This is a genomic window from Aeromonas sp. QDB63, assembly GCF_027707425.1.
Lineage (GTDB): Bacteria > Pseudomonadota > Gammaproteobacteria > Enterobacterales > Aeromonadaceae > Aeromonas > Aeromonas caviae.
In genome coordinates this window covers 1-42,433 of record NZ_JAPCIS010000035.1, presented here as the reverse complement: position 1 = coordinate 42,433, position 42,433 = coordinate 1, and the positions used below count along the sequence as shown (strand labels likewise).

General features: G+C 61.4%; 39 protein-coding genes. 8 read left to right on the top strand and 31 right to left on the bottom strand.

Annotated features, from left to right (window positions below):
- Positions 1–185: 185 nt before the first annotated feature.
- A complete protein-coding gene (gene purL / locus PG879_RS17485; RefSeq protein ID WP_134997415.1) occupies positions 186–4,079 on the bottom strand; it encodes a phosphoribosylformylglycinamidine synthase in 3,894 nt (1,297 codons plus the stop codon).
- A 181-nt stretch (positions 4,080–4,260) separates the two neighbouring features.
- Here purL and mltF point away from each other — a divergent pair, with 181 nt between their 5' ends.
- Positions 4,261–5,721, top strand: a complete 1,461-nt coding sequence (gene mltF / locus PG879_RS17480; protein WP_010675041.1) for a membrane-bound lytic murein transglycosylase MltF — start codon at positions 4,261–4,263, stop codon at positions 5,719–5,721.
- Positions 5,722–6,042: 321 nt separating this feature from the next.
- On the opposite strand, the gene PG879_RS17475 is transcribed toward mltF, so the two are convergent.
- The 21 genes from PG879_RS17475 to ubiT form a co-directional block, all read right to left on the bottom strand.
- Positions 6,043–6,279, bottom strand: coding sequence for a zinc ribbon domain-containing protein (locus tag PG879_RS17475; RefSeq protein WP_270830513.1), 237 nt, complete (start codon positions 6,277–6,279; stop codon positions 6,043–6,045).
- A gap of 118 nt (positions 6,280–6,397) precedes the next feature.
- Positions 6,398–7,894 (bottom strand): ribosome biogenesis GTPase Der, encoded by a 1,497-nt coding sequence (der, locus tag PG879_RS17470; protein WP_103242995.1) that lies wholly within the window; start codon positions 7,892–7,894, stop codon positions 6,398–6,400.
- A gap of 74 nt (positions 7,895–7,968) precedes the next feature.
- Positions 7,969–9,153, bottom strand: a complete 1,185-nt coding sequence (bamB, locus tag PG879_RS17465; RefSeq protein ID WP_039038719.1) for an outer membrane protein assembly factor BamB — start codon at positions 9,151–9,153, stop codon at positions 7,969–7,971.
- The gene (locus PG879_RS17460) at positions 9,146–9,796 is read right to left on the bottom strand and encodes a YfgM family protein (RefSeq protein ID WP_270830512.1); all 651 of its coding nucleotides are present in this window, start codon (positions 9,794–9,796) and stop codon (positions 9,146–9,148) included. Before PG879_RS17460 ends, bamB begins: the two co-directional genes overlap by 8 nt.
- Positions 9,797–9,799: 3 nt before the next feature.
- Positions 9,800–11,077, bottom strand: a complete 1,278-nt coding sequence (gene hisS / locus PG879_RS17455) for a histidine--tRNA ligase (RefSeq protein WP_039038721.1) — start codon at positions 11,075–11,077, stop codon at positions 9,800–9,802.
- A 138-nt stretch (positions 11,078–11,215) separates the two neighbouring features.
- Positions 11,216–12,346, bottom strand: coding sequence for a flavodoxin-dependent (E)-4-hydroxy-3-methylbut-2-enyl-diphosphate synthase (ispG, locus tag PG879_RS17450; RefSeq protein ID WP_010675049.1), 1,131 nt, complete (start codon positions 12,344–12,346; stop codon positions 11,216–11,218).
- A gap of 10 nt (positions 12,347–12,356) precedes the next feature.
- Positions 12,357–13,277 carry a RodZ domain-containing protein gene (locus PG879_RS17445; protein WP_270830511.1) on the bottom strand — a complete coding sequence of 307 codons (921 nt, stop codon included), beginning with the start codon at positions 13,275–13,277 and terminating at the stop codon, positions 12,357–12,359.
- On the bottom strand, positions 13,267–14,058 hold the full coding sequence (tapF, locus tag PG879_RS17440; RefSeq protein WP_270830510.1) for a PilW family type IVa pilus biogenesis/stability lipoprotein TapF: 792 nt from the start codon (positions 14,056–14,058) through the stop codon (positions 13,267–13,269). Before tapF ends, PG879_RS17445 begins: the two co-directional genes overlap by 11 nt.
- A gap of 11 nt (positions 14,059–14,069) precedes the next feature.
- The gene (locus tag PG879_RS17435; RefSeq protein WP_041213014.1) at positions 14,070–15,173 is read right to left on the bottom strand and encodes a bifunctional tRNA (adenosine(37)-C2)-methyltransferase TrmG/ribosomal RNA large subunit methyltransferase RlmN; all 1,104 of its coding nucleotides are present in this window, start codon (positions 15,171–15,173) and stop codon (positions 14,070–14,072) included.
- Between the two features lie 167 nt (positions 15,174–15,340).
- A complete protein-coding gene (gene ndk, locus PG879_RS17430) occupies positions 15,341–15,769 on the bottom strand; it encodes a nucleoside-diphosphate kinase (RefSeq protein ID WP_039038725.1) in 429 nt (142 codons plus the stop codon).
- A 277-nt stretch (positions 15,770–16,046) separates the two neighbouring features.
- Complete coding sequence (gene pepB, locus PG879_RS17425) at positions 16,047–17,330, bottom strand: aminopeptidase PepB (protein WP_041213015.1); 1,284 nt, start codon at positions 17,328–17,330, stop codon at positions 16,047–16,049.
- Positions 17,327–18,628, bottom strand: a complete 1,302-nt coding sequence (gene pepB, locus PG879_RS17420) for an aminopeptidase PepB (RefSeq protein ID WP_270830509.1) — start codon at positions 18,626–18,628, stop codon at positions 17,327–17,329. The genes pepB (PG879_RS17425) and pepB (PG879_RS17420) overlap by 4 nt, the downstream gene beginning before the upstream one ends.
- A gap of 157 nt (positions 18,629–18,785) precedes the next feature.
- Positions 18,786–19,124: an ISC system 2Fe-2S type ferredoxin gene (fdx, locus tag PG879_RS17415; RefSeq protein WP_005299781.1), complete on the bottom strand. Its 339-nt coding sequence runs from the start codon at positions 19,122–19,124 to the stop codon at positions 18,786–18,788.
- A gap of 1 nt (position 19,125) precedes the next feature.
- Positions 19,126–20,973: a Fe-S protein assembly chaperone HscA gene (gene hscA / locus PG879_RS17410; protein WP_264787680.1), complete on the bottom strand. Its 1,848-nt coding sequence runs from the start codon at positions 20,971–20,973 to the stop codon at positions 19,126–19,128.
- A gap of 28 nt (positions 20,974–21,001) precedes the next feature.
- Positions 21,002–21,520 (bottom strand): co-chaperone HscB, encoded by a 519-nt coding sequence (gene hscB, locus PG879_RS17405; RefSeq protein WP_210555991.1) that lies wholly within the window; start codon positions 21,518–21,520, stop codon positions 21,002–21,004.
- A 190-nt stretch (positions 21,521–21,710) separates the two neighbouring features.
- Entirely contained in the window at positions 21,711–22,034 is a 324-nt protein-coding gene (iscA, locus tag PG879_RS17400) for an iron-sulfur cluster assembly protein IscA (protein WP_010675058.1), read from the bottom strand.
- Between the two features lie 15 nt (positions 22,035–22,049).
- Complete coding sequence (gene iscU / locus PG879_RS17395; protein ID WP_010675059.1) at positions 22,050–22,433, bottom strand: Fe-S cluster assembly scaffold IscU; 384 nt, start codon at positions 22,431–22,433, stop codon at positions 22,050–22,052.
- A 54-nt stretch (positions 22,434–22,487) separates the two neighbouring features.
- Positions 22,488–23,702 carry an IscS subfamily cysteine desulfurase gene (locus tag PG879_RS17390; protein WP_010675060.1) on the bottom strand — a complete coding sequence of 405 codons (1,215 nt, stop codon included), beginning with the start codon at positions 23,700–23,702 and terminating at the stop codon, positions 22,488–22,490.
- A gap of 52 nt (positions 23,703–23,754) precedes the next feature.
- A complete protein-coding gene (iscR, locus tag PG879_RS17385) occupies positions 23,755–24,258 on the bottom strand; it encodes a Fe-S cluster assembly transcriptional regulator IscR (protein WP_025327241.1) in 504 nt (167 codons plus the stop codon).
- Between the two features lie 94 nt (positions 24,259–24,352).
- Positions 24,353–25,087, bottom strand: coding sequence for a tRNA (cytosine(32)/uridine(32)-2'-O)-methyltransferase TrmJ (gene trmJ, locus PG879_RS17380; RefSeq protein ID WP_270830508.1), 735 nt, complete (start codon positions 25,085–25,087; stop codon positions 24,353–24,355).
- A 190-nt stretch (positions 25,088–25,277) separates the two neighbouring features.
- Positions 25,278–25,790, bottom strand: a complete 513-nt coding sequence (ubiT, locus tag PG879_RS17375; protein WP_124243926.1) for a ubiquinone anaerobic biosynthesis accessory factor UbiT — start codon at positions 25,788–25,790, stop codon at positions 25,278–25,280.
- A 190-nt stretch (positions 25,791–25,980) separates the two neighbouring features.
- Between ubiT and ubiU the strand changes: the two genes are divergently transcribed.
- Both ubiU and PG879_RS17365 read left to right on the top strand, forming a co-directional pair.
- Positions 25,981–26,976 (top strand): ubiquinone anaerobic biosynthesis protein UbiU, encoded by a 996-nt coding sequence (gene ubiU / locus PG879_RS17370; RefSeq protein ID WP_010675064.1) that lies wholly within the window; start codon positions 25,981–25,983, stop codon positions 26,974–26,976.
- A gap of 12 nt (positions 26,977–26,988) precedes the next feature.
- A complete protein-coding gene (locus tag PG879_RS17365; protein ID WP_010675065.1) occupies positions 26,989–27,861 on the top strand; it encodes a U32 family peptidase in 873 nt (290 codons plus the stop codon).
- Between the two features lie 75 nt (positions 27,862–27,936).
- Here PG879_RS17365 and nlpI read toward each other — a convergent pair whose 3' ends face one another.
- The 7 genes from nlpI to queA all read right to left on the bottom strand — a co-directional run bounded on the left by nlpI (position 27,937) and on the right by queA (position 34,966).
- Positions 27,937–28,869, bottom strand: coding sequence for a lipoprotein NlpI (nlpI, locus tag PG879_RS17360; RefSeq protein WP_280520777.1), 933 nt, complete (start codon positions 28,867–28,869; stop codon positions 27,937–27,939).
- 90 nt (positions 28,870–28,959) lie between these two features.
- Positions 28,960–29,328, bottom strand: coding sequence for a rhodanese-like domain-containing protein (locus PG879_RS17355; RefSeq protein WP_039038735.1), 369 nt, complete (start codon positions 29,326–29,328; stop codon positions 28,960–28,962).
- Positions 29,329–29,428: 100 nt separating this feature from the next.
- Positions 29,429–30,376: a protein translocase subunit SecF gene (gene secF / locus PG879_RS17350; protein ID WP_039038736.1), complete on the bottom strand. Its 948-nt coding sequence runs from the start codon at positions 30,374–30,376 to the stop codon at positions 29,429–29,431.
- A gap of 9 nt (positions 30,377–30,385) precedes the next feature.
- The gene (secD, locus tag PG879_RS17345) at positions 30,386–32,239 is read right to left on the bottom strand and encodes a protein translocase subunit SecD (RefSeq protein WP_270830507.1); all 1,854 of its coding nucleotides are present in this window, start codon (positions 32,237–32,239) and stop codon (positions 30,386–30,388) included.
- A gap of 18 nt (positions 32,240–32,257) precedes the next feature.
- A complete protein-coding gene (yajC, locus tag PG879_RS17340) occupies positions 32,258–32,593 on the bottom strand; it encodes a preprotein translocase subunit YajC (RefSeq protein WP_010675070.1) in 336 nt (111 codons plus the stop codon).
- A gap of 50 nt (positions 32,594–32,643) precedes the next feature.
- On the bottom strand, positions 32,644–33,780 hold the full coding sequence (tgt, locus tag PG879_RS17335) for a tRNA guanosine(34) transglycosylase Tgt (RefSeq protein WP_010675071.1): 1,137 nt from the start codon (positions 33,778–33,780) through the stop codon (positions 32,644–32,646).
- Between the two features lie 118 nt (positions 33,781–33,898).
- Complete coding sequence (gene queA / locus PG879_RS17330; RefSeq protein ID WP_010675072.1) at positions 33,899–34,966, bottom strand: tRNA preQ1(34) S-adenosylmethionine ribosyltransferase-isomerase QueA; 1,068 nt, start codon at positions 34,964–34,966, stop codon at positions 33,899–33,901.
- 211 nt (positions 34,967–35,177) lie between these two features.
- Here queA and PG879_RS17325 point away from each other — a divergent pair, with 211 nt between their 5' ends.
- From PG879_RS17325 to ahpF, 3 genes are all read left to right on the top strand, one after another.
- Positions 35,178–35,624, top strand: coding sequence for a CBS domain-containing protein (locus PG879_RS17325; RefSeq protein WP_010675073.1), 447 nt, complete (start codon positions 35,178–35,180; stop codon positions 35,622–35,624).
- A 629-nt stretch (positions 35,625–36,253) separates the two neighbouring features.
- Positions 36,254–36,820 carry an alkyl hydroperoxide reductase subunit C gene (ahpC, locus tag PG879_RS17320; protein ID WP_010675074.1) on the top strand — a complete coding sequence of 189 codons (567 nt, stop codon included), beginning with the start codon at positions 36,254–36,256 and terminating at the stop codon, positions 36,818–36,820.
- A gap of 142 nt (positions 36,821–36,962) precedes the next feature.
- Positions 36,963–38,549, top strand: coding sequence for an alkyl hydroperoxide reductase subunit F (ahpF, locus tag PG879_RS17315; RefSeq protein WP_039038739.1), 1,587 nt, complete (start codon positions 36,963–36,965; stop codon positions 38,547–38,549).
- Positions 38,550–38,617: 68 nt separating this feature from the next.
- Here the strand turns inward: ahpF and PG879_RS17310 are convergent, their stop codons facing one another.
- On the bottom strand, positions 38,618–39,937 hold the full coding sequence (locus PG879_RS17310; protein ID WP_266140023.1) for an MFS transporter: 1,320 nt from the start codon (positions 39,935–39,937) through the stop codon (positions 38,618–38,620).
- A gap of 116 nt (positions 39,938–40,053) precedes the next feature.
- Here PG879_RS17310 and PG879_RS17305 point away from each other — a divergent pair, with 116 nt between their 5' ends.
- Positions 40,054–40,299 (top strand): hypothetical protein, encoded by a 246-nt coding sequence (locus PG879_RS17305; protein WP_041215012.1) that lies wholly within the window; start codon positions 40,054–40,056, stop codon positions 40,297–40,299.
- Between the two features lie 124 nt (positions 40,300–40,423).
- Here the strand turns inward: PG879_RS17305 and PG879_RS17300 are convergent, their stop codons facing one another.
- Positions 40,424–41,173, bottom strand: a complete 750-nt coding sequence (locus PG879_RS17300) for a class I SAM-dependent methyltransferase (RefSeq protein ID WP_266140024.1) — start codon at positions 41,171–41,173, stop codon at positions 40,424–40,426.
- A gap of 228 nt (positions 41,174–41,401) precedes the next feature.
- Here PG879_RS17300 and PG879_RS17295 point away from each other — a divergent pair, with 228 nt between their 5' ends.
- A complete protein-coding gene (locus tag PG879_RS17295; protein ID WP_160837367.1) occupies positions 41,402–41,887 on the top strand; it encodes a VOC family protein in 486 nt (161 codons plus the stop codon).
- The last annotated feature ends 546 nt before the right edge of the window (positions 41,888–42,433 follow it).

The following is a 42,433-nucleotide window of genomic DNA, read 5'->3' as shown; positions in this document are numbered from 1 at the left end:
CGTTTTGTTATCCGGTTTGAAGCCGTATGACCACTCCCTTTTGTGGGCAACTGTCAGGTGAATACCATCTCCATACACTCTATGGGCCACAGTTCTTCGACGCTTTCAGCATCGACAACTCACTCGCCCATAAAAAAACCGGCCACGGGGGCCGGTTCTGATTCGGAGCTCAAGTACGCGCGGGATTAACCCAGGCGAACCCGAGCATTGCGGAACATGCGCATCCAGGCGCCATCCTCACCCCAGTTGTCCGGGTGCCAGGAGTTGGCCACGGTGCGGAACACCCGCTCCGGGTGCGGCATCATGATGGTGGCGCGGCCGTCCGCACTGGTCACCGCGGTGATACCGTCAGGGGAGCCGTTGGGGTTGGCCGGGTATTGCACGGTGACGTTGCCGCGGTTGTCCACGAAACGCAGCCCCACCAGACCGCTCTGTTGCAGCGCAGCCAGGTGAGCGGCATCGCGCACTTCCACGCGCCCTTCCCCGTGGGAGACGGCAATCGGCATCACGGAGCCCGCCATCCCGGCGAAGAAGGCGGACGGGGAGTCCTGCACTTCCACCAGGCTGAAGCGCGCCTCGAAGCGCTCGGAGCGGTTGCGCACGAAGCGCGGCCAGAGATCGGCCCCCGGGATGAGGTCGCGCAGGTTGGACATCATCTGGCAGCCGTTGCACACCCCCAGGGAGAGGGTATCGCCGCGCTCGAAGAAGCGCTGGAACTGCTCACGGGCGTTGTCGTTGAACAGGATGGACTTGGCCCAGCCTTCGCCCGCCCCCAGCACGTCGCCGTAGGAGAAGCCGCCACAGGCCACCAGGGTCTGGAAATCTTCCAGCTTGATGCGCCCCTCGAGGATGTCGCTCATGTGCACGTCGACAGCGGTGAAGCCGGCGCGGTCAAAGGCGGCCGCCATCTCCACGTGGGAGTTGACCCCCTGCTCGCGCAGCACCGCCAGACGGGGAGAAACCCCGCGAGCGATATAGGGCGCGGCCACGTCGTCGGACGGGTTGTAGGTGAGCCTGGCCTGCAGACCCGGATCGGCGGCGTCCTGGCGGGCGGCATGTTCCTGATCGGCGCACTCCGGGTTGTCACGCAGGCGCTGCATCTGCCAGCTGGTCTCGCCCCAGATGGTGCGAAGGGCGGTGCGGCTGGCGCGATACACTTCGCTGCCGGCACGCTGGAACAGGATGAGGTCGTCTTCGCGCACCGTGCCCAGCACATGGGAGCAGGCTGCCAGACCGTGACCGGCCAGCAGGGTCAGCACCGCTTCCTTGTCTTCGCGACGAACCTGGATGACGGCACCCAGCTCCTCGTTGAACAGGGCCGGCAGCAGGTCGCCACCCACGCGATCGAGCTGGATGTCGAGGCCGCAGTGACCGGCAAACGCCATCTCGGTCAGGGTGACGAAGAGGCCGCCGTCGGAGCGGTCGTGGTAGGCAATCAGCTTGCGATCCGCCACCAGCGCCTGGATGGCGTTGAAGAAGCCCTTGAGCTGGACCGGGTTGTCCAGATCCGGAGCGCTTTGCCCAAGCTGGCGATAGACCTGGGCCAGGGCCGAGGCGCCGAGGCGCTGCTTGCCGTTGCCAAGGTCGATCAGGATAAGGTCGGTCTCACCGAGATCGGTGCGCAGTTGCGGGGTCACGGTATTGCGCACGTCCTCGACCCGGGCAAAGGCGGAGATGAGCAGGGAGAGCGGCGAGGTGACGCTGCGCTCCTCGCCGTCCTGCTGCCAGCGGGTCTTCATGGACATGGAGTCCTTGCCCACCGGGATGGTGATGCCAAGGGCCGGGCAGAGCTCTTCGCCCACCGCTTTCACGGCTTCGTAGAGACCCGCATCTTCCCCCGGATGGCCGGCAGCGGACATCCAGTTGGCGGAGAGCTTGACCCGCTTGAGGGAGCCGATATTGGCTGGTGCCAGGTTGGTCAAGGCCTCGGCCACCGCCATGCGGGCGGAGGCGGCATGAGAGAGCAGCGCCACCGGGGTGCGCTCGCCCATGGACATGGCTTCACCGTGGTAGCTGTCGTAGGTCGCGGCGGTGACGGCGCAGTCAGCCACCGGGATCTGCCAGGGGCCGACCATCTGGTCGCGGTTGACGAGGCCTGTTACGGTGCGATCGCCGATGGTGATGAGGAAGGACTTCTCCGCCACGGTCGGCAGGCGCAGCACGCGCTCGGCGGCGTCGCTGAGGGTGATGCCGTCCAGTTGCAGCGCCTTGCCCTGGGCAGGCAGGCTCTGCACGTCGCGGTGCATCTTGGGCGCCTTGCCAAGCAGCACGTCCAGCGGCAGATCGATGGGCTGGTTGTCAAAGTGATCATCAGAGAGAGTGAGATGCTTCTCTTCGGTGGCGGTGCCGATGACGGCATAGGGGGCGCGTTCGCGCTCGCACAAGGCCTTGAACAGAGGCAGCTTGTCCTGGGCCACGGCCAGCACATAACGCTCCTGGGATTCGTTGCACCAGACTTCCAGCGGGCTCATGCCCGGCTCGTCGTTCGGAATGGCACGCAGGTCGAAGCGACCACCGCGATCCCCGTCGCTCACCAGCTCCGGCATGGCGTTGGAGAGACCACCGGCGCCCACGTCGTGGATGAAGACGATGGGGTTGTCGTCCCCCAGTTGCCAGCAGCGGTCGATCACTTCCTGGCAGCGACGCTCCATCTCGGGGTTGTCACGCTGCACGGAGGCGAAGTCGAGATCTTCGGCAGACTGACCGGACGCCATGGAGGAGGCGGCGCCGCCACCCAGGCCGATGTTCATGGCCGGACCACCCAGCACGATGAGGGCCGCCCCCACCGGGATCTCCCCTTTCTGGACGTGCTCGCTGCGGATGTTGCCGATACCGCCCGCCAGCATGATGGGCTTGTGGTAGCCGCGCACCTCGACGCCGTTGTGGCTCGGCACCTGCTCTTCGAAGGTACGGAAGTAACCCAGGATGGCAGGGCGACCGAATTCGTTGTTGAAAGCGGCGCCGCCAAGGGGCCCTTCCTGCATGATGTCAAAGGCGCTGACGATGCGGCTCGGCTTGCCGAAGTCCTGCTCCCAGGGCTGCTCGAAACCGGGGATGCGCAGGTTGGAGACGGAGAAGCCCACCAGGCCCGCCTTGGGCTTGGCGCCACGGCCTGTCGCACCCTCATCGCGGATTTCGCCGCCGGAGCCGGTGGCGGCACCCGGGAAGGGAGAGATGGCGGTCGGGTGGTTGTGGGTCTCCACCTTCATCAGGATGTCGACGCGCTCCTGGTGATACTGGTACTCACCGTTGGCGGGGCTCGGGAAGAAGCGGCCACCCTGGCTGCCTTCCATCACCGCGGCGTTGTCTTTGTAGGCAGACAGGACATGGTCCGGCGTCTGCTCGAAGGTGTTCTTGATCATCTTGAACAGCGACTTGGGCTGCTGCTCGCCGTCTATGGTCCAGTCGGCGTTGAAGATCTTGTGACGGCAGTGTTCAGAGTTCGCCTGGGCAAACATGTAGAGCTCGATGTCGTTGGGATTGCGACCCAGCCGGGTGAAGTTGGTCACCAGGTAATCTATTTCGTCATCGGCCAGGGCCAGACCCAGGGTCACGTTGGCCTCTGCCAGGGCGGCGCGACCACCACCCAGCACATCTACCTGGGTAAAGGGGCGCGGCTCGTGGTGAGCAAACAGGGCGGCGGCCTCGTTCATCTCGGCAAAGACCACTTCCATCATGCGATCGTGCAGCAGGGCCGCAATCTCGCTGCGCTGGGCCACGCTCAGCTCACCCTTGGCCTGCACGTAATAGGCAATGCCGCGCTCCAGCCGCTTGACCTGTTTCAGGCCGCAGTTGTGGGCGATGTCGGTTGCTTTGGAAGACCAGGGGGAGATAGTGCCGGGGCGGGGGGTAACGAGGAACAGCTGACCGCTGGGGGTGTGTTCCGGGATGGTCGGGCCGTAGCGCAGAAGCTGGCCCAAGGTCGCTCGCTCGGGGGGCGACAGCGGGCTCGTCAGCTCGGCAAAATGCACGTATTCCGCATAGACGCTTGCTATCTCTACTCCTCTCTGTGCGCAGCTCTGCAGCAGCTTGTGGACACGAAACTCAGACAGTGCTGGGGCACCACGCAAGATTTCCATATACCTTTCTCACCAAGTTTTAGAGTGTGGGGGGATTTGAGACGCGCGTATTATAGGGATCAGGCCCATCCTGAACAAACGTTTTTCTCATCTCGCGCGGTGTGACTCCCTTCATACTCTCTGGTATAAAGGTGCCTCTTTTTTGACAAATGCCGATTTTTCAACAAGGGTACTCACCTACTTGCGCTGCATTTTTCGACTGTTCATCGGGATGATGTTGACGCTGGCCCTGGCCGGTTGCGACTTCTACCACCCCTCCAGCCAACTGGAGCAGATCCGCCAGCGAGGCGAGATCCGGGTTGGCACCCTCTACGGCCCCACTTCTTATTACCAGCGTGACGACACCGCACTGGGGTTCGACTACGAGCTGGCGCAGCTTTACGCCGACTGGCTGGGGGTCAAGCTGACCATAGTACCGGCCTACAGCACCGCCGAGCTGGTCGAGCAACTGCAAAAGGGCAAGCTGGATCTCGCCGCCGCCGCCATCGTCGTGACCCCGGAGCGGCGCAAGCTGTTCCGCTTCGGCCCTGGCTTCTACCAGGTATCCCCCAAGCTGGTCTATCGCAACGGCTCCCCCAGACCCAAGAACCTCGGTGACATCAAGGGCAGCATAGTGGTGCCGGCGGGCTCCACCGGCGAGGACCTGATGAAGGAGCTGGCCAAGCAGTACCCCAACCTGAAGTGGAGCACCAATCGGGATGCGGACGTGGAGGAGCTGCTCAAACAGGTGGCCGACGGCAAGGTGGACTACACCGTGGTGCAGGACACCATACTGGCCCGTACCCAGCGCTACTACCCTGAACTCACCGAAGGCTTGACCCTCGCCAGCAAGCAGACCGTGGCCTGGGCCATGACCAAGCTGCCCGACGACAGCCTCTACGCCAGCATCATCGACTTCTTCGGTCAGCGCTTCATGGATGGCGCCATCGCCAAGCTCGACGAGAAGTACTTCGGCCACGTACAGAACTTCGACTTCGTCGATACCCGTACCTTCCTGCAACGGGCCAAGAGCCTGCTGCCCAAGTACCAGGCTCTGTTCCAGACCCACGCCAAGGATATCGACTGGCGGCTGCTGGCCGCCATCAGCTATCAGGAATCCCACTGGGATCCCCAGGCTCGCTCCTACACCGGGGTGCGCGGCATGATGATGCTCACCGGCCCGACCGCCAAGGCGATGGGGGTAAACGATCGCACCCACCCGGAAGAGAGCATCAAGGGGGGCGCCCGCTACCTGCAGGAGATGATGGCGAAGGTGCCCGACTCGGTCCCGGCGGACGAGAAAGTGTGGTTTGCCCTCACCGCCTACAACATCGGCTACGGCCACATGATGGATGCCCGCCGCCTGACCAAGGAGCTGGGCAAGAACCCGGACGCCTGGAGCGACGTGAAAGAGGTGTTGCCGCTGCTGCAGCAGTCACGCTGGCATCGCAAGGTGCGCTATGGCTATGCCCGTGGCGGCGAGGCGCGCAACTATGTCAACAACGTGCGCCAGTACTACCAGAGCCTGCTCTGGCTCGACAACGAACAGCAGAAGGCCCATCGTCGGGAGGAGCTGGACGAGGACGACAGCAGCGAGCCGGACGTGCCGGCACAGCGTCCGGCCATCATCGCCGAAGTGGTCAAACAGATCATCACCCCCTAGCCTCGCCGGGGGTGTGTTTTCCTGCTCTGTTCTCTGTTACCATCCTTGGGTATACGAGGGGCGCGGGAGCGAACTTATTGCAATGTATTCATTGCGTTGCAGTTCCTGCCAAGGGCCCTTTCGGCCCCACGCAAGACCAGGGAGGAGAACAGGATGCGAGCACGCAGAAGAGCCATGTTGGCCCGAAAAACCAAATGTGCCTGGAGCCCGAGACGCAAGCTCAAGCTGGCCGACATGAAACGCAAGATCTGGCACAGAAACCGCTCCTTCACGCTGCTGATAGCGGAGCACACAGTATAAACCCGGCATCAGCCGGGTTTTTTATGCCTTGTCAGGCTGCGCTTCAAACAGAACGGTGCGCTTGGAGACCAGGGTGTTGCAGTGGTTGCAAAAATAATCCACCGCGCCGCAAGCCCGAAGCCGCTCCAGCTCCTGCCCGCAGGCAGGACACAGGGCCCGGATGCGATAACGGGCCTGACACTGGCCACACGTCGTCTCGCGGCTGCGGCTGCGGCTGTCCAGTTCGCCCTGACAGGCAGGGCAGGTCAGCGTGTTCATTCTCTTCTCCTCTTTACGTCACTGTGCACCGGCATTACCCGCAGCCCCTCCCCCGGTTTGTCTGCCCTGAAGAGGGCCACCAAGGAAAACGGCTGCCGGTAAGGGCAGCCGCAGGGCTTTATTTCTTCGCTTTGGCCTTGAGCAGGCGCTTGCGCTGGCGCTCCTGGCTCAGTGTCAGGGTGTTCTTCTTGCCCTCGAACGGGTTGACCGACTCCTGGAACTCCACCCGGATCGGGGTCCCCATGATCTTCAACGACTTGCGGAAGTAGTTGATGAGGTAGCGCTTGTAGGAGTCCGGCAGGTCGTTGAGCTGGTTGCCGTGGATCACGATGCGCGGTGGGTTGTAACCACCGGCGTGGGCATACTTCAGCTTGACCCGGCGACCATTCACCATGGGCGGCTGGTGATCTTCCTGGGCCATCTGCATGATGCGGGTCAGCATGGCGGTGCTGGTTCGGCGGGTCGCGGACTCGTAAGCCTCGTTGATGGATTCGAACAGGTGACCAACGCCGCTGCCGTGCAGGGCGGAGATGAAGTGCACCCGGGCGAAGTCGATGAAGCCCAGACGTCTGTCCAGCTCGTTCTTGACGTCCTCTTTCACCTTCTGATCCAGGCCGTCCCACTTGTTGACCACCAGTACCACGGAGCGGCCGCTGTTGAGCACGAAGCCGAGGATGCTCAAGTCCTGATCCGTGATGGTCTCCCGGGCGTCAATGACCAGCAGGCAGACGTTGGCATCTTCAATCGCCTTGAGCGTCTTGATGACGGAGAACTTCTCCACCGTCTCGTGCACCTTGCCACGGCGACGCACGCCGGCGGTGTCGATGACCACGTATTTCTGATCGTCGCGCTCCATGGGGATGTAGACGGAGTCGCGGGTGGTACCCGGCATGTCGTAGACGATGACCCGATCTTCACCCAGCATGCGGTTGGTCAGGGTGGATTTGCCAACGTTGGGACGACCGACGATGGCGAACTTGATGGGCAGGTCGGCGAACGGCGTCTCCTTGGTGTCTTCCCGGGTGTCGAGCTCACCGGCAGCCACCATGCGCAGCAGGGCCTCTTCGTCGAACTCCTCCAGCTCCTCTTCCTCTTGTGCCTGGGTGGCAGAGCCGACCAGGGTCTCGAGGTGAGGGGCCAGGGCCAGCTCCAGTAGGCTCAGTACGCCACGGCCGTGGGCGGCCGCCATCTGGTAGACCTCGCCCAGGGCCAGACCGTAGAACTCGGACACCGCGGAGTCACCGTCGATGCCGTCGGTCTTGTTGGCCACCAGAAACACCTTCTTGTGGGTCTTGCGCAGGTGCTCGGCGATGGCCTGATCCGCCGCGGTGAGACCGGCACGGGCATCCACCATGAAGAGCACCACATCGGCCTCTTCGATGGCCAGCAGGGACTGCTCGGCCATCTTCAGCTCGATCCCCTCCTCGGTGCCATCGATACCGCCGGTATCGACCACGATAAATTCCAGCTCGCCCAGCTTCGCCTGGCCATATTTGCGGTCCCGGGTCAGGCCGGGGAAGTCGGCAACCAGGGCATCCCGGGTACGGGTCAGGCGGTTAAACAGGGTGGATTTCCCCACGTTGGGGCGGCCCACCAGGGCAACTACAGGAGTCATAAAAGCCTCATTCTCAAGACGACAAAGGCTCCGGGTCCGAAGACCAGGAGCCGGATATTCACATTATCGGACGATCAAGGACGCTTGAGGGCGTACAACTTGCCGTCACGGCTCTGCACATACAGGGTGTCACCCTCCACCAGCGGAGCGGCATAGAGACCACTGCTGTCGAGCTGCTGCATGGCCTTGATGGTCCCGTCGGTACGGTCCAGCCAATACAGGTAACCTTCCACATCGCCGACCACCACATAGTCACCCAGGATGACGGGGGCGGTCACGGTGCGGTTTTCCAGCTGGGTGTTGGACCACAGCTCGAGACCGTTGCGGCGATCGACCGCAAACAGATGGCTGCGGCTGTCGGTCAGCACGATGGCATTGCCGGTCACCGCCATGTCGCGATAACCGGAATACTTGCGCTTCCACACTTCGTCGCCGCTCATCAGCTTGCGCGCCATCAACTGGCCGTTGTAGGCGATGGCGTAGAGCTCATCACCGGCAATCAGCGGGCTGGCATCGACGTCCACCATCCGATCCAGCTCGGTGGCGCCGCGCGGGTCAGCCACCTTGGATTGACGCACCGGCTGGCCGTTGCTCAGCAGGGCGATGCCCACCTTGCCATCGGCGCGGCCATAGATGACGGCACCGTTGGTGATGATGGGGGCGCCGGCACTGCGCAGGGTCAGGGGCGGCTGCTCTTCGGACAGGGTCCACTGCAGCTTGCCCTCGTCGGTATCGAGCGCCACCAGGCGACCGGAGGTGGTCAGCACCACCACGCGGCCATCCTCGACGGCGGGGCTCGCCACCACTTCCCCCGGCACCGTAGTCTGCCACAGCACTTCGCCGTTGGCCTCGTTCAGGGCGTAGACCACCCCGTTTTCGGACCCGAGGAACAGCTTGCCGTAGCGGGAAACCAGGCCGCCGGAGAGACGGGCGCTGCGCTTGTCGGCGTTGATGGGCAGATCTGCCAGATCCACGCTCCACAGCTCCTTGCCGCTCTCGCGCTCGAAGGCGGTCACATCGCCATCACGGGCCGCTGCATAGATGCGGTCCTCTTCCACCACCGGCTTGAGCTGGGAGTAGAAGTTGCCGATGCCATCCCCGACCGAGGAGGACCAGGCGGTATCGGCAGTGAACGCGGACTCGACCTTGGGCAGGGGCGCCATGGGGTTGAGATCCTCTTCCGAACTGAACAGGGAGCACCCCTGCAAGGCGAAGGAGACAGCCACCCCCAGCGCCATTCGCTTGTACAGATTACGCATCCGGAGCCTCGCCCGCAGTGACGGCTGGCAGCGCCAGATCATCCATCTTCAGCTTGAGTTCGGCGCTGCTCTGCAGGCCGCCGGCATCCGCCGCCGCCTGATAGGCATCGCGCGCTTCTTCGGCCTTGCCCTGCTTTTGCAGGATGTCGCCGCGCACTTCCGCCACCTGGGCCTTGAAGGCGTCGTTGTTGATCTTGCCAAGCTGGGCCAGGGCCTCGTCAGCCTTGCCCTGATCGTTCAGGACCCGTGCCAGACGCAGGGCGGCGATGGGCTTGATGCTGTCATCGCCACTGGCGGCCACCTGGGTCAGCTGCTCGGCAGCCAAATCCAGCTTGCCCGCCTTGACGGCGGCCGCGGCCAGTTGCAAGGCGGCCAGCTCGGCATAGGCGTCACCCTTGTGAGCGGTAATGAAGCTCTTTGCCTGCTCCAGGGCGGCGTCATCCCCCTTGGCGAGCTGGGCGGTCATCTCGTTGTAAGCCTGGGAGGCGGCTTCCTGGTTGTTCTGCTGCATCTCGTTGTAGTAGCGCCAGCCAAAGAGGCCGACCAGACCGATCACGGTCCCGGCGATCACCGAGGTGCCGTTCTCTTTCCACCAGCTCTTGATGACCTCAACCTGTTGTTCTTCAGTGGTATACACTTCCACAGCTTACTCTCCTTTCGCTGCCAGCAGGGCGATGGCGGCATCGACCGAGACGGTCTGTTGCTCGGCCTGGCCACGCAGATATTTGATGGTGATCTCCCCGCTTTGCACCTCGGTCTCCCCAAGGATCAGGGCAATGGCCGCGCCGCTCTTGTCGGCACGCTTGAGTTGTTTCTTGAAGTTGCCGCCGCCGCAGTGGCTCATGAGGCGCAAGTCCGGCAGGGCATCGCGCAGGCGCTCTGCCAGGGCAAAACCAGCCTGCTCGGTCCCCTCACCCACCATGCAGAGATAGACATCCACCGCCGGGCGGATGTCAGCATTGAGTTCGAGGGTTTCAAGCATCAGCACCAGACGCTCCATGCCCATGGCGAAACCCACCGCCGGGGTCGGCTGGCCACCGAGCTGCTCCACCAGGCCGTCGTAGCGACCACCGGCACAGACAGTGCCCTGGGCCCCCAGGCTGTTGGTCACCCACTCGAACACGGTCAGGTTGTAGTAGTCGAGGCCGCGCACCAGACGCTCGTTCACCTCGAACTGGATGCCGGCCGCCGTGAGCAGGCGCTTGAGCCCTTCAAAGTGAGCCAGGCTCTCTTCGCCCAGGTGGTCGAACAGACGGGGGGCACCTGCCAGGATGGCCTGCACTTTCTCGTCCTTGGAGTCGAGCACCCGCAGGGGGTTGCTGTACATGCGGCGCTGGCTCTCTTCGTCCAGCTCGCTCTTGTACTGTTCCAGATAGGCGACCAGGGCATCGCGATAGGCAGCACGTTCGCTGCTCTGGCCGAGGGTGTTGAGCTGCAAGGTGACGTGATCGCTGATGCCGAACAGACGCCACAGGCGGTGAGTCAGCATGATGAGCTCGGCATCGATGTCCGGCCCGTTGATACCGAACAGCTCGACCCCGAACTGGTGGAACTGGCGATAGCGACCTTTCTGGGGACGCTCGTGACGGAACATGGGGCCCATGTACCACATCCGGCGTTCCTGGTTGTAAAGCAGACCGTGCTCGATGCCGGCACGCACGCAACTGGCGGTCCCCTCCGGACGCAGGCTCAGGCTGTCGCCGTTGCGGTCTTCAAAGGTGTACATCTCTTTTTCGACCACATCGGTCACTTCACCGATGGCACGCTTGAACAGATGGGTCTGCTCGACGATGGGCATGCGCACTTCGCTGTAGCCATAGCTGGCAACGACCTGGCGCAGGATCTGTTCTACTTTCTGCCATACCGGGCTCTGCTCCGGCAGGCAATCATTCATACCGCGAATAGCTTGGATCTGTTTTGCCACGTTGATACTCGAGAAAAAGAGGTAAAATTTGGCCGCATTATAGGGATTTTCGACCCCGAGGTAAAATCGGGTGCCCGGATGCGGGATGTAAAATCAACAACCTAAAGCCGGGGCCACCCCAGGTGGCCCCGTCATGGTTCAACCTTTGTCCACCTGGATCTGGTTGGCCGGATCCAGCATGGCAGCCCGGGCACGGATGCGACGCTCCAGGGTCGGGATCAAATCCTTGTTGTCGAGCCGGTCGACCCGCTGGCCCCCCTCGTAGAAGGCACTCTTGTTGGCGGCGCCCGCAAGGCCGAGATCGGAAACCAGCGCCTCCCCCGGACCGTTCACCACACAGCCGATGATGGAGACATCCATCGGGGTGATGATGTCTTCGAGCCGCTCTTCCAGGGCATTGACCGTGCCGATGACGTCGAACTCCTGACGGGAGCAGGAGGGACAGGCGATGAAGTTGATGCCGCGGGAACGGATGCGCAGGGATTTGAGGATGTCGAAGCCCACCTTCACCTCCTCCACCGGATCGGCGGCCAGGGAGATGCGCAGGGTGTCGCCAATCCCTTCGCTCAGCAACATGCCAAGGCCGATGGCGGACTTGACCGCGCCGGCGCGAAAACCGCCCGCTTCCGTGATGCCCAGATGCAGGGGTTGATCGATCTGCTTGGCCAGTAGGCGATAGGCACCGACCGCCAGGAAGACATCGGACGCCTTGACGCTCACCTTGAAGTTCTGGAAGTCGAGGCGATCCAGGTAATCCACGTGGCGCATGGCGGACTCCAGCAGCGCCTCTGGGGTCGGCTCGCCGTATTTCTCCTGGAGATCACGCTCAAGGGAACCGCCATTGACGCCGATCCGGATGGGGATGTTGTAGTGACGGGCGCAATCCACCACCGCACGCACCCGCTCTTCGTTGCCGATGTTGCCCGGGTTGATGCGCAGGCAGTCGGCCCCGTACTCGGCCACTTTGAGGGCGATGCGGTAGTCGAAGTGGATGTCGGCCACGATGGGGATGCGGGTCTGCTGCTTGATGAGCTTGAACGCTTCCGCCGCCTCCATGGTGGGGACGGAGACCCGGACGATGTCGGCGCCGACCCGCTCGATCCGCTGGATCTGCTCGACGGTAGCGGCCACGTCCGTGGTCTTGGTGTTGGTCATGGTCTGTACCGTGATGGGGGCATCGCCCCCAACCGGCACGTTGCCGACCATGATCTGTCTGGATTTGCGACGAACGATGGGTGATTCGTGTGCGGGCTTTTCGTGAACAGACATGGCGGACTGATTACTCCTGCGGCAGTGAGAAGCGGGCAGTCCGGCCGTTGTTGTAACGGCTCATGTCGAAGGACTTGCCCTGATATTCGAGATTGACCGCCATGGGCGCGCCAATGATGAATCTGAGTGGCTCGGGTCCTTCCAGTACCAGTTCGTCGTTCGCCTTCTTCAGACCGCTGAACAGGGTCTTGCCGTTGGCATCCTTGACGTCCAGCCAGCAATCGGCGGTGAAGCTCATCTTGAGCTGGGGCGCTTTGGCGGGCTCGGTGGTCGTGCTCTCGGCAGTCGAGACCGCGCCGGAAACGTCCGTCGGGACGGCTGCGCTGGCATCCGTAGCGACCACAGGCAGGGTCGCGGTGGCACCGCTCACCACAACCTGGGTGGACACGGCATCGGACGCTGCGGGCAGCACGGGCTCGGCGACCTCCACGGCGGGGGCAACATTCGCTTCCGGCGTATTGACGGTCGCGCTCATCTCGGTCGCCGCCAAGGCGTCGTCACCGGCAGAGCGGCGCGCCGTGCTCTGCCACCACCAGGCGACGGAGAGCCCGATCAGCACCAGGGTCACCAACCAGGTCACCACCTTGAGCCGGCTGTCATTGGCCTGCTGGCGGGAGCGACGGGAGAAGCTCTGCATGTCGATATTGTCGGGGGGAGTCAGTCCCAGCTTTTCGTAGGCGGCGAGGATGGTCTCCTCGGGGATGCCCACGAGCTTGGCATAGGCCCGCAGATAGCCACGAATGAAGGTATGGGACGTGTGCTTGTCATAGGTATCCGCTTCGATGGCGGCGATCAGGGTCAGACGAAGGTGAATGCGGGACGCAACCTGTTCCCGGGTCCAGCCGAGCTGTTCACGGGCGTTGCGCAGCAGCTGGCCTGGGCCCGCTGCCTGGGAGTCGTCTTGGAAATCGTGTGGCTGTTCAGTAGTCATTGGCTAAGTAACGCTTGGCTTGTTGCGAAGTGGGATATTGCCTTACCAGCTCAGTCCCGAATTGGTGAAGTAATGCCGGTTTGTCCATGGCCTGGGCCAGCCGCAGCCGGAGCCAGAGGCTCTCCTCGTTCTCCTCTGCCACGTCGGCAAAGCGCGCGAGGTAAGTCTGGACATCAGGAAGCTTGCCATCTTTCATGGAAAGCTCGGCCATGTCCAGCAATAACCTAGGATTACGGGGATTATACCCCAAGGCCAGACGATAATACTCGCCGGCCTTGTCATTTCTGTGATTTTGCATCGAGCAGAGCGCCGCATTCTCGTAGGTATCGGCGATCTTCACGTAATCGGGCTGGCTGACGGCCTGCAAGAACGCCTTTTCCGCTTCGTCGAAGCGGCCACGGTTGCAGAGGAAGGCGCCATAGTTGTTCATCGCGTCAGCATTGGACGGATCCATGGCCAGCGCTTTCTTGTAGCTCGCCTCGGCGGCCTTGAAATCCGACACCTGCTGGTAGAAATAGGCAAAACCGATGTAGACCTGAGGATTGTTGGGATCGTACTGAAGGGCGCGGTCGAGGTTGAATTTGGCCTGCTCGGCATTGCCCTGGCGCAGATACTGGATACCCAGATCGAGACGAGTCTGGGCGGCGGCCTTGAGGTCGGGACCCACTTCACGCTGGGTCGAATTCTGGCCAGCGTAAGTGGTCTCTGTGACACAGCCTGGCAGCGCACAGAGCGCTGCCACTACGATCAATGTACGGATATCCATTTCCTGTCTATACAATGGCTTAGGAGTTAAACCATTTTGACGGAAATCCCATCCTGTTGCATCCGATTTTTCATGGTGCGCTTGGTGCGGTCAATCACCTCCCCCACCAGCTGCCCACAGGCGGCGTCAATGTCGTCACCGCGGGTCTTGCGCACGATGACGGTCAGGCCGTATTCCATCAGCACCTTGGAGAAACGGTCGATACGGCTGTTGCTCGGCTTGCCAAACGGGTTGCCCGGGAAGGGGTTGAACGGGATCAGGTTGATCTTGCAGGGGGTTTCCTTGAGGACCTTGGCCAGCTCATGGGCATGCTGCATGTCGTCGTTGATGTGGTCGAGCAGCACATACTCCACGGTCACCCGGCCGCCGTTGGCGTTGGACTTGGCCAGATAGCGGCGTACCCCGGCAAGGAAGGACTCGATGTTGTACTTGTCGTTGATCGGCATGATCTCGGAACGCAGCTGGTCGTTCGGCGCATGCAGGGAGATGGCCAGGGCAACGTCGATCTGGTCCCCCAGCATGTCCAGCGCCGGCACCACACCGGAGGTGGAGAGAGTGACACGGCGCTTGGAGATGCTGAAGCCGAAGTCATCCATCATCAGCTTCATGGCCGGTACCACGTTGGCGAGGTTGAGCAGCGGCTCACCCATGCCCATCATCACCACGTTGGTGATGGGACGCTTGCCACCCACCACTTTGGCGGCACGCCACACCTGACCGATGATCTCGGAGACTTTCAGGTTGCGGTTGAAGCCTTGCTGGGCGGTGGAGCAGAAGGTGCACGCCAGGGCGCAGCCCACCTGAGAGGAGACGCACAGGGTAGCGCGGTCCGCTTCCGGAATGTAGACGGTCTCCACCTCCTGATCGCCCACCTGCAGCGCCCATTTGATGGTGCCATCGGCGGAGCGCTGTTCACGGCTGATCTCGGGGGCACGGATCTCGGCAATGGCCTTGAGCCGCTCGCGCAGCGCCTTGTTGACGTTGCTCATCTGATCGAAATCATCACAACCGAAGTGATAGATCCACTTCATTATCTGGTCTGCCCGGAACGGCTTCTCGCCCAACTCGACGAAGAAGGCACGCATGGCATCCCGGTCGAGATCCAGCAGGTTGGTTTTTGTTTCGCTCATCAGGGGCCTCAGCTCACACACTTCATAAATTATCGGCTGACCTACGTCAGGGGGCGGCATTGTACAAATAATGGGTCTGGCTTTCCACCTGGAGAATAAGTGGATATTGGCAGGATGACCAAAAAACAAAAGGGAGCCGAAGCTCCCTTGGTCACCAGCAGACAACATCAGCCGCGCGGGCAGATCTCGTCGTCGGAAAAGAAGTAGGCGATTTCACGGGCGGCAGAGGCCGGGGCATCGGAGCCATGGACGGCGTTGCGATCGATGCTCTCGGCGTAGCAGGCGCGCAGGGTGCCTGCCAGAGCCTCTTTCGGGTTGGTGGCGCCCATGATTTCACGGTGACGGCGGATGGCGTCTTCACCTTCCAGCACCTGTACCATGACGGGGCCAGAGGTCATGAAACCGACCAGAGCATCATAAAACGGCTTGCCCTGGTGCTCGGCGTAGAAACCGGCGGCCTGTTCGCTGGTCAGGTGCAGCATCTTGGCGGCAACCACTTTCAGACCGGCGCTTTCGAAGCGGCTGTAAATGGCTCCAATCAGGTTCTTGCTGACCGCATCCGGCTTGACGATGGAGAAGGTACGTTCGATAGCCATTGAGTTCTTTCCTTAACTACAGAGTTTTATTGTAGGAATCCATGTTCGGCGGCGATTATACGTAAACAAAAAACGAAATAACACACAAAAAATCAACTTTTTGTTAAACAAAAGAATCCTTGAAACAACATGGTGACTCATCTTGTGCCAGGGCAGAGAGAAAAAATGTGCGCTTGCGCACGATCGGCATGCTAATGCCTCAAAACCGTATCAATTGCTCAGCAAAGCAGCACTGGAAAGGGCACCCTGAGGTGCCCTTGTGATGCCGCTCACTGACTCAGCGCGTCTCCGCCAGCAGGGTATGGGCGATGGTGCGCATCCCCAGGGTATTGGCCCCGGGCGCCCACAGACTGTCGCCATTTTCGCTGAAGCAGGCGGCGAGATCGACATGCAGCCAGCCTCTTCCCTCATCAGGGACAAAGCGGGAGAGGAAGCCGGCCGCATTGGAGGCCCCCCCCGGTCCGCCGCCCGGCACGGGGCGGCTGTTGGCGGTGTCGGCATAGTGGGACGGGCACTGCTGGCGATGCCAGGGCTCCAGCGGCAGCGGCCATGCTGGCTCCTGCTCCGCATCCGAATAGGCCATGGCGCGGCTCACCAGCCCCTTGTCGAGGCCAAACAGGGCGTTGTAACGCCCCCCCAGCGCCATCACGGCCGCCCCGGTGAGGGTGGCGGCGTCGATGATGAGCGGCGCACCAGACTCGCCGGCCAGTTGCAAGCCGTCGGCCAGGATCAGACGCCCTTCGGCGTCGGTGTTGACCACCTCCACCGTGGTGCCGTTCTTGTAGGTGAGGATGTCACCCAGCTTGTAGGCATGGCCGGATACCAGGTTCTCGGCGCAGCAGAGGATGAGCTTCACCCGCTTGTCGAGGCCACGCAGAATAGCCAGCGCCAGCGCACCGGTGACGATGGCGGCGCCGCCCATGTCGTGTTTCATGGTCAGCATGCCCTGGGAGGTCTTCATGGAGTAGCCGCCGGAATCGAAGGTGATCCCCTTGCCCACCAGGGCGGCCGCTACCGGCGCCTTGGGATCCTTGCCCGGATTGAAATCCAGCTCCAGCATCACGGGCTCGCGGTCACTGCCACGACCCACTTGATAGAGACCGACCCAGCCCGCCTGTTGCAGCGCCTCTCCCTTGAGGATGCGATGGCTGATCCGGTCCGGTGCCAGCTCGGTGAGGAAGGCGGCGGCTTCGACCGCCAGCTCCAGCGGCCCCAGCTGCTCCGGGGTGGCGTTGGTCATCTCCCGCACCCAGCGCCCGCACAGCCAACGCGCCTCCAGCTCCTCCCTGTCCTCCTCGGACGAAGTGGCCCACTGCAACCCCACTTCCGCCTTGGGCGTCTGCAGCCCTTGGGCAAAGGCCCACTGCTGCTCCCGCTCCCAGTGGCCAGCCAGGACCACCTGCTGGATCCCCTGGCTGCACAGGCGTCGCGCCGCCTGCTGGATATCCAGCAAGGGAGTGGCGCTCACCAGATGGATCACCATGCCGTCGGCACGGTGGGAGAGCAGTGCCCCCTCCCCCCACTCGGCCGGTGCAAACTCTCGGCTCAACCAGACGTTCATGCGCACACCTCCTGCAACCAGCGGGCAATCGTGCGAAGACCATGGCCCTTGGCCCCGGTCGCCCAGAGCTCATTGCCCGACTTCTGATAGGAAGCGGCCAGGTCCAGGTGCACCCAGCCCTTGCCTTCGTCACGGACGAAGCGCGACAGGAAAGCCGCTGCCGTGGTGGCGCCGGCAGTGCCTTCGGCGGATGCCACATTGCCCAGCTCGGCAAAGGCCGAGGTGAGCTGGCCTGCGTGCCAAGGTTCGAGCGGCAGCGGCCAGGCCTTCTCGTTTTCGGCGTTGGCGGCAGCCAGCGCGCGCACCTGCTCCGCCTCATCGAGAGCAAACACGGCGTTGTAGTCGCGGCCCAGCGCGGTCTTGGCGGCGCCGGTCAGGGTGGCAGCGTCGAGGATGTAGGCAGCCCCGCTTTCGCTGGCGGCCAGCAGGCCGTCTGCCAGCACCAGGCGACCTTCCGCGTCGGTATTCTGGATCTCGACCGAGATGCCGTTGCGATAAGTGAGGATGTCGCCGAGCTTGAAGGCGTGGCCGGAGACCAGGTTCTCGGCGCAGCAGAGGATGAGCTTGACCCGCTTGTTCAGGCCACGGCTGATGGCCAGCGCCAGGGCGCCGGTCACCATGGCGGCGCCGCCCATATCGGACTTCATCGGCAGCATGTTGTCGGAGGACTTCATGGAGTAGCCGCCGGAATCAAAAGTGATCCCCTTGCCCACCAGCGCCGCGACCACGGGGGCGTTGGCATCCCCAGTCGGGTTGTAGTCGAGCTCCAGCAGCACCGGCTCGCGCTCGCTGCCACGGCCCACCGACCAGATCCCGATATAACCCGATTCACGCAAGGCTTCGCCAGCGGTGATGCGGGCGGTCACCTTGTCACCGCCGAGGCTGCGAATGAGCAGCAGAGCGGACTCCGCCAGGCTCATGGGGTAGATGGCTTCCGGGCAGCCGTTGGTCACCTCTCGCACCCAGTGGGTCGCTTTGAGCAAGGCGGCGAGTTCGGCCGCTTCCTGCTCGCTCTGTTCACCAAAATCGAGCTCGCGAACCCCCTTGGCGGCATAGAAGCCCTGGGCAAAGGCGTAACGACGCTCCCCATTCCACCCCTCGCCCACCAGCTTGATGCGCTTGATGCCGCTCGACTCGAGGCGTCTGGCACCGCGCTGGATGGCGCGCAGCGCCTCCTTCTCCTGGCCAGCGGCCAGATGGAGATGGGCCTCGTCCCCGTTGAAACTGAGCAGGGCACCCTCGCCCCACTGGGCGGCGGCAGCCTGGGACGACAACCTTACGTTCATCATGTCAGCCATGTTCTCTTGCTTCCTTTTTATTGGCACTTTCATCAACGAATAGGGAAATCACGGGCACAAAAAAGGCCGCTCCCTCAAGGGTCACGGCCTTCACCATATCATTACTGCACCATGAGATGCTGCACGCGCAATTCACTCATGTGTAATTAAGGGGTCATCAGTGGCGCTCGGACGCCAGATTCAGGGTGTACTTGGGCAGTTCCACCACCAGATCCTCGTCCGCCAGTCTGGCCTGGCAGCTGAGACGGGATTCCGGCTCCAGCCCCCACGCCTTGTCCAGCATGTCGTCTTCCAGCTCGTCGCTCGGCTCGAGGGAGTCGAACCCTTCCCGCACCACGCAGTGGCAGGTAGTACACGCACAGGACTTCTCGCAAGCGTGCTCGATCTCGATGCCATTGCGCAGCGCGATATCCAGAATGGTTTCACCGGTCGCACCTTCGAGGGCTGCGCCGTCCGGACAGAGCTCGGGATGGGGCAGAATAATCAGTTTTGGCATATCACACCTTGTTGACGTTTTGTCCGGTCAGCACCTTGCGGATGGAGGCATCCATCCGGCGGGCTGCAAATTCGCCACTGGCAGCATCCGCCGCCTCGATGGCCTCTTTGATCTGGTTGGTGGTGCCCGTGCTGCGCATGGTCAGCAGATGGGCGATGGCGGCATCCAGCTCGGCCCGCTCGGCGGGGCTCAATAAAGCCTCGCCATCGGCGGCCAGGGCGGCGTTGAGGCTCTCGACCACCCGGTCGGCCTCGACCTGCTGCTCCGCCAGCATACGGGCGTCCATGTCCTGCTGGGCATTGGCGATGGAAGCGCTCAGCATGTTGAGGATGTCATCTTCCCCCAGCCCGTAGGAGGGCTTGACCTGGATCTCGGCCTGCACGCCGGAGGATTTCTCCATGGCGCTGACCGACAGCAGACCGTCCGCATCCACCTGGAAGGTGACGCGAATGTGGGCGGCGCCGGCCGCCATGGGCGGAATGCCGGTCAGGGTGAAGCGGGCCAGGGAGCGGCAATCCGCCACCAACTCGCGCTCCCCCTGCACCACGTGGATGGCCATTGCGGTCTGGCCATCCTTGAAGGTGGTGAACTCCTGGGCGCGGGCCACCGGAATGGTGGTATTGCGCGGGATCACCTTCTCGGCGAGGCCGCCCATGGTCTCTAACCCTAAGGAAAGCGGGATGACGTCCAGCAGCAGCATCTCGGCGTCGGGCTTGTTGCCCACCAGGATGTCGGCCTGGATGGCGGCACCGATGGCCACCACCTTGTCAGGGTCGATGCTGGTCAAGGGGGTGCGGCCGAAGAACTCGCCCACCCGCTCGCGCACCAGCGGCACCCGGGTCGAGCCACCGACCATCACCACTTCCAGCACCTCTTCCTGCTCGAGACCCGCATCGCGCAGGGCGCGCCGACAGGCCTGCAGGGTGCGCTTGACCAGGGGCTGGATCAGCTCGTCAAACTGGCTGCGGGTGACGGTACCCTGCCAGCCGGCAAAGGTGCAGGTAACGGCATCGGCATCGGTGAGGCCGTGCTTGATGCTGGCCGCCGCATCCAGCAACTCGCGCTGGGTACGGGCATCGAGCTGACCGGACAACCCGGCTTGCTCTTTGAGCCAGTCCGCCAGCAGATGGTCAAAATCGTCACCACCGAGTGCCGAGTCGCCACCGGTGGCCATCACCTCAAACACCCCGCGATGCAGACGCAGGATGGAGATATCGAAGGTTCCGCCACCCAGGTCATAGACGGCGATCACCCCTTCCTGGCCGGAGTCGAGGCCATAGGCGATGGCCGCCGCGGTGGGCTCGTTCAGCAGGCGCAGTACGTGCAGACCGGCCAGTCTGGCCGCGTCCTTGGTACCCTGACGCTGGGCATCGTCAAAATAGGCGGGCACCGTGATGACCACGCCGTCGAGGTCTCCCCCGAGGGACGCGGCACCGCGCTCGGCCAGTTTTTTCAGGATCTCGGCAGAGACCTGCACCGGATTGACCAGCCCCTGGCGGGTCTGCAATTGCGGCATGCCGTTGTCGGCCGCCACGAATTGATAGGGTTGCTGGCGGGTATCGATGTCGGCCAGCGCCTTGCCCATCATCCGCTTGACCGAGACGATGGTGTTGTGGGGATCGAGGGCCGCCTCACGCTTGGCATCGAAGCCAACCCGGATGGTATCGGCCTGGTAATGGACCACGGAAGGCAGCAGATCACGCCCCTGCTCGTCACAGAGGGTGTCGGCCTGGCCGCTGCGCACGGCGGCGACCAGGGAGTTGGTGGTGCCAAGATCGATGCCGACGGCACGTTTATGCTGGTGAGGCGCGGCGCTCTGGCCTGGCTCGGCAATTTGCAGTAATGCCATGGGTAATCACAATTCCTGCGTTAGAGGGTCAAGACTCGAACAGCGAGTCTTCGAATCGTTCCAGCTCCTCGAGGAGCTTGTCGACAAATTTGAGCTTGCGAACGCAATCCGCCGCCTGCAGATCCTCACCCCTGGTGAGAGAGTCGGCCAGCCGTTGCATCAACGCCTGGTGATCATGCCTGATCTCCTGGCGAAAATCCTTGATGGCCCCCTCAGGGTCGGCGTCGCCCTTGAGATCAGCCAGCCGCTCTCGCCACTCCAGCTGTTGCATCAGAAAGGCAGGATCTTGCAGTGTCTGCTGCTCGCCGCGAATATCGGTGCCCCGCAAGGAGAGCAGGTACTCGGCTCGGCGCAAGGGGGTCTTGAGGGTGGTAAACGCATCGTTGATCTGGGCAGCACGCTGCACGGCAGCCAGCTGCTCCCGCTCGGGGGCAGTCGCAAAACGATCGGGATGGAACTGGGTCTGCAACTGACGATAGGTGTCAGCCAGTTGGCGAGTATCGAGCTCGAAGCCCTCAGCCAGCCCGAACAGCTCGAAATGATTCATCCTTCATCCTCAGACAATAGCGCTGGGAGTGCAACCACACTCGTCTTGAACTTGAAAGCAGTGGCATGGACTGGCGTCCACACCACTGTGTTGATGAGCAAGGTGTTGATCACAAGAGACTCGCCGCAACAGGGCTCACCCTTGTGGCTGCGAGGCGTTGCAAACATGGGCGATCGGTCAATCGAACCACTTACACGCTGAAGCTTTCGCCACAACCACATTCGCCCTTGGCATTCGGGTTGTTGAACTGGAAGCCCTCGTTGAGGCCTTCCTTCACGAAGTCCAGCTCGGTGCCATCCAGGTGGATCAGGCTCTTGGCATCCACGATGATCTTGACGCCTTTCTGCTCGAACACCTGATCCTCGGCAGCCAGCTCATCCACGAACTCGAGCACATAGGCAAGGCCAGAACAGCCGGTCGTCTTGACGCCGAGGCGCAGGCCGATGCCCTTGCCCCGGTTGATCATGAAGGAGGAAACCCGCGCCGCTGCGGCATCTGTCATGGTTATGGCCATACTGCTCTCCGGACCTTAAAGACCTTTCTTCTGCTTGTAATCGGCGATGGCGGCCTTGATGGCATCCTCCGCCAGAATGGAGCAGTGGATCTTCACCGGCGGCAGCGCCAGCTCTTCGGCGATGTCGGTGTTCTTGATACCGGCCGCTTCGTCCAGGGTCTTGCCCTTGACCCACTCGGTCACCAGGGAGCTGGAGGCGATGGCGGAACCACAGCCGTAGGTCTTGAACTTGGCATCTTCGATGATGCCATCGTCGCTGATCTTCAGTTGCAGCTTCATGACGTCACCACAGGCCGGTGCACCGACCATGCCGGTGGCGACGCTGGGATCGTTCTTGTCAAAACCACCGACGTTGCGGGGATTCTCGTAGTGGTCGATTACTTTTTCACTGTAAGCCATATCTAACTCCTGCTAATTCCGTTGTTCACCAGACCCTTGCCATGCTGGCAAGGATCAGTGATGTGCCCATTCGACCGTGTTCAGATCGACGCCATCCTTGAACATCTCCCACAGGGGGGACATCTCGCGCAGACGACCGATAGAGTCGCAGATGAGCTTGATTGCGTAGTCGATCTCTTCTTCGGTGGTGAAGCGACCGATGCTGAAACGGATGGAGCTGTGTGCCAGCTCGTCGTTCAGACCCAGGGCGCGCAGCACGTAGGAAGGTTCCAGGCTGGCCGAGGTACAGGCAGAACCGGAAGAGACCGCCAGATCCTTCAGTGCCATGATGAGGGATTCCCCTTCCACATAGGCGAAGCTGACGTTCAGGTTACCCGGTACACGCTGATCCAGATCCCCGTTGATATAGACTTCTTCGATGTTCTTGATGCCATCCCACAGACGCTGGCGCAGGGCCATGATGTGCTGGCTCTCGCTCGCCATCTCTTCCTTGGCGATGCGGAAGGCTTCCCCCATGCCGACGATCTGGTGGGTTGCCAGGGTACCGGAGCGCATGCCGCGCTCGTGGCCACCGCCGTGCATCTGGGCTTCCAGACGAACACGGGGCTTGCGGCGCACATACAGGGCGCCAATGCCTTTCGGGCCGTATACCTTGTGGGCGGACATGGAGAGCAGATCAACCTTGAGTGCTTCCACGTCGACCGGGATCTTGCCCACGCTCTGGACGGCGTCCACGTGCAGCAGGATCTTGCGGGAACGGCACAGCTCGCCGATGGCAGCGATGTCTTGCACCACCCCGATCTCGTTGTTGGCGTGCATGATGCTGACCAGGATGGTGTCATCACGCAGGGCGCCTTCGATCTGCTCTAGAGTGAACAGGCCATTGGGCATGGGCTCGAGGTAGGTCACCTCATAGCCTTCCCGCTCAAGTTGGCGGCAGGTATCCAGCACGGCTTTGTGCTCGGTCTTGGAGGTGACGATGTGCTTGCCCTTGCCGGCGTAGAAATGGGCGATGCCCTTGATGGCCAGGTTGTTGGACTCGGTCGCACCGGAGGTAAAGACGATCTCGCGCGGGTCCGCGCCGATCAGCTCTGCCACTTGATTACGGGCCAGATCCACCGCCTCTTCGGCCTGCCAGCCGAAACGGTGGGAACGGGAGGCTGGGTTGCCGAACAGGCCGTCCATGGTGAGGCACTGCATCATTTTTTCTGCGACACGCGGGTCCACCGGACAGGTTGCCGAATAATCAAGGTAAATAGGCAGTTTCATCTTTTTCTCCGTTACGACGGGGTCACACAGCGACTCGTCGTGGAAAGCACGTTTATAGTTGGACTTTCAAGCTCACATCACCGCGTTCGGCCCGATCAACCAGGGACAACACGGTCTTCATTTGTTCATCTTGCTTGCCGGCGATACGGCGCACATCGGCCTGACCAACCAGCTCGGCCAGGGTGATATCCCCCAGGAAACTGGAGATGCGTTCGCTCAGATCCCGCCACAAGGAGTGGGTCAGGCACTGGGTACCACCGTGGCAGCCCCCTTTGCCGAGGCACTTGGTCGCATCGACCGATTCATCGACCGCGGTGATCACCTGACCGACCGAAATCTCGCCAGGGGCCAGACCGAGGCGATAGCCGCCACCGGGGCCACGTACGCTGCTCACCAGACCATGCTTGCGCAGACGGGCAAACAGTTGTTCCAGATAGGACAAGGAGATGCCCTGGCGCTCTGAAATATCAGCCAGGGGCACGGGCCCCTGCTCTGCATGCAACGCCACGTCGAGCATGGCTGTCACCGCGTAACGTCCTTTTGAGGTCAGTCTCATATGCCTTACCGTCTTGCGAACCAATCAATATGTGGCATATGGTCACATACCCGACTAAATCAGTCAAGTATATGCTTGAGTAAATCAGTCGGGATTAATCCTGTACCCTGGACTTCTGGACAGAGGTGAGAATGCCCCGCAGGATGTTCAACTCCACCGCTTCGGGTCTGGCCCGATTGAATAGACGACGCAGTTTGCTCATCACATGGCCTGGATGGTCATCGGCAATGAATCCCGTCTTTTGCAGCGTCTGCTCCAGATGCTGATAAAACCCTTCCAGTTGCTGGGCGCTTGGGTACTCGACCCGCTCATCCTCCGGGGCCGAATGCTCCTGGTTCTGTACTTCCAGCCAGCGCATCCGCACCTCGTAACAAAGGGTCTGCACTGCCATGGCCAGATTGAGGGAGCTGTATTCTGGATTGGCGGGAATGGCCACATGGAAGTGGCATTTTTGCAGTTCGTCATTGGTGAGACCGGTGCGTTCACGGCCAAACACCAGCGCGACCGGGTGCTCCATGCCCTCGGCAACCAGCTTCTCGCCCGCTTCACGGGGATCCAGCATGGGCCAGCTCAAGGTGCGGGAACGGGCACTGGTGCCGATGACCAGACCACAGTTGGCAATGGCTTCATCCAGGGTCGGCACGATACGGGCGCGAGTCAGGATATCGCTGGCCCCCGCTGCCAGGGCGACGGCCTCCTCATCCGGCTGGGCCTGGGGATCGACCAGCACCAGTTGAGTCAGCCCCATGGTCTTCATGGCCCGCGCCGCGGATCCCATGTTGCCGGTGTGAGAGGTGTTTACCAACACGATACGAATCTGATCCAACATCCCCAGTCAATCTTCAGTCAAAAATGGCGCGCAATTGTAACATAACCAATCGCTATTTTGGCACCGCTTCCGACCAGGCATTTCTGCACAAACAGACAGATGATACATCCCCACCCTGCGTGGTCACGCTGACAGTGGGGTACTGCGGCTCAAGTTCACCTGTTCCGCAGCACTCGGGCAAGAAAACGGCTCAGCTCATTGTCGCGGCAGTGGGCACGTGCGTCTCGCGGGCCCGCTCGATAAAGGTCGCCAGATCCATCAGGGGGTATTTCATCAATCCCAGCCCGTCCAGATCCAGGCTGTCCATCAGGTTTTTCACCTCCAGACCCAACTCGGTGTTCCCTTCAATCTTCAGCTTGCGCTGGAAGAAGAGGGAATCCGGGTCTTCACGGCGCCCAGCGATCAGAACAAGATCCTGGCTATTGCCGCTGAAACAGACATCGGCATGCTCACACTTCCTTGCCACCACCAATTTTCCCTCCCGCTCGCTGATAAACCAGCAGAGCTCCAGATCAGAGACTTCGACCTTGAGCCACTTGCCTGCCAGAAATTCAAAGTCGCCATCTGTGATGGCCTCTTTGAACACGCTGGCCAGCAGGCGCTCCATCAGGTTCTTCTGCAAGGAAAATGGCACCAGTTTGAGAGGATGGCGCAGAATGTGGGGAGCCTGTTCGACCAGGCGACGTTGCAGTTGTTGAAACACGATAAACTCCCAGTTTTTTGCGCATTCAAGCACAGGGCCGCAGCCATGATCCTGTTGGAAATCAAACTTGTGCCCACTTACCTCAAGAAGGGTAAAGCCACACAAAGCTGCCTCAGGTCAAAAAGTGGAAGGACGCCGGTGAATACAATCGGGCCACTTTTGCATTTTTTGCCCTCTCGGAGCGTACCCGATGGAATTACTCTGTCCGGCAGGCAGTTTGCCAGCACTGAAAACAGCCGTGGATAACGGGGCCGATGCGGTCTATATCGGCTTCAAGGATGACACCAACGCCCGCCATTTCGCCGGGCTCAACTTCACCGACAGCAAGCTGGAAAGAGCGGTTGACTATGTACACCAGCATGGCCGCAAGCTGCACATCGCCATCAATACCTTTGCCCACCCGGGCTCCGATGCCCGCTGGAAGCAGGCCGTGGACAAAGGGGTGGCGCTCGGTGCCGATGCCCTGATCATCGCCGATCTCGCCGTGCTCGATTATGCCAGCCGCCGCCATCCCGACATGGAGCTGCATGTCTCGGTCCAGGCCAGCGCCACCAACGCCGCTGCCATCCGCTTCTACCAGCAGCACTTCAACGTCGGCCGGGTGGTGCTGCCGCGGGTGCTCTCCATGCATCAGGTCAGGCAGCTGGCCCGCGAGACCGACGTCGGCCTTGAGGTGTTCGCCTTCGGCAGCCTCTGCATCATGGCGGAGGGGCGCTGCTACCTCTCCTCCTACATGACCGGCGAGAGCCCCAACACCGTCGGCGCCTGCTCACCGGCCAAGTTCGTGCGCTGGGAGGAGACCCCGAGCGGCCTCGAATCCCGCCTCAACGAGGTGCTGATCGATCGTTACGGCCCGGGGGAAAACGCCGGCTACCCGACCCTGTGCAAGGGGCGCTTCGAGGTGGATGGCCAGACCTATCACGCGCTTGAGGAGCCCACCAGCCTCAACACCCTTGGCCTCCTGCCCGAGCTGTTCCAGACCGGCATCCAGTCGGTCAAGATCGAGGGACGCCAGCGCAGCCCCGCCTATGTGGAGCAGGTGACCCGGGTCTGGCGCGCCGCCATCGACGCCTATCAGGCCAACCCCGAGGCCTATCAGGTCAAGGCTGAGTGGGATGCCCAGCTCGCCCGCGTCTCCGAGGGGAGCCAGACCACCCTCGGTGCCTATCATCGCCAGTGGCAATAAGGAGCCCTGTTCATGAAATTCTCACTCGGGCCCTTGCTCTTCTACTGGCCCAAGGCCGACACCCAGGCCTTCTATCAGGCGGCCGCCGCCAGCCAGGCCGACATCGTCTATCTGGGGGAAACCGTCTGCAGCAAGCGGCGCGAACTGAAAGTGGATGACTGGATTGCCCTCGCCCGTCAGGTGGCGGGCTCCGGCAGGCAGGCGGTGCTCTCCACGCTGGCGCTGATCTCTGCCCCCTCCGAGCTCAAGGAGGTCAAGCGGCTGGTCGACAACGGCGCGCTGATGATCGAGGCCAACGATCTGGGGGCCGTCCAGCTCGCCAGTGAAGCCGGGCTGCCGTTCGTCTGCGGCCCCGCCATCAACGCCTACAACGCCGACGTGCTGCGCATGCTGCTCAAACAGGGAATGCAGCGCTGGGTGATGCCGGTGGAGCTCTCCCGCGACTGGCTGATGCAGCTCAATCAGGATCTGGGCAGGGAGCGCCAGCAGTTCGAGGTGGAGGTGTTCGCCTATGGTCATCTGCCGCTCGCCTACTCGGCACGCTGCTTCACCGCCCGCTCCCTCGACCGGCCCAAGGACAACTGCGAACTGGCCTGCATCCACTACCCCACCGGCCGGCTTGCCAGCAGCCGCGAGGGGCAGAAGGTGTTCAACCTCAACGGCATCCAGACTCAGTCCGGTTACTGCTACAACCTGGGCAACGAGCTCAAGGGGATGGAGGGGCTGGTGGATGTAGTGCGCCTCTCGCCCGAAGGCATGGAGACCCTGACGATGCTGGAGCGCTTCAAGGCCAACGAACAGGGGATGGCCCCCCTGCCCCTGCAGCAGGAGCGGGACTGCAACGGTTACTGGCGCCAGATCCCCGGCATGAGCCTGGTGGAGTAGCGGTACAACCCGTGTAACCAGACAGCAAAAAGGCCTCGTCAAGAGGCCTTTTTCATGGGGTTCAAACCCGTTTAGTCACGCTTTGCCGCTCTTGCCCTGGGCTCCGGGTGGCTGGGGCTTGCGCGCCATCAGTTCCAGCTCCAGCAAGGCATAGCGATGCTCGATGAAGTCATAGACGTTGTTGGCCAGCGCCAGCTTGAAGTAGCTGATGGCTTCCTTGCGGTTACCCTTGGCCAGCTCGAACTTGCCGAGGTAGAAGTAGGTCTCGCACAGGCGCTCGGCGAGCTCCCTGTTGTCCTTGACCCCTTTCACCACGTTGCTCATCAACTGGGTGGCATTGATGTCGCCCGTATAGAGGCGCACCAGATCCCAGTTCCAGGCGTCGTCGTCATACTTGTTGAGCCGCTCGCGCATCCGGCTCATGGCCGCCGGTCCGTTGAGCTTCTGCTCGGCCAGATAGAGCCAGATCACCCGATAAGGGTCTTCTGGTTGCGCCTCGTAGAAGCGCTTCATATCCGCCGCGGCAAGCTCGGGGCGATTGCCGTAATAGAGCGCGATTCCCCGGTTGAGATAGGCGTAGTCGTAATCCGGGGCGAGCTCCAGGGCGGAGTCGAACGCCTCATAGGCCTCGTCGTAGTTCTGCTGTTGAACCAGATAGACACCGATAAAGTTGTAGGCCTCGGCAAAATCCGGCTTCTCCCGCAGGGCGCGGTTGAAGTCGAGTCGCGCCAGGGAACGCAAGCCCACCCGGTCAAACACCACGGCACGCTCATAAAAGAGTTCTGCCCGCTGTTCGGTCGTCAATTCCATTTCACTGAGCATCTGCCCGAGTCGCGCCAACGCCAACTCGCTCTGGTAGGAGACCTGCAAGGGGGTCGCCAATACCAGTGAAGCGGGTTGCGGCTTGGGAACTTGAGGCGCTTTTACCTGACTGCTACTGCTGCAACCCCACAAGGGGAGCAACAACAGGATACCCGTGAGGTATCCAATCCCTATCCTGACGTTCAATGAACACTCCGACGCTTACGCTTGACCCCGCATATGGTAAAGATCACGGGGCCGTTTGTCATGTGGCGCAGCCCCTCTCCCTCAAATAAATCAGGATTCGACAGGGTATCCGGCATCGCTCCAGCCGCGAAAGCCTCCATCGACGCTGACGACCCGGGAATAACCCATCTTCTGCAGGTTATCCGCCACCAGGATGGAGCGAAATCCCCCACCACAATAGAGGTAGAGTTCGGTGTCGGGATCCGGATACCGGGTCTCGATGTCACGCTCTATCACCCCGCGCCCGAGATAGGTGGCCCCCGGCAGATGGCCCCTGGCCCACTCGCTCTCTTCGCGCACGTCGATCAGATGAAATGCTCGGCCCTCATCCTGCCAGCGCTTGATCTGATGCACATCGGTTTCCTGCACCTGCGGGCGGATGGCCTCTACCAGGGCCAGAAAACGGGGATTGTGTTGCATGGGCTTGCTCCTTGCTTTGGGTAATGGATGCTGGGTTGTGGGGAGCATCATGACTCACCCCGGCCACAAGAGAAAGGGCGCCTTGCGGCGCCCTTGTCTGTTACGGCAGGATCTCTTGCTGATCCGCGCCCTCTTTTTCCACCTGGGTCGGCAGCATGTGCTCCCGCTTGATCCCGAGGAACATGGCTGAGGCGCTCGCCACATAGATGGAGGAGTAGGTCCCGAAAGCCACCCCGATCACCATGGCGATGGAGAAACCGTGGATCAGAGGCCCGCCTTTGAGCAGCAGCGCCACCACCACCACGAAGGTCAACCCCGAGGTGATGATGGTCCGGCTCAGGGTCTCGGTCATGGAGAGGTCCATGATCTCCGCGGTGTCCCCACGGCGTACCTTGCGGAAATTCTCCCGCACCCGGTCGAACACGACGATGGTGTCGTTCAGGGAGTACCCCACCAGCGTCATCAGCGCCGCCAGCACGGTCAGGTCGAACTCGTACTGGAAGTAGGCGAAGATGCCGAGGGTGATGATCACGTCGTGAGCCAGGGAGAGGATGCCCCCCGTGGCCAGACGCCACTCGAAGCGCACCGCCACGTAGATCAGGATACAGAGGATGGAGGCCAGCATGGCCAGGGCACCGTCGGTGGCCAGCTCGTCACCCACGGAGGGACCGACGAACTCGACACGCTTGAGCACGGCGCTCTCGTCGACCAGCTTGGCGGCCGCCAGGACCTCGTTGCCCTGCTGCTCGACCTTGACGCCCTCTTGCGGGGCCATGCGCACCAGCACATCACGGCTGGAGCCGAAGAACTGCAGGGTCGCCCCGTCAATCTTCTGCTGATCCAGCGCCTCGTGCATCTTGTCCAGGCTCACCGACTGCTGGAACCCCACCTCGATGGTGGTACCGCCGGTGAAGTCCAGCCCCCAGTTCAGGCCACGATCGTACAGAACGTAGAGGGCGAGCACCGTCACCAGAGCAGAGAGGACCATACCCAGCTTGGCGAAACGCATGAAGGGGATGGGCTTTTCAAAATGTAGAATTTGAAACATGTCTCTTCCTTAGATCGGCAGCTTGTCGATGCGCCGTCCACCCCAGGCCAGGTTGATGATGGCGCGGGATACCGTGATGGCAGTGAACATGGACGCCGTCAGGCCGATCCCGAGGGTCAGGGCGAAGCCCTTGATGGCACCGGTACCGATACCGAACAGGATCACGCAGGTGATGAGCGAGGTGACGTTGGAGTCGGCGATGGTGGAGAAGGCGCGATCAAAGCCCAGGTGAATGGCTTGCTGCACCCCGCGACCATTGCGGATCTCTTCACGAATACGCTCGTAGATCAGCACGTTCGCATCCACCGCCATCCCCAGCGTCAACACGATACCGGCGATGCCCGGCAGGGTCATGGTGGCCCCCGGGATCATCGACATGATACCGACGATGAGCACCAGGTTCATGGTCAGCGCCAGATTGGCCACCCAGCCGAAGGCACGGTAGTAGATCCCCATGAAGAGCACGATCACCAGCATGGCCCAGCCGATGGCTTCCATCCCGCTGTCGATGTTCTGCTGACCCAGGCTCGGGCCTATGGTGCGCTCTTCGACGATCTGGATGGGGGCAATCAGGGCACCGGCACGCAGCAGCAGCGCCAGGTTGTGGGCTTCGTTGGCATTGTCGATCCCGGTGATGCGGAACTGGCTACCCAGGCGAGACTGGATGGTGGCGACGTTGATCACCTCCTCCTGCTTGCGGAACTTGCGCTTGCCGTCCGGACCAGGCTGACCCACCGGCTTGTACTCGATGAAGACGGTCGCCATGCCCTTGCCAACGTTGTCCTTGGTAAAGTTGGCCATCTTGTTGCCACCCTGACCATCGAGCTTGATGTTGACCTGGGGACGGCTGTATTCATCGAAACCGGACTGGGCACCCACGATGTGGTCACCGGTCAGGATCACGCGCTTTTGCAGTACCACGGGACGACCGTTGCGATCGTTGTAGACCTTGGAGCTCGGCGGCACGCGGCCTGCGGCAGCGGCCTGGATATCGGCAGCCTCATCGACCATGTGGAACTCCAGGGTCGCGGTGGCCCCCAGGATCTCCTTGGCACGGGCGGTGTCCTGGATCCCCGGCAGCTCGACGATGATACGCTCGCCGCCCTGCTGCTGGACCAGCGGCTCGGCCACACCCAGTTCGTTCACCCGGTTGCGGATGATGGTGATGTTCTGCTCGAGGGCATACTTCTTCACCTCTTTGACCTTGGCTTCGCTCAGACTGGCCAGCAGGATGAAGTCATCCCCTTTCTGGTCTGTGGTGAAGACAAGATCCGCATTCTGGCGACGCAGGAAGGAGAGTGCCTTGGCCTGATCGGTCTCGTCACGGAAGACCACCTGCACCTGATCCCCGACCCGGCGTACACCGGAGTAGCGGATCTTCTGGGTGCGCAGCTCGGCGCGGAAATCCTGCACCATCTGTTCCTGCTGCTTGGCCAGCGCTTCGGCCATGTCCACTTCCATCAGGAAGTGCACACCGCCCCGCAGGTCAAGACCGAGCTTCAGGGGCGCCGCGCCGATGGCCTCAAGCCAGGCGGGGGTGGACGGAGCCAGGTTGAGGGCGGTGATGAAATTGTCGCCCAGCTTGTTGGCCACGATGTCGCGCGCCTTGAGCTGGTCTTCGGTGTTGTTGAAACGGATCAGGATGAAGCCGTGCTCGAACGCCGCATGCTTGACCGGGATCTTCGCCTCGTCGAGGGTTTCCTTCACCTGATCGAGGGTTTCTAGTTTGACTTCGGCACCACGGCTGGCAGAGACCTGCAAGGCCGGGTCTTCGCCGTAAAGATTGGGGGCTGCATATAGAAAACCGATGGCGATCACGACGATCACCATCAGGTATTTCCACAGCGGATAGCGATTTAACACGCTGTGCTCCTCGGGAGATTAGAGGGACTGGATAGAACCCTTGGGCAGAACGGCAGAGACGAAGTCACGCTTGATGGTGACCTGGGTCTGATCGTTCAGGGCCAGCACAATGTAGTCGCTGTCGGCGGAAACCTTGGCGATCTTGCCGACCAGGCCACCGGAAGTGAGCACTTCGTCGCCCTTGGAGAGGGAGCTCATCAGATTGCGATGCTCCTTGGCACGCTTGGCCTGGGGACGGTAGATCATGAAGTAGAAGATGAGACCGAACACGGCCAGCATGATGATCATTTCCATGCCACCACCCTGTGCTGCCGGAGCCGCGCCTTCTGCATACGCCTTGGAGATAATGCTCATTTAACAACCTCTTATTGATGTAGATTTGAATACTAACTTATATGTCGTTGTTATTTCACGTCATTTTCAGCCAGTGGAGGCACAGGCTTCCCTTGCCGACGGTAAAACTCAGTTACAAAGTCGTCTAATTTACCCTGCTCGATCGCGTCCCGCAAACCCTGCATCACGCGCTGGTAATAACGCAGGTTGTGGATGGTATTCAGACGGGCACCGAGGATCTCGTTGCACTTGTCCAGATGGTACAGATAGCTGCGGGTGTAGTTCTTGCAGGTGTAGCAATCGCAGTCCGCATCCAGGGTGCTGGTGTCTTCCCGGTACTTGGCGTTGCGGATCTTGACCACGCCATCGGTGGTAAAGAGATGACCGTTGCGGGCGTTGCGGGTCGGCATCACGCAGTCGAACATGTCGATACCGCGGCGCACCCCTTCCACCAGATCCTCCGGCTTGCCCACCCCCATCAGGTAGCGCGGCTTGTCGGCCGGAATTTTCGGGCAGACATGGTCAAGGATGCGATGCATGTCCTCTTTGGGCTCACCCACGGCGAGACCGCCGACCGCGTAACCGTCGAAGCCGATCTCAAGGAGACCGTCCAGCGACACATCCCGCAGCGGTTCGTAGACAGAACCCTGGATGATGCCGAACAGGGCGTTCTTGTTGCCGAGCGCATCGAACTTGTCACGGGAGCGCTTGGCCCAGCGCAGGGACATCTCCATGGACTTGCGCGCTTCCTCGTAAGTGGCCGGGTACGGGGTGCACTCGTCGAAGATCATCACGATGTCGGAACCCAGATCGTACTGGATCTCCATGGACTTCTCGGGATCGAGGAAGATCTTCTCGCCGTTGATGGGATGACGGAAGTGCACCCCCTCCTCGGTGATCTTGCGGATGTGCCCCAGACTGAATACCTGGAAACCACCGGAGTCGGTCAGGATCGGCCCCTGCCAGTTCATGAAGTCGTGCAGATCGCCGTGGGCGCGCATCACTTCCTGACCCGGGCGCAGCCAGAGGTGGAAGGTGTTGCCAAGCAGGATCTGGGCACCGGTCTCACGCACCTCTTCCGGTGTCATCCCCTTGACGGTGCCGTAGGTGCCGACCGGCATGAAGGCCGGGGTCTGGACCACGCCACGCTCGAACACCAGTTGACCGCGACGGGCACGCCCATCGGTGGTTTTCAATTCAAATTTCATTGCTACCTCTATTCAGTCAGAGAAACAGTCTGACAACAAAGGGCCCGAGGGGCCCGGTAATATGAAGCCGGCCGGCATACTGACAAGCAGAGCCTGAACGACTTCTGAAGGGCAAGGCTTAACCCTGCACCCGGCGACGGGTGACGAACATGGCGTCCCCGTAGCTGAAGAAACGGTACTGTCCCGCCACGGCGGCCTGATAGGCGGCCATCACGTTGTCATAGCCGGCAAAGGCGCTGACCAGCATGATCAGGGTGGATTCGGGCAGGTGGAAGTTGGTGATCATGGCATCGACCACCTGGAACTCGTAACCGGGGAAGATGAAGATGTCGGTGTCATTGAAGAAGGGCGCCAGCGGCTTGCCCTGGGCCAGGGTCGCCTTGGCTGCGCTCTCGAGGGATCGTACCGACGTGGTGCCCACCGCAACCACCCGACCGCCGCGGGCGCGGGTCGCCGCGATGGCATCCACCACCTCCTGGGGCACTTCGGCGTATTCCGAGTGCATGTGGTGATCTTCAATCTTGTCGACGCGCACCGGCTGGAAGGTGCCCGCGCCCACGTGCAGGGTCACGAAGGCCATCTCCACGCCCTTGGCACGGATCTGCTCGAGCAGCGGCTCGTCGAAGTGCAGACCGGCGGTCGGCGCCGCCACGGCACCCGGCTTCTGGTTGTAGACGGTCTGGTAGCGCTCCTTGTCGGCATCCTCGTCGGGGCGGTCGATATAGGGAGGCAACGGCATGTGGCCGATGGCATCCAGAATGGTCAGCACAGGGCGCGGGTCGAGGAAGTGGATCTCGAACAGAGCGTCGTGGCGGGCACGCATCTCGGCCTCGACGGGCACGCCGTCGGCACCGCCATCCAGAAGGAGACGGGTACCTGGCTTGGGGGACTTGGACGAGCGGACGTGCGCCAGCACGCTGTGCTCGTCCAGAATGCGCTCCACCAGCACCTCCAGCTTGCCGCCGCTGGCCTTCTGGCCAAACATGCGGGCCGGAATAACTCGGGTATTGTTGAACACCAGCAGATCGCCGGGGTTGAGCTGGTCAAGCACATCGACAAAATGACCGTGGCGCAGGGCGCCGGTTTGACCATCGAGCTGCAGCAGGCGGCTGGCGGTACGCTCCGCCATGGGGTAGCGGGCAATCAGCTCGTCTGGCAGATCAAAATGAAAATCGGATACTTGCATCTTTCACCTCGGGGGAATCGGCGGCTAGTCTAGTTATCCCCCTCTTCCAAGGCAACCCAAAAGACTAAAAACCCAAGGAAGACAAGGGATAGCGGGCCATTTTGTGAGGTTGGGCCCGTTAAAAAACCTTTAAGGTTTTGTATTGACCCCGATCATGTTCTGGCGACGGGGGCTGGGCTAGGGTGGAAGCAGACACACAAGGAGGCCCACCATGATGACCCTCTCCGAGATCATGACTGAACACCCCTTTACCCTGGGTCCGGAAAACAGCGTCAAGCAGGCGATGGAGCTGATGCAGCAGGAGCGGATCCGTCACGTTCCCATCGTCGATGAACACCAGCATCTGCTCGGTCTGGTCACCCTCTCGGACATCCTGGCCACCCGTGAATCCAAGCTGCTGCTGATCAACCCCGAGCGGGAGGCGGAGTTCACCGACAGCGTCCAGCTCGACGAGATCATGACCCGTCAGGTGGCGAGCGTGGATCCCCACGCCGGCATCAAGGAGGCAGCTCTGTATCTGCAGCGCCACAAATATGGCTGTCTGCCGGTACTCAAGGGGCGCAAGCTGGTTGGCATCGTCACCGAGTCGGACTTCATCGCCGTGGCCATCAATCTGCTGGAGCTGATGGAGGAGCAGGAGCCCCCAACCGACTTTTGATCTTAAAATTATGTAATAAAATTACAATAAAAGCGTTTTCAGCCTAATTAAACGGCTATTCAAGTGAGACACTTTCAATTTGACTGTAAAATTACACCACAAAACTTGCGTTGTGACATTCATCACACTATGATGCCCACCATGCAATGGTTGCCGAAAAGGAGATGAGGATTGTGCACCCGCCATCTTCTCTTCATATGTCTGCAAGTTTGCACACCCCGTAGTTAGTCTTTGCTGTAAAGCATATTTATCGCCATTCCTTGTTTGATGACCCGGCCCTGTCTGTGCGACGGCGCCGGGATTTTTTTATCCCTCTTTTTTCTACTGCGCCGCCTCGTCTGCCCCCTTCTCTGCTCACGCAATGAAAACAAATCCGGCCCAGCCCTTGAAAATGTGACATGCAGGACAGAAATTGAACTTCGACAATGAGTTATCTCCGAAGGCCTGAGATATTCATGTTAGGTACAGTTGTGATGGTCTATCTAATAAATAGATTTATGTGATTTAAAATTGTGGCTTTGACCGATTAGAAAAAGTCACTATGATGACTCCATCGAAAGTTAAGCGCCTCGTCTGGCACGACTCTTCAACACCAGACAGGCATATGTACATCACCAAGGAGCAAATACATGTCTACCTACATCAACACTGAAATCAAGCCGTTCAACGCCACCGCCTACCACAATGGCAAATTCGTTCAGGTGTCTGACGCTGACCTGAAAGGCAAGTGGTCCGTGGTGTTCTTCTACCCGGCTGATTTCACCTTCGTCTGCCCGACCGAGCTGGGCGACCTGGCCGACAACTACGCCGAATTCCAGAAGCTGGGCGTCGAGATCTACGCCGTCTCCACCGACACCCACTTCACCCACAAGGCCTGGCACGACACTTCTGACACCATCCAGAAGATCCAGTACCCGATGATCGGCGACCCCACCGGCACCATCACCCGCAACTTCGGCGTGATGATCGAAGAAGCTGGCCTGGCTGACCGCGGTACCTTCGTCATCGACCCGCAAGGCGTCATCCAGATCGTTGAAATCAACGCTGGCGGCATCGGCCGTGACGCACTGGAACTGCTGCGCAAGGTCAAGGCTGCCCAGTACGTTGCTTCCCACCCGGGTGAAGTGTGCCCGGCCAAGTGGAAAGAAGGCGACGCCACCCTGGCCCCGTCCCTGGATCTGGTAGGCAAAATCTAAGCCTCCCCGCTCTGAAGACCGGCCCGTTCAAGGGCCGGTCTTGTTTACGGCCCTCAGAAAATGCGCCGGTCTGCTGTGTGGACCTCTGTTTTCTGTACCCGGTCATCGTGCCGACCCGCATTCAGCAAGAAGGAATTCGACCATGTTAGATACCAACCTCAAACAACAACTCAACGGTTACTTGCAGTACATCGTCAATCCCATCGAGATCAGCGTGTCCGGCAATGACAGCGACAAATCCGCCGAACTCCTGGCATTGGCCAGCGAGATAGCCGAGATGTCCCCCAAAATTTCCCTGACCGATGGCACCAATGCCCGCAAGCCTTCCATGAGCATCGCGCCCCAGGGCCAGGCCCCGCGCGTGCACTTTGCCGGCATTCCCATGGGTCATGAATTCACCTCCCTGGTGCTCGCCCTGCTGCAAAGCGGCGGTCACCCCTCCAAGGCCGATCCGGCCGTGCTGGAGCAGGTGAAGAACCTCAAGGGCGAGTTCCACTTCGAGACCTATATTTCCCTCTCCTGCCACAACTGTCCGGACGTGGTACAGGCCCTGAACCTGATGTCCACCCTGAACCCCGGCATCACCCACACCATGATCGACGGTGCCCTGTTCCAGGATGAGGTGAACGAGCGTCAAATCATGGCGGTCCCGAACGTCTACCTGAACGGTCAGCCGTTCAGCCAGGGCCGCATTTCGCTGGAAGAGATCGTCGCCAAACTCGACACCGGCGCTGCCGAGCGCAAGGCGCAAGAGCTGAGCGAAAAAGCGCCTTATGACGTGCTGGTGGTGGGCGGTGGCCCGGCCGGTGCCGCCGCGGCCATCTATGCCGCCCGCAAAGGCATTCGCACCGCCATTGTCGCCGAACGTTTCGGTGGCCAGGTGATGGACACCGTCGGCATCGAGAACTTCATCTCCGTGCCCTACACCGAGGGCCCCAAGCTGGCCGCCAGCCTGGAGCAGCACGTCAAGCAGTACGGCGTGGAAGTGATCACCGAGCAGCGTGCCGCCGCCATCAGCAAGGATGGTTACGTCAACGTGGACCTCGCCTCCGGTGCCACCTTGAAGAGCCGCGCCGTGATCCTGGCGACCGGTGCCCGCTGGCGCGACCTGAACGTGCCGGGTGAACTCGAGTACCGTACCAAGGGTGTGGCCTACTGCCCCCACTGTGACGGCCCCTTCTTCAAGGGCAAGCGCGTGGCGGTGATCGGTGGCGGCAACTCCGGCATCGAGGCGGCCATCGATCTGGCCGGCATCGTCGAGCACGTCACCGTGGTAGAGTTCGCCGATACCCTGCGTGCCGACGACGTGCTGCAGAAGAAGGCCCGTTCCATGGGCAATATCGACATCATCATGAGCGCCCGCACCACCGAAGTGATCGGCGACGGCAGCAAGGTGGTGGGCATGGACTACGAAGATCGCACTACCGGCGAGATCAAGCATCTGGCGGTGGCCGGCATCTTCGTCCAGATCGGTCTGGTGCCGAACACCGAGTTCCTCAAGGGGAGCGAAGTGGCCCTGACCCGATTTGGCGAAATCGAGATCGACACCAAGGGTGCCACCTCCCTGCCCGGCGTCTATGCCGCAGGGGATGCCACCACGGTACCGTTCAAGCAGATCATCATCTCCATGGGGGCAGGTGCCACCGCCGCCCTGGGGGCGTTTGATTACCTCATTCGCAACCCGGCGCCGGAAGCACAAGCTACCCAGGCCGATGCCGTGACCGCCTGATAACCGCCCAACAAAAAACCGACTCCCTGGAGTCGGTTTTTTTATCCCTGTCGTTGGGTCGCCAGCCTTCAGCGCCCCTGCGGCACGTCCCTCTCCTGCCCCTCTTCACTCACCGCTCTCTCTTCTGCATCAGGCACGGCATAGCTCGCCGGCACTGCCTCCCCTTCCAGATCCGTTCTTGGCTCCAGCTCCGCCGTCATGGGGGTGTTGGGGGGCACAGGTATGAAAACCTGATGCTCCGTCAGCGGAATGGGGGCTCGCTTACGCCTGCGCCAGCCGAGATAGGCCGACAGCAGCAGACCGCACAGGGCAAAGTAGACGAACAGCCCCTGTGGTCCGAACGTTGCCATGGTAAAGGGGGCCAGCAGCGGACCCGTCATGGCCCCCAGGCTGTAGGCAAGCAGCAACCCCTGGTTTGCCCCCAGCACCTGATCCGGGCGCAGTTCATCGCAGGCATGGCTGAGGCTCAAGGGATAGATGGAGAACGCCATGCCCCCCAGCAGGAAGACAAGAGTCCCCTCGACTGGCTCGCGCCAGGGCTCCGGCAGCAGCACCATCAACAACGCGATCAGGGTCAGCAGGGCGCAGAGCAGCAGGATCACCAACCGTCTGTCGTAACGATCAGATGCACGCCCGATGGGATATTGCAGACACATCCCCCCCAGGATCACCAGCGCCATCATGTCCGCCACCTGGGAGAGGGAGGCGCCGCTGTCGGTGAAATAGAGCGGCAACAGCCCATAGATGGCCCCGAGGATGAGGCCCGAGGTAAAGCTGCTGCCCATTCCCGCCGGAGTGAGGCGCACCAGCTCCAGCACTCCCACCGGCTGGGGAGCCACCATGGCCGGCGTCGCCACCCGGGAGAGAGCCAGAGGCACCACGGAGAGGGTCGCCGCCATGGCGCACAGGGCGAACGGCGTCAGCACCATGGGGTCCACCTGCTTGAGCAGCAGCTGGCCCAGGGCGAGTGAGCCGTACAGCAGGATCATGTAGAGGGACATCAACCGCCCCCGGTTCGCAGGGGTGCTTGAGACCAGCATCCAGGACTCCAGCACCACGAACAGGCCGCCGGTGGCAAACCCCCCGATCAGCCGCAGCGCCGCCCAGGTGACAGGCTCCACCACCATGCCGTGCAGCAGAAACAGAAAACAGAGCAGGGAGGCATAAGCCGCATAGGCCCGGATATGACCCACCCGGATGATGAGGCGGGCATTGATGAAGGTCCCCAGCACCAGGCCGCCGAAATAGGCAGCCGACACCAGACCGATGGCCTGGGCGGACACCTGCTCGGCGGAGAGACGCACCGTCAGCAGGGTATTGAACAGACCGTGACCCAGAATGAAGATCACCAGACTGGTCAGGGGGGACAGCAACCTTGTCAGTGCCATGGAGCCTCCTCGCAACAAAAGGGTCATGGTAGCCCCTGCCTCCCGCCCCCTTCAACCCGAATGCCCTCCCCCTGCGGGGCTATGCTTGACGGGAACCCCACTTGGAGATCCGAAAGATGAGACTCATGCTGTTGTTGGCCGCCCTGCTCTTTTGCGGCAGTGCCCTCGCCTTCCACTGCCCCATGGACATGAAGAAGATAGACGACGCCCTGGCCGCAGGCCCCGCCCTCAGTGCCGAGCAACTGGCCGAGGTGAAGCAGTTGAGGGCGGACGGAGAGACCTTGCACAACGCGGGCAAGCATCAGGAATCGGTCGATACCCTGGCCAAGGCCATGGCCATTCTCGGCATCGATCAGGGCTGATACCGCCCCTTCGCCGCGCGACGGTCTCTTTCGCATCGCCCGGATACAGACCGCCAAAATGAAACAAGGCCCTCGCCATCACTGGCGGGGGCCTTTTCACTGCGGATGTCAGCGCTGAACGGGGCTACACCCGGCCACTGTAGACCAGGGTGCAATAGTTGAAGGCTATCTTGCCGTCAACGGCATGGCGAGCAAACTCGCGGCGAACGAGCGCCGTCATCTGATCGTGGGCCGGCGTGCCCGCCACAGGCGCATAGGAGGAGGAGTTGAGCCGTCCAAGCACCCCGTCAAGATCGAACAGCTGACTGTTCTCGAAGCGATCGAGCCGGTACTCCCCGGTGAAGAAGGCGCGAAAATCCGCCTCACCGAGGTTGCGATGATTGACCTCCTCGTAATCCCCCGAGTAGGCGTGCAGCCCCTCTTCATAGGCCCTGAGAAACGGGGTGTTCGTCAGCCTGTCATTCCAGATGAGGGCGACCTGGCCACCGGGCTTGAGCAGCCGCTGGCACTCCTGCCGAAAAGCCGCGCGATCGAACCAGTGAAACGCCTGGGCGACCGTCACCAGATCCATCGCCCCCGTGGGCAGGCCCGTGGCTTCCGCACTGCCGTGCAGCCAGCCGATGTTCCCCACCTGGGCGAGCAGCCGTTTGGCGGCTGCCCGCATATCGTCGTTGGGCTCCACCGCCCAGACCCGCGCGACCCGGGGGGCCAGCAGGGCGGTCAGGATGCCGGTGCCCGCGCCGATGTCCGCCACCTGGGCCTCTGGCCCCATGGCCAGCTCCCTTGCCAGAAAATCCAGCATGGCGGCGGGATAACCGGGTCGATATTTCACATAGGCCTCGACCCGGGTCGAGAATCGCTGGGTACTGTCCATGGCAGACTCCTCTCTTGCTGCGGCCTTCATGCCAGCTCCCGGCCTGGTGACCAGGATCCCCATGCCACTACACTTGACCCCATCATGCAAGCCCCAAGCGGGTGGCAAACGGCGTACAGGCTGGCTTGTCACCCAGCGAAGCAGCAGGCGCTGCGGGCGGCAGGATACCCATCGGGGCGCCCGCTCACGGGCGTCGAAGGACAAACACCAGGATGGAGCTGCGACACAATGAGACCAGTCAAGAACAGGATTTGCCTCTGGTATAACGGGAATGCCGAGGAGGCCGCACGGTTTTACGCCAGCCTCTTCCCCGACTCCGCCGTCGGTGCCGTACACCGGGCCCCGGCCGACTATCCCGCTGGCAAGGAAGGAGACGTGCTGACGGTCGAGTTCAGGGTGATGGGGATCCCCTGCCTCGGCCTCAACGGCGGGCCCGGGGTCAGCCACAACTGGGCGTTCTCGTTTCAGGTGGCTACCCAGGACCAGGCCGAGACGGATCGCTACTGGCACGCCATCATCGACCATGGCGGTCAGGCGAGCGAGTGCGGCTGGTGTCAGGACAAGTGGGGCATCTCCTGGCAGATCACCCCTCAGGTCCTCACCGAGGCGATCACCGATCCCGACCCCGAGGCTGCGAGGCGCGCCTTCGAGGCCATGATGCAGATGGACAAGATTGACATTGCCACCATCGAGGCGGCGCGCCGGGGCGAGTAGCCCGTTCGCACGGACGCCGCACACAACAAGGCCACCCCTGGGGGTGGCCTTGTGCATATTGGCAGTCAGCCTTAGGGCGCTGATTACGACCATTTAAGTTGGAAACTCGTGAGTCAAAAATTTCAATATCTTAGCGATATCCAATGCGACAATTAAGTTGGAAACTCAAGCGCGATTCTCCACCAGTTACACGAGCAAATAGGACATTGAAGTTGGAAACCAAGCACTGCTTGACGTGATACAGTTTGTGAAATTTTATTAAAAATAAGGGCGGTCGTTTACCGTAACCGCCCCTTGTGCGCGATGCAACTGGCGATCAGATCAGGGGTGCCTTGCCGTCAATGAACACCAGCAGCTTGCCGTCATCACGCAGGGCATACGGGGTAAGACGGTGTTGGAATTATCCAGCACAAAGGCACCATGTTCGAGGAGGAAATATGTATCCGAGGCGTACTTCTTGGGGGGATTACCCAGGGCGAGAGCGTGAACATATTGTTAAATTGACTTCAATTCAGCCAGCCCTGCATCCAATACCTTTTCCAGATA

Bases quoted from the DNA above. Each gene is read 5' to 3' on its own strand.
- PG879_RS17325 (WP_010675073.1), top strand. From the start codon at position 35,178: ATGATGACCCTCTCCGAGATCATGACTGAACACCCCTTTACCCTGGGT.
- ahpF (WP_039038739.1), top strand. From the start codon at position 36,963: ATGTTAGATACCAACCTCAAACAACAACTCAACGGTTACTTGCAGTAC.
- PG879_RS17300 (WP_266140024.1), bottom strand. From the start codon at position 41,173: ATGGACAGTACCCAGCGATTCTCGACCCGGGTCGAGGCCTATGTGAAA.
- purL (WP_134997415.1), bottom strand. From the start codon at position 4,079: ATGGAAATCTTGCGTGGTGCCCCAGCACTGTCTGAGTTTCGTGTCCAC.
- PG879_RS17390 (WP_010675060.1), bottom strand. From the start codon at position 23,702: ATGAAACTGCCTATTTACCTTGATTATTCGGCAACCTGTCCGGTGGAC.
- PG879_RS17365 (WP_010675065.1), top strand. From the start codon at position 26,989: ATGAAATTCTCACTCGGGCCCTTGCTCTTCTACTGGCCCAAGGCCGAC.
- iscU (WP_010675059.1), bottom strand. From the start codon at position 22,433: ATGGCTTACAGTGAAAAAGTAATCGACCACTACGAGAATCCCCGCAAC.
- PG879_RS17305 (WP_041215012.1), top strand. From the start codon at position 40,054: ATGAGACTCATGCTGTTGTTGGCCGCCCTGCTCTTTTGCGGCAGTGCC.
- PG879_RS17435 (WP_041213014.1), bottom strand. From the start codon at position 15,173: ATGAGCGAAACAAAAACCAACCTGCTGGATCTCGACCGGGATGCCATG.
- hscA (WP_264787680.1), bottom strand. From the start codon at position 20,973: ATGGCATTACTGCAAATTGCCGAGCCAGGCCAGAGCGCCGCGCCTCAC.
- pepB (WP_041213015.1), bottom strand. From the start codon at position 17,330: ATGAACGTCTGGTTGAGCCGAGAGTTTGCACCGGCCGAGTGGGGGGAG.
- PG879_RS17295 (WP_160837367.1), top strand. From the start codon at position 41,402: ATGAGACCAGTCAAGAACAGGATTTGCCTCTGGTATAACGGGAATGCC.
- bamB (WP_039038719.1), bottom strand. From the start codon at position 9,153: ATGCGTAATCTGTACAAGCGAATGGCGCTGGGGGTGGCTGTCTCCTTC.
- ahpC (WP_010675074.1), top strand. From the start codon at position 36,254: ATGTCTACCTACATCAACACTGAAATCAAGCCGTTCAACGCCACCGCC.
- ndk (WP_039038725.1), bottom strand. From the start codon at position 15,769: ATGGCTATCGAACGTACCTTCTCCATCGTCAAGCCGGATGCGGTCAGC.
- PG879_RS17355 (WP_039038735.1), bottom strand. From the start codon at position 29,328: ATGCAACACAATCCCCGTTTTCTGGCCCTGGTAGAGGCCATCCGCCCG.
- ispG (WP_010675049.1), bottom strand. From the start codon at position 12,346: ATGTCTGTTCACGAAAAGCCCGCACACGAATCACCCATCGTTCGTCGC.
- PG879_RS17310 (WP_266140023.1), bottom strand. From the start codon at position 39,937: ATGGCACTGACAAGGTTGCTGTCCCCCCTGACCAGTCTGGTGATCTTC.
- tgt (WP_010675071.1), bottom strand. From the start codon at position 33,780: ATGAAATTTGAATTGAAAACCACCGATGGGCGTGCCCGTCGCGGTCAA.
- ubiU (WP_010675064.1), top strand. From the start codon at position 25,981: ATGGAATTACTCTGTCCGGCAGGCAGTTTGCCAGCACTGAAAACAGCC.
- der (WP_103242995.1), bottom strand. From the start codon at position 7,894: ATGACTCCTGTAGTTGCCCTGGTGGGCCGCCCCAACGTGGGGAAATCC.
- iscA (WP_010675058.1), bottom strand. From the start codon at position 22,034: ATGGCCATAACCATGACAGATGCCGCAGCGGCGCGGGTTTCCTCCTTC.
- trmJ (WP_270830508.1), bottom strand. From the start codon at position 25,087: ATGTTGGATCAGATTCGTATCGTGTTGGTAAACACCTCTCACACCGGC.
- iscR (WP_025327241.1), bottom strand. From the start codon at position 24,258: ATGAGACTGACCTCAAAAGGACGTTACGCGGTGACAGCCATGCTCGAC.
- queA (WP_010675072.1), bottom strand. From the start codon at position 34,966: ATGCAAGTATCCGATTTTCATTTTGATCTGCCAGACGAGCTGATTGCC.
- PG879_RS17475 (WP_270830513.1), bottom strand. From the start codon at position 6,279: ATGAACACGCTGACCTGCCCTGCCTGTCAGGGCGAACTGGACAGCCGC.
- PG879_RS17445 (WP_270830511.1), bottom strand. From the start codon at position 13,277: ATGACTACTGAACAGCCACACGATTTCCAAGACGACTCCCAGGCAGCG.
- hscB (WP_210555991.1), bottom strand. From the start codon at position 21,520: ATGAATCATTTCGAGCTGTTCGGGCTGGCTGAGGGCTTCGAGCTCGAT.
- yajC (WP_010675070.1), bottom strand. From the start codon at position 32,593: ATGAGCATTATCTCCAAGGCGTATGCAGAAGGCGCGGCTCCGGCAGCA.
- secF (WP_039038736.1), bottom strand. From the start codon at position 30,376: ATGTTTCAAATTCTACATTTTGAAAAGCCCATCCCCTTCATGCGTTTC.
- pepB (WP_270830509.1), bottom strand. From the start codon at position 18,628: ATGGCTGACATGATGAACGTAAGGTTGTCGTCCCAGGCTGCCGCCGCC.
- fdx (WP_005299781.1), bottom strand. From the start codon at position 19,124: ATGCCAAAACTGATTATTCTGCCCCATCCCGAGCTCTGTCCGGACGGC.